This window comes from Acinetobacter sp. CY17 (assembly GCF_059515825.1).
The window spans coordinates 1-57671 of record NZ_JCAKMX010000020.1 but is presented as its reverse complement, the minus strand read 5'-3'; the positions used below and the strand labels follow the sequence as shown (position 1 = coordinate 57671).

At 39.8% G+C, this 57671-nt stretch carries 47 protein-coding genes, 2 pseudogenes and 1 other annotated feature (1 of these 50 running past the window's edge); of the genes and pseudogenes, 29 read left to right on the top strand and 20 right to left on the bottom strand.

What is annotated here, in order from left to right; translation table 11 throughout:
• Positions 1–396, bottom strand: the 5' portion of a protein-coding gene (locus tag AC5YCI_RS13105) for a heavy metal response regulator transcription factor (protein ID WP_496129887.1). The gene continues 267 nt to the left of window position 1, outside the view; only the first 396 of its 663 coding nucleotides appear in the window; its start codon is at positions 394–396; its stop codon lies beyond the left edge, outside the window.
• 120 nt (positions 397–516) lie between these two features.
• On the opposite strand from AC5YCI_RS13105, the gene AC5YCI_RS13100 reads away from it, so the two are divergent.
• Together AC5YCI_RS13100 and uraH are read left to right on the top strand one after the other, a co-directional pair.
• Positions 517–1008 carry a heme-binding protein gene (locus AC5YCI_RS13100; RefSeq protein ID WP_496175652.1) on the top strand — a complete coding sequence of 164 codons (492 nt, stop codon included), beginning with the start codon at positions 517–519 and terminating at the stop codon, positions 1006–1008.
• 1 nt (position 1009) lies between these two features.
• On the top strand, positions 1010–1408 hold the full coding sequence (gene uraH, locus AC5YCI_RS13095) for a hydroxyisourate hydrolase (protein WP_496129885.1): 399 nt from the start codon (positions 1010–1012) through the stop codon (positions 1406–1408).
• Between the two features lie 48 nt (positions 1409–1456).
• Here the strand turns inward: uraH and AC5YCI_RS13090 are convergent, their stop codons facing one another.
• The 3 genes from AC5YCI_RS13090 to AC5YCI_RS13080 form a co-directional block, all read right to left on the bottom strand.
• A complete protein-coding gene (locus AC5YCI_RS13090) occupies positions 1457–1666 on the bottom strand; it encodes a cold-shock protein (protein WP_122902335.1) in 210 nt (69 codons plus the stop codon).
• 343 nt (positions 1667–2009) lie between these two features.
• Positions 2010–3383 carry an MFS transporter gene (locus AC5YCI_RS13085; protein ID WP_496175651.1) on the bottom strand — a complete coding sequence of 458 codons (1374 nt, stop codon included), beginning with the start codon at positions 3381–3383 and terminating at the stop codon, positions 2010–2012.
• A 48-nt stretch (positions 3384–3431) separates the two neighbouring features.
• The gene (locus AC5YCI_RS13080; RefSeq protein WP_496175650.1) at positions 3432–5684 is read right to left on the bottom strand and encodes a cytochrome P450/oxidoreductase; all 2253 of its coding nucleotides are present in this window, start codon (positions 5682–5684) and stop codon (positions 3432–3434) included.
• Positions 5685–5834: 150 nt separating this feature from the next.
• On the opposite strand from AC5YCI_RS13080, the gene AC5YCI_RS13075 reads away from it, so the two are divergent.
• A complete protein-coding gene (locus AC5YCI_RS13075) occupies positions 5835–6482 on the top strand; it encodes an IclR family transcriptional regulator (RefSeq protein WP_496129882.1) in 648 nt (215 codons plus the stop codon).
• A 71-nt stretch (positions 6483–6553) separates the two neighbouring features.
• Here the strand turns inward: AC5YCI_RS13075 and AC5YCI_RS13070 are convergent, their stop codons facing one another.
• Complete coding sequence (locus AC5YCI_RS13070; protein ID WP_496129881.1) at positions 6554–7051, bottom strand: Dps family protein; 498 nt, start codon at positions 7049–7051, stop codon at positions 6554–6556.
• A 479-nt stretch (positions 7052–7530) separates the two neighbouring features.
• Between AC5YCI_RS13070 and AC5YCI_RS13065 the strand changes: the two genes are divergently transcribed.
• The 15 genes from AC5YCI_RS13065 (at position 7531) to AC5YCI_RS12995 (ending at position 26227) form a co-directional block, all read left to right on the top strand.
• Positions 7531–8730 carry an SfnB family sulfur acquisition oxidoreductase gene (locus AC5YCI_RS13065; protein WP_496175649.1) on the top strand — a complete coding sequence of 400 codons (1200 nt, stop codon included), beginning with the start codon at positions 7531–7533 and terminating at the stop codon, positions 8728–8730.
• 10 nt (positions 8731–8740) lie between these two features.
• Complete coding sequence (locus tag AC5YCI_RS13060) at positions 8741–9952, top strand: SfnB family sulfur acquisition oxidoreductase (RefSeq protein WP_496175648.1); 1212 nt, start codon at positions 8741–8743, stop codon at positions 9950–9952.
• A complete protein-coding gene (locus AC5YCI_RS13055; RefSeq protein WP_496129878.1) occupies positions 9952–11331 on the top strand; it encodes an LLM class flavin-dependent oxidoreductase in 1380 nt (459 codons plus the stop codon). The genes AC5YCI_RS13060 and AC5YCI_RS13055 overlap by 1 nt, the downstream gene beginning before the upstream one ends.
• Positions 11332–11347: 16 nt before the next feature.
• Positions 11348–12181, top strand: a complete 834-nt coding sequence (locus AC5YCI_RS13050; protein ID WP_496129877.1) for a MetQ/NlpA family ABC transporter substrate-binding protein — start codon at positions 11348–11350, stop codon at positions 12179–12181.
• Positions 12182–12191: 10 nt separating this feature from the next.
• Positions 12192–13262, top strand: coding sequence for a methionine ABC transporter ATP-binding protein (locus tag AC5YCI_RS13045; RefSeq protein ID WP_496129876.1), 1071 nt, complete (start codon positions 12192–12194; stop codon positions 13260–13262).
• Positions 13243–13902 (top strand): methionine ABC transporter permease, encoded by a 660-nt coding sequence (locus tag AC5YCI_RS13040; RefSeq protein WP_496129875.1) that lies wholly within the window; start codon positions 13243–13245, stop codon positions 13900–13902. Before AC5YCI_RS13045 ends, AC5YCI_RS13040 begins: the two co-directional genes overlap by 20 nt.
• Positions 13903–15032: 1130 nt before the next feature.
• On the top strand, positions 15033–16703 hold the full coding sequence (lldP, locus tag AC5YCI_RS13035; RefSeq protein WP_496175647.1) for an L-lactate permease: 1671 nt from the start codon (positions 15033–15035) through the stop codon (positions 16701–16703).
• Between the two features lie 23 nt (positions 16704–16726).
• Positions 16727–17476 (top strand): transcriptional regulator LldR, encoded by a 750-nt coding sequence (lldR, locus tag AC5YCI_RS13030; RefSeq protein WP_496175646.1) that lies wholly within the window; start codon positions 16727–16729, stop codon positions 17474–17476.
• Positions 17473–18630: an FMN-dependent L-lactate dehydrogenase LldD gene (gene lldD / locus AC5YCI_RS13025; RefSeq protein ID WP_496175645.1), complete on the top strand. Its 1158-nt coding sequence runs from the start codon at positions 17473–17475 to the stop codon at positions 18628–18630. Before lldR ends, lldD begins: the two co-directional genes overlap by 4 nt.
• Positions 18631–18636: 6 nt before the next feature.
• Complete coding sequence (gene dld / locus AC5YCI_RS13020) at positions 18637–20340, top strand: D-lactate dehydrogenase (RefSeq protein WP_496175644.1); 1704 nt, start codon at positions 18637–18639, stop codon at positions 20338–20340.
• A gap of 184 nt (positions 20341–20524) precedes the next feature.
• Positions 20525–21418, top strand: coding sequence for a LysR family transcriptional regulator (locus AC5YCI_RS13015; protein ID WP_496129870.1), 894 nt, complete (start codon positions 20525–20527; stop codon positions 21416–21418).
• A gap of 243 nt (positions 21419–21661) precedes the next feature.
• Positions 21662–22315, top strand: a complete 654-nt coding sequence (locus AC5YCI_RS13010) for a M48 family metallopeptidase (RefSeq protein WP_496175643.1) — start codon at positions 21662–21664, stop codon at positions 22313–22315.
• Positions 22316–22576: 261 nt separating this feature from the next.
• A complete protein-coding gene (locus AC5YCI_RS13005) occupies positions 22577–23815 on the top strand; it encodes a Zn-dependent hydrolase (protein WP_496129868.1) in 1239 nt (412 codons plus the stop codon).
• 78 nt (positions 23816–23893) lie between these two features.
• On the top strand, positions 23894–25210 hold the full coding sequence (locus AC5YCI_RS13000; RefSeq protein ID WP_496129867.1) for an MFS transporter: 1317 nt from the start codon (positions 23894–23896) through the stop codon (positions 25208–25210).
• A gap of 93 nt (positions 25211–25303) precedes the next feature.
• Positions 25304–26227 carry a LysR family transcriptional regulator gene (locus tag AC5YCI_RS12995; RefSeq protein WP_496129866.1) on the top strand — a complete coding sequence of 308 codons (924 nt, stop codon included), beginning with the start codon at positions 25304–25306 and terminating at the stop codon, positions 26225–26227.
• A gap of 37 nt (positions 26228–26264) precedes the next feature.
• Here the strand turns inward: AC5YCI_RS12995 and AC5YCI_RS12990 are convergent, their stop codons facing one another.
• Positions 26265–27896, bottom strand: coding sequence for a long-chain-fatty-acid--CoA ligase (locus tag AC5YCI_RS12990; protein ID WP_496175642.1), 1632 nt, complete (start codon positions 27894–27896; stop codon positions 26265–26267).
• Positions 27897–28239: 343 nt separating this feature from the next.
• Here AC5YCI_RS12990 and AC5YCI_RS12985 point away from each other — a divergent pair, with 343 nt between their 5' ends.
• Complete coding sequence (locus AC5YCI_RS12985; protein WP_496175659.1) at positions 28240–28794, top strand: thermonuclease family protein; 555 nt, start codon at positions 28240–28242, stop codon at positions 28792–28794.
• On the opposite strand, the gene AC5YCI_RS12980 is transcribed toward AC5YCI_RS12985, so the two are convergent.
• Entirely contained in the window at positions 28795–30210 is a 1416-nt protein-coding gene (locus AC5YCI_RS12980) for an aspartate ammonia-lyase (RefSeq protein WP_496175641.1), read from the bottom strand. It lies immediately after the preceding gene.
• Between the two features lie 146 nt (positions 30211–30356).
• On the opposite strand from AC5YCI_RS12980, the gene AC5YCI_RS12975 reads away from it, so the two are divergent.
• Entirely contained in the window at positions 30357–31253 is an 897-nt protein-coding gene (locus AC5YCI_RS12975; protein ID WP_496175640.1) for a LysR substrate-binding domain-containing protein, read from the top strand.
• Positions 31254–31406: 153 nt separating this feature from the next.
• Here the strand turns inward: AC5YCI_RS12975 and AC5YCI_RS12970 are convergent, their stop codons facing one another.
• Both AC5YCI_RS12970 and AC5YCI_RS12965 read right to left on the bottom strand, forming a co-directional pair.
• Positions 31407–32756 (bottom strand): amidase, encoded by a 1350-nt coding sequence (locus AC5YCI_RS12970; protein ID WP_496175639.1) that lies wholly within the window; start codon positions 32754–32756, stop codon positions 31407–31409.
• A gap of 72 nt (positions 32757–32828) precedes the next feature.
• A pseudogene (locus tag AC5YCI_RS12965) lies at positions 32829–33215 on the bottom strand (LysR substrate-binding domain-containing protein); the annotation flags it as partial.
• 96 nt (positions 33216–33311) lie between these two features.
• Between AC5YCI_RS12965 and AC5YCI_RS12960 the strand changes: the two are divergent.
• Positions 33312–33812 (top strand): hypothetical protein, encoded by a 501-nt coding sequence (locus AC5YCI_RS12960; RefSeq protein WP_496175638.1) that lies wholly within the window; start codon positions 33312–33314, stop codon positions 33810–33812.
• 22 nt (positions 33813–33834) lie between these two features.
• On the opposite strand, the gene AC5YCI_RS12955 is transcribed toward AC5YCI_RS12960, so the two are convergent.
• The 10 genes from AC5YCI_RS12955 to AC5YCI_RS12910 all read right to left on the bottom strand — a co-directional run bounded on the left by AC5YCI_RS12955 (position 33835) and on the right by AC5YCI_RS12910 (position 44701).
• The gene (locus AC5YCI_RS12955) at positions 33835–34497 is read right to left on the bottom strand and encodes a sarcosine oxidase (protein ID WP_496175637.1); all 663 of its coding nucleotides are present in this window, start codon (positions 34495–34497) and stop codon (positions 33835–33837) included.
• Between the two features lie 3 nt (positions 34498–34500).
• Positions 34501–37413: an FAD-dependent oxidoreductase gene (locus AC5YCI_RS12950; RefSeq protein ID WP_496175636.1), complete on the bottom strand. Its 2913-nt coding sequence runs from the start codon at positions 37411–37413 to the stop codon at positions 34501–34503.
• Entirely contained in the window at positions 37410–37739 is a 330-nt protein-coding gene (locus AC5YCI_RS12945; RefSeq protein WP_496175635.1) for a sarcosine oxidase subunit delta, read from the bottom strand. Before AC5YCI_RS12945 ends, AC5YCI_RS12950 begins: the two co-directional genes overlap by 4 nt.
• Positions 37740–37750: 11 nt before the next feature.
• Positions 37751–38989, bottom strand: coding sequence for an FAD-dependent oxidoreductase (locus AC5YCI_RS12940; protein WP_496175634.1), 1239 nt, complete (start codon positions 38987–38989; stop codon positions 37751–37753).
• Between the two features lie 41 nt (positions 38990–39030).
• The gene (locus AC5YCI_RS12935) at positions 39031–39921 is read right to left on the bottom strand and encodes a bifunctional 5,10-methylenetetrahydrofolate dehydrogenase/5,10-methenyltetrahydrofolate cyclohydrolase (protein WP_496175633.1); all 891 of its coding nucleotides are present in this window, start codon (positions 39919–39921) and stop codon (positions 39031–39033) included.
• Complete coding sequence (purU, locus tag AC5YCI_RS12930; RefSeq protein ID WP_168402193.1) at positions 39918–40784, bottom strand: formyltetrahydrofolate deformylase; 867 nt, start codon at positions 40782–40784, stop codon at positions 39918–39920. The genes AC5YCI_RS12935 and purU overlap by 4 nt, the downstream gene beginning before the upstream one ends.
• A 667-nt stretch (positions 40785–41451) precedes the next feature.
• Positions 41452–42204: an ATP-binding protein gene (locus AC5YCI_RS12925; RefSeq protein ID WP_496175632.1), complete on the bottom strand. Its 753-nt coding sequence runs from the start codon at positions 42202–42204 to the stop codon at positions 41452–41454.
• On the bottom strand, positions 42201–43871 hold the full coding sequence (gene istA, locus AC5YCI_RS12920; protein WP_496175631.1) for an IS21 family transposase: 1671 nt from the start codon (positions 43869–43871) through the stop codon (positions 42201–42203). The genes AC5YCI_RS12925 and istA overlap by 4 nt, the downstream gene beginning before the upstream one ends.
• Before the next feature lie 52 nt (positions 43872–43923).
• Entirely contained in the window at positions 43924–44118 is a 195-nt protein-coding gene (locus AC5YCI_RS12915) for a DNA-binding protein (RefSeq protein WP_496175630.1), read from the bottom strand.
• Between the two features lie 127 nt (positions 44119–44245).
• Positions 44246–44701, bottom strand: a complete 456-nt coding sequence (locus AC5YCI_RS12910; RefSeq protein WP_496175629.1) for a hypothetical protein — start codon at positions 44699–44701, stop codon at positions 44246–44248.
• A gap of 128 nt (positions 44702–44829) precedes the next feature.
• Between AC5YCI_RS12910 and AC5YCI_RS12905 the strand changes: the two genes are divergently transcribed.
• Positions 44830–45048, top strand: coding sequence for a helix-turn-helix domain-containing protein (locus AC5YCI_RS12905; protein ID WP_496175628.1), 219 nt, complete (start codon positions 44830–44832; stop codon positions 45046–45048).
• Here AC5YCI_RS12905 and AC5YCI_RS12900 read toward each other — a convergent pair.
• Positions 45045–45689 (bottom strand): hypothetical protein, encoded by a 645-nt coding sequence (locus AC5YCI_RS12900; RefSeq protein WP_496175627.1) that lies wholly within the window; start codon positions 45687–45689, stop codon positions 45045–45047. The genes AC5YCI_RS12905 and AC5YCI_RS12900 overlap by 4 nt on opposite strands.
• A 166-nt stretch (positions 45690–45855) precedes the next feature.
• Here AC5YCI_RS12900 and AC5YCI_RS12895 point away from each other — a divergent pair, with 166 nt between their 5' ends.
• The 7 genes and pseudogenes from AC5YCI_RS12895 to AC5YCI_RS12865 form a co-directional block, all read left to right on the top strand.
• Positions 45856–47337 carry a type I restriction-modification system subunit M gene (locus AC5YCI_RS12895; protein WP_496175626.1) on the top strand — a complete coding sequence of 494 codons (1482 nt, stop codon included), beginning with the start codon at positions 45856–45858 and terminating at the stop codon, positions 47335–47337.
• On the top strand, positions 47334–48446 hold the full coding sequence (locus tag AC5YCI_RS12890) for a restriction endonuclease subunit S (protein WP_496175625.1): 1113 nt from the start codon (positions 47334–47336) through the stop codon (positions 48444–48446). Before AC5YCI_RS12895 ends, AC5YCI_RS12890 begins: the two co-directional genes overlap by 4 nt.
• A 31-nt stretch (positions 48447–48477) precedes the next feature.
• Complete coding sequence (locus tag AC5YCI_RS12885; protein WP_496175624.1) at positions 48478–51918, top strand: DEAD/DEAH box helicase family protein; 3441 nt, start codon at positions 48478–48480, stop codon at positions 51916–51918.
• 27 nt (positions 51919–51945) lie between these two features.
• Positions 51946–53898, top strand: a complete 1953-nt coding sequence (locus tag AC5YCI_RS12880; RefSeq protein ID WP_496175623.1) for an ATP-dependent nuclease — start codon at positions 51946–51948, stop codon at positions 53896–53898.
• On the top strand, positions 53882–55642 hold the full coding sequence (locus tag AC5YCI_RS12875) for a UvrD-helicase domain-containing protein (protein WP_496175622.1): 1761 nt from the start codon (positions 53882–53884) through the stop codon (positions 55640–55642). Before AC5YCI_RS12880 ends, AC5YCI_RS12875 begins: the two co-directional genes overlap by 17 nt.
• A 372-nt stretch (positions 55643–56014) precedes the next feature.
• On the top strand, positions 56015–56674 hold the full coding sequence (locus tag AC5YCI_RS12870) for an NAD(P)/FAD-dependent oxidoreductase (protein ID WP_496175621.1): 660 nt from the start codon (positions 56015–56017) through the stop codon (positions 56672–56674).
• Positions 56649–57671: pseudogene (locus AC5YCI_RS12865) on the top strand (IS3 family transposase); the annotation flags it as partial. The gene AC5YCI_RS12870 and the pseudogene AC5YCI_RS12865, both read left to right, overlap by 26 nt.
• Positions 56924–57040 (top strand) — a sequence feature (AL1L pseudoknot). Its footprint overlaps the pseudogene before it by 117 nt.

Genomic DNA, 57671 nt, shown 5'->3' with positions numbered 1-57671 from the left:
CTTTAAATCTTGATAGGTATAAGCGGTCGGTTCACTATGGCCCACACGGCGTAAAACACTTTTTATCCGTGCCAAAAGTTCGATATAAGAAAAAGGCTTCACCAAGTAATCATCTGCACCTAACTCTAAACCTTTAACACGATCTAATACATCATCTTTGGCGGTGAGCATAAGCACTGGCGTATTAGAAAAAGTTCTTAGCGTTTGTAACACCTGCCAGCCATCGAGCTCTGGCAACATGACATCCAACAATACCAAATCGTAACACTCATTGTGGAGGTGAACTAAGGCCTGCCGACCATTTTGACAATGCTCAGTAAAATAACCTGAATCGGCTAAACTTGTAGCAAGGAATTCAGCTGTTTTCAGCTGATCTTCAACAATAAGAATTTTCATACTGCTATTGTAAATAAAATCTAGCCTTAGGCACATTACAAATCAGTAATTTGATTGTCATCTTATCCAAGCAAAGTTTTGATTAAGCTTGTGGCATCAGATGAGATTGGATGAAAAATCATGAAAAGCATACTGGGCATAACTGTGCTACTGATGAGTAGCATGAGTTGGGCCTTACCCACGCACTATGCGATGGATTTAAATTTTGCTCAGCAACTTGGACAGAAAACCATGCAGAGCTGCCAACAATTGAGTCAGCCTGCGGCTGTGGTAGTGCTCGATCAAGGTGGGCAAGTGCTCTTTAGTCAACGCCATGAAACAGTGGGCCCACACAATTTAATTGCTGCGCAAAAAAAGGCCTATACCGCATTTTCAACCAAAACAGCAACCCTGCAATTTATGCGCCAGGCTCAAAGCAATCCTGATGCACAGAATCTAAACACTTTAGATAATTTGCTACTTTTAGGCGGTGGAATCCCCATTTATGTTGACCAGAAATTGCTAGGTGCCCTCGGTGTGGCAGGTGCTGGTGGCTCTGAGCAGGACCATGCATGCGCCAATCAGGCAGTTCAACAGATCATCCAAAAACATCTATCTTTAAAAGGAAAATAATATGTTCATTAAACTTTTAACCATGAGCACTGTTTTATTTACAACTCAAGCTATGGCCCAAAACCCACTGAGCGTTCATGTACTAAATTTGGAAAATGGCCTACCTTCTGCCAATGTACATGTGGTGCTTGAAGAACAAAAAAATGGTCAATGGGTTAAGCTCTCTGAAGCAAAGACCAATCAACAAGGCCGTATTAGCGCTTTATTTCCAGAAAAGCAAAAATTCAGCAACACAACTTATAAAGTAACCTTTAAGACTGGTGACTGGTTTAAAGCCAAACAACAACAGACGTTCTTCCCTGAAGTACCCGTAATTTTTCAAACTGATGGTTCTGTTGAGCACTATCATATTCCGTTATTACTGAGCCCTTATGGTTATTCTACATATCGTGGTAATTAAACAAAAAAAAGCCTGATCATTTGATCAGGCTTTTTTTATATTGCAGACTTAAAGTGCAACAATATTTACAGCGCTAGGACCTTTTTGGCCTTCAACAACACTGAAAGACACTTTTTGGCCTTCAGTTAATGTTTTGAAACCAGAACCAGTAATTTCTTTGAAGTGTGCGAATACATCTGGACCAGTTTCAGGTTGAATAAAACCAAAACCTTTAGTTTCGTTAAACCATTTTACTGTACCAGTCATAGTATTTGACATATAAAAACCTATTTCATTTTAATATTTATGCATGTGCATAAAAGAGATTTGACTTCAAAACGTATTGAGATTTTAGTTTGAAAATTAGACTGCGAAGAATTAATAAATAACACACCGAAATTTAAAAAAAACACCAACCAAATATCGTTTTTATGTTGAAGTTTTATTTTAAAGTAAAAACATCAGATATACGAGGTTTTTTTCTATTTATTTGACCAACGGTCTACTCTAGCAGCAATAATTCCCAATTACAGGCTAAAATGCCTACTCTTGAATGACTAGAGTATAGAAACGACCCTAGCTAAAACAGAAAAAGCCCCAATTATTGGGGCTTTGATAAATTTTATTTCCAAATGAGTGGCGACTGATTTTGCTCAGCTTCATAACGCGATTCAAGTGGCATACCGGTACGATCTTTAAGCAAACAGATCGCCAACAGGGCTAAACCTGCTAATGACATGAGATAGATGGTCACTAACGTGGTTGAACCTGACACTCCAATCAGCCATGCCGCAATCATTGGTGCAAAGGCACCGCCCATAATTGAGCCAATCGCATAGGTAATGGAAATACCTGAAAAACGAATAGATGCAGGGAACAGTTCAGTATATAAAATTGCATTAACACCATGGGTAAAGCCAACGCCCATAGACAAAAAGAATAAAGCTAAAGCAATTCCTGCATAGTTTGCAGTATCCACCAGTGGAAATACCACCAATGCAGCAACCAATTGTAAAACTGCACCTAAGATATAGATTTTTTTACGGCCAAACTTATCTGATAATACTGCCGAGAACCAAGTAAAAAATGCCCACACTACAGCTGAAAGTGTGACTAAGAGTAAAATTGTTGAACGTTCTAGCGCAATTGGACCTGCTGGATTGGTGGTATAGTTTTGAATAAAACCACCTGTGGTCATATATCCTAAGCCTGTGGTTCCAGCACACAGTAATGCAGCTAAAAACACCGTTAACTTATGATCTTTGAATAAGGTTTTAATTGGCTGTTCATTCGTGGCTTTACGTTGTTTAATTTCCTCAAATACTGGGCTCTCACCAATGGCACGGCGAATCCAATGGCCCACCAATAACAAAACCACGCTTAATAAGAAAGGTACACGCCAGCCCCATTCGGTAAACGCCTCTCCAGGCGCAACCCATTTAGTCATAATCACTAATACCAAAGAAGCTAACAGCAATCCAAAAGGAATCCCTAGCTGAGGATAAGAGCCAAAACGACCACGCTTTTCTTTAGGTGCATGTTCAACTGCCATTAATACCGCACCACCCCATTCACCACCTGCTGAAATACCCTGCAAGATACGCAATAAAATCAACAAAATAGGTGCTGCTATACCAATACTGGCATAGGTAGGAAGCAAACCAATGGCAACTGTTGATCCTCCCATTAAAATTAAGGTAATCACTAACATTGCACGGCGACCAATTTTATCCCCGTAATGGCCTGCAATAAAAGCACCTAGTGGACGAAATAAAAAGCTAATTCCAACCGAAGCAAAAACCAACAATGTTGCAAATAGTGGCCCTGCTGGTGTGAAAAACAGTTGATTAAAGACTAAGCCTGCAACAGCAGCGTAGACAAAATAGTCATACCACTCAATGGTGGTACCGACAATCGTTGCATAAGCAACTTTACGATCTGCGCTGGTATCATGTGCCGCTGGTGCACTTGCAGTTGTTGTTATCGTTTCACTCATAGACATGTCCTCGTTGTTCCTTAACGACAGATGTTTTAATTACTTGTTTTACAAATTAATCTTGATTTTTCCTTGACCACGTGAACAGCAACTCATCATACGTCGCATGGCATCACGCTCTGTGGGAGTGAGTACTTTATCGCGGTGTTCAATGGCGCCCTCTACCACCTCCACTTGGCAACTGCCACATAAGCCTTCTTTACAATCTGAACTGATCTCCACGCCATGCTCAAGCAAACACTCCAATAGGGTCTGCTGTGCTGTAACATGCAATGTACGTTGACTGCTCATCAGCTCAACTTCAAAGGCTTGATTATTCTGCTCAAGGTTTAAAGCGCTAAAGTGTTCAATCGTCAGTTCGACTGCATCATTACAATGTAATTGCTGTAATTGCTCGAGCAAAGCTGCCGGACCACACGCACATAACTGCGTTTGTGGCGCAAGACTTTGATATAAATCGGTCAAATCCAGTCGTTGTATGTGGCTTAGATAAACTTGAGTCTGTGGATGTCGAGCTAAAACCTCATCCAACAGCGGCATTTGTGCCTCATCTCTTCCTAAATAAATGAGTCGATAATCACGACCGTGTTGTTTAAGTTGGTTCGCCATAGCGAGAATAGGCGTAATACCAATCCCTGCTGCCAGCAATACATGTTGCTGCGCCTGCAGATTGAGTTGAAAAAAGTTCTTAGGGCCACGAATATCTAAAGCATCACCTACTTTTAAGTGTTGGTGTAACCACGCCGAACCACCACGGCTATTGTCGGCATGTTTGACCACAATGCGGTAGTGTTGATCATCCACTGCCGAACATAAAGAATATTTACGTTGTAAGCCATTGGGCAGATGTAGCTCAACATGCGCGCCCGCCTGCCAAGTCGGTAAATCATCTGCTATTGCCACCAGTTCAATACTTTTACAACATGCATTGATTTGTTCAATATGTTGAACTTTTACCTGACGATACAGGTGCTTAGAATCAGGTGGACCTATTTTAAAATCCATACGCGCTGGAGTGGATTGCTCATGTTGCCATTCAACCCACAGCGCTTTAGGACCACGAAACGATGTATTGGCTAAATATACAAACTCTTGATCACAGAGCCTTAAATCCGGAAAATGACGAGTAAGTGCTTCAATAAAAATACAGATTTCCATGCGTCCAATGTTACGTCCCATACATTGATGGGCACCATAACCAAAGGTGAGATGTTCTGCAGAATTATCGCGATATAGATCAATTTCATCCGGTGCATTGAAGTGGCGTGGATCTTGATTGGCCGTTGCAGAGACTAAAAAGATTTTATCGCCTGCTTTAAAATCAATACCATTAAAATGAATATCTTGTGTCACCTGACGGCGCCAAGACACTACGGAACCTGCATAACGTAAACACTCTTCTACAGCTTGAGGGATGAGTTCCGGGTGTTGAGACAACTTCCGCCAAAGTTGAGGACGTTCTAGTAATACTTTCACTGCATTGCTTGCAGCCAATGATGTGGTCTCATGTGCAGCCACCATAATCGCCATCATCATAGAATGCAGGTAATTGTCGGTGACCACCTCCGGCATGGCTTTATTTTGCGCAATCATGTCATACATCCAGCCTTGACCATCCGACTGTTGCTTCATTTTTTCTAGCACTTGACCCGAGTATTGCCAAAATTGCCCCACACCCTCAGCGACAGCACACTGCTCATCTACACTTGGACGACCCCAAGTATTGACAGTATGTGCCACAGCAAATTTTTTCAGTTCTTGCATATCCTCTTCAGGAATACCTAAAAAATGCAGCGCCACCATTAAAGGCACATCCCAGAATAATTCTGCGACTAAATCAGCTTTTTGCTTATGGGCAAATTGCTCAACTTTTTCTGTTACCAGCTTATGTACAAATTGTTTAAGTGTTTCTAGCTGCTGTGGTGCAAAGGCATCCAATAAAGCACGGCGGCGTTGCATATGCACTGGTTCATCTTCATTGACCAAGGTGCGATTCATTGCATAGTGATACTTTTTTAAGATCGCATCTGCTTCTGGGCTATTGGGTGTAAGCTTTTCCAGTGCATTACACGCTGAGAAGACAATTGGATCACGGAAAATAGCTTTGACATCGTCATAACGGGTGACGATCCAATAGCCCATATTTTCAGAGTAAAAAATCGGCAACTGCTCACGAAAATCGTGCAAGGCAGTCGCAGGATCTTGTTGATAAGCCTGATCAAAGAAATCAAAACTTTTGGCTGCATCTTGCAGCTGATGAAACGGACAGCCTGCCCCTTCCTTGGCCACGTAGCTATTCATTGTTGTTATCCTTCATCTATTGTTCTAATATAGAACATCTTGTTCTAATTCATAAAATATAGCCTACTTTAAGCGCGCTCAACTTGTCAATCCATCGACAAATAAAAAGCGATACATAATTTTATAAATTAAATATATCAGAGAATCATAATGGATACACTACAAACTTTAGAAAAAGGTTTAATCACTTTAAATTATGTGGCGCAAAAAAATGCGCAGCTGAGCATTGCTGAACTTGCCAGTGCACTCAAGATCAATCGCACTACGATGTATAAGATTGTACACACCCTAGAACAGCAAGGTTTGGTGAGGGTTAACCTCAGTAATCAGGTCGAATTGGCCAGCAAAGTGATTGACTTATATAGCAGCTACAGCCGTCTTATTCCTTTACAAGCTCAAGTGGTTTTGGATGAGTTAGCACAGTTGACCAATATGCCCAGCGCCTTAGTCATTGCTGAAGGACAAGAATGTGTGGTGGTCAAGACTGCTTTTCCAGAGAATTTATTGCTAAAAATTAATTATCAACTAGGTTCAAGGCATCCCATTGGCATTGCGGCAGCAGGTCAAGTGTTGGCAAGCTTATTAACCGATGCCCATCAACACAGCCAATTAGAGCAGGTACGCCAGCAAGGCTATGCCTATTCACAAAATGTATTGCAACAAGGTGCTGCAGGTTTATATGTGCCGATCCCCAAACGCCACATGACCTTAGGTGTAACTCAATTGGGCGAGATTGATATTGCACGTTATTTGCCGTTCTTACAACGTGCAGCATTGGCCTTAAGTGGCGAAGCTTAAGCTCCTCAAGCAGCAGCCAAAAAAAAACGACCATCTCTGGTCGTTTTTTTTGGCTGATTTAAATTTCACATTTACTCTTCTAATAAGCTTCTGAGCATCCAAGCTGTTTTTTCATGAACATCGAGTCGTTGTGTCAGTACATCTGCTGTCGGCTGATCATTAGCAGCATCCACTACCTCAAAAATACCACGCGCAGTACGTGCCACAGCTTCATGAGCATTCACTAAAATTTGAATCATTTCGGTTGCTTTGGGTACGCCCTCTACTTCTTGAATAGACGCCAGCGCAACAAATTGTTTATACGTACCTGGTGCAGGGAATCCCAAGGCCCGAATACGCTCTGCAATAATATCTAAGGCATTCCATTGTTCAGTGTACTGTTGCATAAACATATTATGTAGGCTATTGAATTGTGGCCCTGTCACGTTCCAATGGAAGTTATGCGTCATTAAGTACAGTGTATAACTATCCGCGAGTAAGCGTGAGAGTCCTTCTACAATTTTACTGCGATCTTCTGTTGAAATACCAATATTGATTTTGGCTGATTTGGGTTGGTTTTTATGTCCCACAATATGACTCCATTTTTTATTGATTCACAGCCCAAACACCATAGCATGCTTTGTAATAATCAGTATAAAGCTTAACAAAAATGCTGTACTTGTTGAGCAATTTTCAACATCTTGCTGCAAGCTACTGAGTGCATTGACTGATATGTATAGACCTTTATCATCACTGTCTTGGGCATTGCTCTATGCTTTTGTGATGTCGTGGTAAAAATTAGACTGTTGTGTTGCTTTAATTGCTGCAATTTATACATTTTTTAAGTTTAGATATCTCTTTAACGCATATCTATGCCTGACCATAGTGTCTAAAAATCAACAGTACACCACCTAAACAAATAAAAAATCAAAGACTTAGATTAGCACTTTTTTGCTACTACTTGTGGCTTTTTCTGTTAAACACTTTTTTTGCTATTTTCTGCATAAATCGCCATTTCTCTTGCAAAATGCGCTTGGTTAACGTGTCGGCATTAGATAAGGAATGCTTTATGACACGTTTACATCCTCCAGCACAACATATTCACTCGGATCAAGAGGCAATTGCTGCAGCATATCAAGTGGCAGATTTGGCTTTAGCTGGTCGTAACCTGCGCGACCAACAACGCCTATTACCTTTTGATGAAATTGAGGCCTTTAGTCAACGTGGTTTAGGCGGTATGCGTATTCCAAAATCTTTTGGTGGTGCACGTATTTCGCATAAGACCTTGGCACATGTGTTTCGTATTCTCAATAAAGCCGATTCGAGTCTAGGACAAATTCCACAAAATCAAATCAGCCTCTTGTACCTGATTGAACTGATGGGCACAGAGCAGCAAAAACAGTTTGTATTTGAGCAAATTTTGCAAGGCAAACGTTTAGCCAATGGTGGGCCTGAAAAAAACACCAAAGATACCAAAACCTTAGCCACACATTTAAGCCATGAAAACGGTCAATATTTTGTCGATGGAGAAAAGTTTTATTCCACAGGCAGTCAATTCGCCGATTGGCTGGCGATTAAAGCCATTCATCCTGAAGGACATGTGGTGCTGACGTTGGTGGATCGTTATGCTCAAGGAGTAGAAGTGATTGACGATTGGGACGGTTTTGGTCAGCGTACTACCTCAAGTGGCACCGTGAAACTTGAGCACGTTGCTATTGATCCTTTATTAATTTTTGATGAACGAATTTTAACTCAAACTCCTAATTATCGCGGTGCATATTCACAACTGTTACAAGTCGCGATTGATGTTGGCATTGCTGAAGCTGCTTTTGCCGATACATTAACCGCCATTCATAAGGCACGTCCGATTATCGACAGTGGTGTAGATAAAGCCAGCCTTGAGCATTACACCCTGCATGAAGTGGGTCGTTTAAACATTTTATTGGATGCAGCCATCTTACTGCTCGATGAAGCGGCAGACTACTTAGAACAGCTTGAAGCCCAACATAATATGAGCTTTGAGGACGCCGCCAAAGCTTCAATTTTGGTGGCAGAGGCCAAAGTCTATGCCAACGACGCTGCCTTACACATTTCAGAAAAACTGCTTGAACTTGGCGGTAGTCGCGCAAGCTTAAGTCAACATAACCTTGATCAGCATTGGCGCAATGCGCGTGTCCATACCCTACACGATCCAGTACGCTGGAAAATTCATGCCATTGGCAACTATTACTTAAATGATGTGTTACCTGCACGTCATGCGTGGATTTAAGGAGAACAATATGACCTCTTATCAAGTGATTGAAGCCTCTCGCCAGCATGCGCATGTGATTGAGTCCGACGCAGAAGCCTTAGCCATTGCAGCACAGTTAGCTGAGCAGTTTAAAGCAGGTGCAATCGCGCGTGATGCAAAACGCCTATTACCTTTTGAACACATTGAAGCCTATAGTCAATCGGGTTTATGGGCCATTACAGTACCTAAAATCTATGGTGGGGCTGAAGTCTCTCGTTTAACCCTTGCCAAAGTGATTGCATTGATGAGCGGTGTAGACGGTTCAATTGGACAAATTCCACAAAATCACTTCTATGCTTTAGAGGTATTACGTAATACAGGAAATGAACAACAAAAACAAAAACTGTATCAAGAGGTATTACAAGGTGCTCGTTTTGGTAATGCTCTTGCCGAGTTTAAAACCAAAAATGCCAGTCTAAAACAGACATCCATACAAGCAACTGAACAGGGCTACGTGATTAACGGTGAGAAATTTTATTGTACAGGCAGTTTATTTGCACACCGTATTCCAACTTTGGTCAAAGATGCCGAGCAACGAGAGTTTTTAGCTTTTATTCCAAGAGAAAGTGCAGGCTTAGAAGTTATTGATGATTGGAGCGGCTTTGGTCAACGCACCACAGGCAGCGGCACAGTTAAGTTTCATCAAGTTTCTGTCGCTGCCGAAGATGTCATTCCCTTTGATACTGCCTTTTCACAGCCCACCCTCGTTGGCCCAATTGCGCAAATTATGCATGCTGCCATCGAAGTTGGAATTGCACGTGCTGCTTTCGAAGAAATGCGCTCACGTATTCATCAAGCACGTCCTTGGATTGATGCTCAAGTTGATAGCGCCGTTCAAGATCCACTTACTATTTATGAAGTTGGTCGGATTGCAGTCGATGTGCGCGCCAGCGAAGTCTTACTCAAGCAAGCGGCACAATCGATTGATGCTGCCTACCCCGAGCCTAATGCCAACAATGTGGCCAAAGCTTCGATTGATGTGGCCAAAGTACGTGCCCATAGTTCAGAAACTGCGCTTAAAGCTGCCTCTAAATTGATTGAACTGGCAGGTAGCCGCGGGAGCCAACGTGAAGCAGGTTTAGACCGCTTTTGGCGCAATGCACGGGTACACACCTTACATGATGCTGCACGCTGGAAATATTATTTTATTGGGCAATTTGCATTAAATGGCACACTGCCGCCACGTCGAGGGACTTTGTAATGCAACAGATTTTACTCAATGCCTTTGACATGAATTGTGTAGGGCATATTAATCATGGCTTATGGACGCATCCACGAGATGAATCACATCGTTTCGATCAACTCAGCTACTGGATAGACTTGGCACAAACTTTAGAACAAGGTTTATTCGATGGCTTATTTATCGCTGATATTACGGGCAGTTATGATGTTTATCAAAACAGTTTAGATTTAACTTTAAAAGAATCCATCCAGTTGCCAAGCCACGACCCAAGTACTTTAGTGTCTGCCATGGCAGCAGTGACACAACATTTGGGCTTTGGGATTACCGTGAATTTAAGCTATGAGAATCCGTATCAATTGGCACGGCGCTTTGCCAGCCTAGACCACTTAACCCAAGGTCGGATTGGCTGGAATATTGTCACAGGCTATTTAGACAGCGCAGCACGTTTAGTCGGTCAGACCAGCTTAACTGAACATGATTTACGTTATGAACAGGCCGAAGAATTTTTAAGCCTATGCTATAAATTTTGGGAAGGTTCTTGGCAAGAAGATGCGGTTCAAAAAGATAAAGCAGCTCGGGTTTTTACCGACCCCACTAAAGTACATGCGATTTACCATCAAGGTAAATTTTACCAAAGCCAAGGGGTGTTTCAAGTCGCACCCTCTATCCAGCGCACGCCCGTTTTGTTTCAAGCGGGTGCTTCAAGCCGTGGTTTAAGTTTTGCGACCGAGCATGCTGAAGCGATGTTTATTGGTGCAGATACACCTGAAAAAGTTCAAAAGCAAGTACACACTATTCGGCACTTGGCTAAGCAACAAGGACGTGATCCAGCGCTGCTCAAGTTATTTGTGGGCATTACTGTGGTTACAGCAGCAACAGATGCACAGGCCCACGAAAAATTTGCTGAATATTGTCGCTATGCCAGCCCAGAGGCCGGTCTGGCACATTTTTCAAGTTCAGTGGGAATAGATTTAGCGCGTTTCTCAGAACATGAGGCCATTCCCTACCAAAAAACCAATAGCATTGCTTCTGTGAATCAACGCTTTAAACAACAAAGTGTTAGCGTTGCTGACCTCAAACAACAACATATATTGGGCGGACGCTATCCGCTATTTATTGGCAGTGGGGCAAGCGTAGCACAGCAATTGATTGATTATTTAGATGAAACTGGCATTGACGGTTTTAACCTGACCCGTACGGTTGCACCTGAATCACATCAAGATTTCATTCGTTACGTGATACCCGAACTGCAACAACGCGGCCGCTATAAGACTGCTTATCAAGAAGGCAGCTTACGCCACAAACTTATCGGTCAAGGTGATCGTTTAGGCTCTAACCATCCCGTACACAATTACCGAATTGATCAAAACATCACTTCACAACACATAAGTGCATAATTTTAGGATATTGAACATGACAGCACAAACCAATAAAAAGAAATTACTAGGCCTTGGCGCAGTTGCAGCAGCGCTAATCTTAGGCTTGAGTGCATGGAGCCTTAATCAAAATACCGCTCATGAACAACTGGTGATCGGTATTAGCCCATCTTTTGCCAAACCCTTACAAATTGCTGCTGAAGAAGTTAAAGCTCAAGGGGTAGATGTCAAATTGGTTGAATTTTCCGACTGGAATACACCTAATATTACCTTAAACCATGGCGATATTGACGCGAACTTCTTCCAGCATCAACCCTTTTTAGACAATGCCAAAAAAGAAACTGATTTTAAAATTAAAGCCTTTGCCAAAGGTGCCGCCACTCACGTCGGTCTATATTCAAAAAAATATCAAAGCTTAGATCAGCTTCCACAAGAAGCGCGCGTAGCTATTCCCAATGATCCTGTCAATCAAGGCCGTGCCCTACAACTGCTGCAACAAGCAGGCCTGATTAGCTTAAAAGATGCAGATAACTATTTATCTAGGCTGAGTGACATTGCCACCAATCCAAAAAACTTTAAATTTATTGAAGTAGAAGGACCACAAACAGCCCGTGCTATTGATGATGTTGATTTAGCCTTTGGCTACCCACATTACTTACGCATGGCAAAAACGGCTGATCCAGAAAAAGCATTGCTCTTTGATGACAATACCAATAGCCGCTATGCCATCTTATTTGCAGTACGTGAAGACTACGAAGATAAAGGCGACAAACTTGCTAAATTTGTCCATGTCTATCAAAACTCACCCAAAGTAAAAGCAGCTTTGGATGCAGATTTTGGCAGCACTTTGTGGTTCCCAGGTTGGAAATAAGGAGAACGATATGGTGAGTTTTGGCGCACAGGTGGACTTTGCTGTTCCACATATTAAAATTCGTGACCTCAATAAATATTATGATGTGCAAGGTCGTCAGGTACATGCCTTAAAAAATATCCAACTGGATATTCCTCAAGGCAAGATTTTTGGCATTATTGGTAAAAGTGGCGCAGGAAAATCGTCTCTGATTCGTACTTTAAATGGTCTAGAAGCAATTAGCTCAGGCAGTATTCATATTCATGAGCAAAATTTAGCAGAATTGAGTCATCAAGATTTAATTCGACTACGTCAACGTATTGGTATGATTTTCCAGCACTTTAATTTAATGTCTGCCAAAACTGTATGGTCCAATGTCGCCTTACCCCTAAAAATTGCCGGTGTGGCGCCAGATCAAATCAAAAGCCGTGTAGATGAAGCCTTAAGTTTGGTCGGTTTAGCGGATAAAGCTGAGCATTATCCATCGCAACTTTCAGGTGGACAAAAACAGCGTGTCGGTATCGCGCGTGCTTTAGTGCATCATCCAGAAATTTTACTTTGTGATGAAGCAACCTCGGCGCTTGACCCAGAAAGTACCTCAGTGGTGCTGAGTTTACTTAAAGAAATTAATCAAAAATTAGGCTTAACCATCGTCTTAATTACCCATGAAATGCAAGTGATTCGCGAAATTTGTGATGAAGTGGTGGTGATTGAAGGCGGTGAAATTGTCGAGGCAGGACAAGTTTGGAAGGTGTTTTCACGTCCACAGCAAGCCATTACCCAAGAGCTGCTTAATCTTGAACAACTTGAATTGCCATTCGAGCTGCATTCACAGCCTCATGCAGACGATACCCATTGTATTTTAAAGTTGCGCTATGAATCTAATGTTCAACAGTCACCCGATTTAACGCAAATTTTTACAGTTTTTGATCACCCCGTACAATTACTACAAAGTCATGTGGATCAAATCCAAGGACATTTGATTGGTACGATCATTATTGCTGTACACAGTACATCTTTAGATCGATATCAGCTCAAACAAAAATTACAACAACACGTTGCAGGGGTAGAGGAGCTTGGCTATGCACGACCAACTTATTGATTTATTACTTACAGGCACCATTGATACTTTACTTATGGTTGGTATATCTGCCCTGTTTGCCTTTTTAATTGGTCTACCCATGGCAGTGGTTCTGGTCAGCACCTCAGAACATGGAATCTATCCTTCAAAAAGTACCAATCAAGCCTTAGGCTGGATCGTCAATATTACCCGCTCCATTCCTTTCTTAATTTTAATGGTCGCTCTCATTCCGCTGACACGTTTAATTGTTGGTACCAGTTACGGTGTGTGGGCTGCGGTGGTGCCATTGACTTTAGCAGCCACCCCTTTCTTTGCCCGAATTGCTGAAGTCAGTTTACGTGAAGTCGATCAAGGTTTAATTGAAGCGGCACAAGCGATTGGCTGTAACCGTAAACAAATTATTTGGCATGTGCTATTGCCAGAAGCGCTACCTGGCATTGTGGCAGGATTCACTGTGACCTTAGTCACCATGATCAACTCTTCTGCAATTGCGGGTGCGATTGGGGCTGGTGGCTTAGGTGATATTGCTTACCGCTATGGTTACCAACGTTTTGATATGCAAATCATGTTAGCCGTGATTGTTGTTTTGGTGGTTTTAGTGATGTTGGTACAAGCCACAGGCGATAGCATTTCTCAACAACTTGATAAACGTAAGATCTAAAAAAAGCCCCTCACTTGAGGGGCTTTTTTTAATAAAATAGCTGACCAATTTTATAAACTAAAATTATCATCCCTGTGGCTGATGCCGACAAAACGCTTAACTCAATGATGCTCATTGTTTATCCTCCATAATTGACGCGCTTATAATTGTTTTACGTCAAATTCAGTATAACCATAAAAACAAAAAATTACAAAATATAGGTGAAATATCTATTTTTTTACCTAAAAACACTTTAATTACGTTATTTGTAATTTTTATTACTCTAAAAATGAGGCATTAATTGGTTTTAAAATAAATATATGTTATTGTTTTTATTTGTATTTTATTAAAATATCGACTAAAAATCAGATTTTAGTACTGTAATTGAACCACTAGAATTACAAGACTCTTCTGTTAAATAAACAATTTTAGCCATGCGCTTACAGCACCTAAAGCATAAAATACCAAAAATAACAGACCTTTATTCAAAGCGAACATAAAAAATAAGGTTTTTTAGCCCTAAAAACTGCCACTTTGCTCCTTTCACGCGAAAAATCAGGCTTGAATCAGATTATTAAATTTATATTAAAAATCATATTGGACAGTAAAAAGGTGGCTTTCATCGAAAATGCACATAATTTTATTGCTTTTGCTCAGCCTCAACTGCCTTGCCTGCATAAGACCCATGTGCCACTAAAACACAGCTCAAGGTATAGATTTAAGTCGCACAAATCATTCTGAAATCTCCCCGATCTTAAACGATGTTTTGGCTCTGGTTGATCAGCATTATTTAACTTATCACATCACTGATGTCAGCTATCAGCTTAGCTGCCATGCAATTATGATTTGCTCTCATTTGAACCTCTAAGACTAAAGTTGCAGATGGGCCAGCACACCATAAAATTGCTTAAAAAAAACTCGTAATTGAGGGTTTTTTATCATTTTTTAAACAACTCGTTCAATCGAACATCTCAATTAAGCCCTTAATATTGGTATGACCAATTAAATATTGGTTCACCCAATATTGCAAAAAAATCACTTTAAAAATATGATTACCCGCAAAATTAGCACATATAGCTAATTTATAGGGTAAATTGGTCTTACCAATTTAATATGAATGATAATTTTGTACTCGCTAGCATTTCAAGGAGATGACAATGCTGCAACAGTGGCAACAGATTTACGATCCCATGGGCAATATCTGGATTTCCAGTGCGATTGCCCTTATTCCGATTATCTTTTTCTTCTTAGCCTTAGCGGTTTTTCGTATGAAAGGCAGCGTTGCGGGTACGATCACTGTCGTATTGGCTTTACTCGTTTCGCTATTTGCTTATGACATGCCCATCGCTATGGCGTTTGCATCGCTTGGCTATGGTTTCTTGTATGGCTTATGGCCTATTGCTTGGATCATTCTAGGCGCTTTGTTTTTATATAAAATTTCGGTTAAAACCGGTCAATTTGACATTATTCGCTCTTCGATTTTGTCCATTACCGAAGATCAGCGTTTACAAATGCTGTTGGTGGGTTTTGCCTTTGGTACTTTTTTAGAAGGTGCTGCAGGTTTTGGTGCACCCGTAGCCATTACTGCAGCACTTTTAGTGGGCCTCGGCTTTAAACCGCTTTATGCAGCAGGTCTTTGCCTGATCGTCAATACTGCACCAGTAGCCTTTGGCGCTATGGGGATTCCAATTATTGTCGCAGGGCAAGTCTCTGGTGTGGACACCATGGAAATTAGCCAAATGGTCGGTCGTCAATTGCCGTTTATGGTACCGATTGTCCTGATTTGGATTATGGCGATTATGGATGGTTGGCGCGGTGTGAAAGAAACCTGGCCTGCGATCTTTGTCGGTGGTGGTTCATTTGCCTTAGCACAATATTTAACCTCTAATTTTGTGGGTCCGGAATTACCCGATATTACCGCAGCCATTGCCGCATTAGTAAGCTTAACGCTCTTGCTCAAATACTGGCAACCCAAACACATTTTCCGTTTTAAAGATGAAGATGCACAAGTTGACTCAAACGTTTTAGCAGATGCCAATAAAAAATATAGCATTGGCCAAATTGCCAAGGCATGGTCGCCATTTGCGATTTTAACGGCGATGGTGACGCTGTGGAGTATTAAACCATTTAAGGATTTGTTTGCTAAAGGTGGCCCACTAGAACACTTGGTGTTTTCTTTTGAAGTGCCATTTTTACATCAAATGATTCAAAAGCTACCACCTGTTGTGCCTGATATCAAAGATTATGACGCGATTTATAAATTTGATTGGCTCTCTGCCACAGGTACCGCCATTTTTATTGCAGCGATGATTACCATGTTGTATTTAAAAATGAAGCCACGCGATGCGGTGACAACTTTTGCAGAAACCTTTACAGATTTAAAAACGCCAATCTATTCAATTGGTATGGTGCTGTCATTTGCATTTATTGCTAACTACTCAGGTATGTCAGCAACCCTAGCATTGGCTTTGGCACATACGGGTGATGCTTTTGTGTTCTTCTCACCATTTTTAGGTTGGGTTGGGGTGTTTTTAACGGGTTCAGACACTTCTGCCAATGCGCTATTCTCTGCCCTACAAGCCACAACTGCGCAGCAAATTGGTGTACCAGAAGTGTTGTTGGTTGCAGCCAATACCAGTGGTGGGGTGACCGGTAAGATGATTTCCCCGCAATCGATTGCGATTGCCTGTGCTGCGGTGGGTTTAGTGGGTAAAGAATCAGATTTATTCCGCTTTACCGTGAAACACAGTATCGTGTTTACCATCATGATCGGTATTATTATCACCTTACAAGCATATGTCTTCCCATGGATGATTCCATAAGTGGCAATTAAGGTGATTCAGGTATGAAAGTTTCCGAAAAAGTGGTGCAAAGTCTTAAAACTTTAGTTGAAACCCAACAACTACAAGTCGGAGATCGACTACCTGCAGAGCGTAAATTATGTGAGCAACTTGGGGTTTCGCGTTCATCCTTACGCGAAGCCATCCAGCAATTGGTCAGCCAAGGAATGCTGTATAGCCGTATGGGTGCGGGTAATTATTTACAGCAATTGCCACAGCATTGGTCACAGCAGCAAATTGTACAACCGATTAGTCATTTAATGGATGAAGATCCAGCTTATCGTTTTGATGTACAAGAGGCACGCTTGATTTTAGAAGGTGGCTGTGCATGGCATGCAGCAACGCGCGCCACACCTGAAGATTTAGCCAAAATTCGCCGCTGCTATGATCAGATTAGTCACTTTCAAGCCTTGGTCGATGACCACCAAGCTGCCAAAGCCGATGCTGAATTTCATTTGGCTATTGCCGAAGCATCGCACAATTTAGTGCTGATTCAAATGATGCGCAGTCTATTTGATCTGCTGGAATATAACGTGGTATTGGGCCGTCGTAAGGTCTATACCGAGCACAACCGTTACGATCAACTGCGTGACCAACATTATCAAGTCATGGCCGCGATCGAACGTCGTGATCCAGAGGCTGCGCGCCAAGCCGTATGTGGTCACATCGAGTATATCATTGAACAAGTGCGTGCGATTGACGAAGCCGATGCGCGTCGTCAACGTGCCAGTCGATTAAACAGGATCTCATTATGATTATCTCTTCTGCAAATGATTACCGTGAAGCCGCGCGTCGTCGCTTGCCACCTTTTTTGTTCCACTATATTGATGGTGGCGCTTATGCAGAATATACCTTAAAGCGTAACGTTGAAGATTTATCGCAAATCGCCTTACGTCAACGTGTCCTCAATGACATGTCACAATTGTCATTAGAAACCAAACTGTTTAATGAAACCTTATCCATGCCCGTGGCGCTGTCGCCTGTGGGTTTAACGGGCATGTATGCACGCCGTGGCGAAGTCCAAGCTGCCGTTGCAGCAGACAAAAAAGGCATTCCTTTTACCTTATCGACTGTTTCTGTCTGCCCCATTGAAGAAGTAGCACCTGCCATTCAGCGCCCGATGTGGTTTCAGTTGTATGTACTACGTGACCGTGGCTTTATGAAAAATGCCCTAGAGCGTGCCAAAGCCGCAGGTTGCTCTACCTTGGTGTTTACTGTGGATATGCCAGTACCGGGTGCACGTTACCGTGATGCCCATTCAGGCATGAGCGGCCCCAATGCAGCGATGCGTCGTTATATGCAATCCTGCATGCATCCACATTGGGCATGGAATGTTGGCATGATGGGTCGCCCGCATGATCTGGGCAATATCTCCAAATACTTAGGTAAACCGACCGGTCTTGAAGATTATATTGGCTGGTTAGGCGCCAATTTTGACCCTTCAATTTCATGGAAAGATTTAGAGTGGATTCGTGATTATTGGGATGGCCCAATGGTCATTAAAGGCATTTTAGATCCGGAAGATGCCAAAGATGCAGTACGTTTTGGTGCCGATGGGATTGTGGTGTCCAATCATGGCGGTCGTCAATTAGATGGCGTACTTTCATCTGCACGCGCCCTGCCCCCGATTGCCGATGCAGTGAAAGGTGATCTGACCATTTTAGCCGATTCAGGTGTGCGTAACGGTCTGGATGTAGTGCGTATGTTAGCCCTTGGTGCAGATACCTGCATGCTCGGCCGTGCCTTTGTGTATGCCTTAGGTGCTGCAGGCGGTGCAGGTGTAAGCAATTTACTCGATCTGATTGACAAAGAAATGCGCGTTGCGATGACCTTAACCGGTGCGCGTACGATTGCCAATATCACTGAAGATTGCTTAGTAAAATTAGACCGCGAATTAAAACAAGGATAAGTCGACATGCATGCTCAAGCTGGCTTTAATGCTCAAGATACGTTAAAACAACTGCAACATGTAGTGGGTAAAACCCATGTACTCACCGATGATCAAGATACGCGTTTATACCGTCAAGGTCGTCGTTATGGTGCCGGTGAAGTATTTGCCGTGGTGAGTCCTGGTAGCCTGCTTGAGCAATGGCGTGTGTTAGAAATTGCCGTCGCTGCCGATTGCATTGTAATTATGCAAGCGGCTAACACCGGTTTAACCGGTGGTTCTACCCCATTTGGCGATGATTATGATCGTCCTATCGTGTTAATGAGCACACGCCGTTTACAAGGCGTTCAGGTCATTAATGATGCCAAACAAGTAGTGTGTTTACCTGGTGCCACCTTAGATACTTTAGAAAAACAACTCGCGCCTCATGGCCGTGAACCGCATTCTGTCATTGGCTCGTCATGTATTGGTGCCTCTGTCTTAGGTGGCGTATGTAACAACTCAGGCGGTGCTTTAGTGCGCCGTGGCCCTGCCTATACCGAACTGGCCTTATATGCACGCGTCAATGAACAAGGTCAATTAGAACTGATTAACCATTTGGGCATTGATTTAGGTCATAGCCCCGAAGAGATTTTAACCCGCCTCGAACGTGGGGATTACCAATCCCAAGATATTCAACAAGACGAACATCGCTGTGGTTCAGACCGTCATTATCAACATGATGTTTGTCAAGTTGATGCCGATACCCCAGCGCGCTTTAATGCTGATCCATCACGTTTATTCGAAGCGTCAGGCTCTGCCGGTAAAGTCTGCGTATTTGCGGTACGTCTCGATACCTTTGAAAAAATTCCAAGCCAAGTCTTTTATGTCGGCACCAATTCACAAGAAGATTTAACTGCCATTCGTCGTTTTTTACTCACTGATTTACCGCGTTTACCCATTGCGGGTGAATATATTCACCGGGTAGCCTATGACATTGGCGCCAAATATGGCAAAGACAGTTTCCTATTTATTGAAAAATTTGGTACTGCCAAAGTTCCTGCCGCTTTTGCCATGAAAGATAAAGTCGATGGCTACTTAAATAAATGGGGTATGCGCGGTTTAAGCGATAAAATCTTACAGTTAGTCACCAAATTTTTACCGTCCCATTTGCCTAAACGCATGAATGATTTCCGCGATTTATACGAACATCATTTAATTTTGCGGATTGAAAATCAAGACGTCGAGCAAGTGAATCGCTTTTTAAAGCAGTATTTTGGCGCCATGCAAAGTGGTCATTACTTCTTATGTGATGAAGATGAAGGACGCAAAGCCTTTTTACACCGTTTTGCGGTTGCCGGTGCTGCCATTCGTTACCGTGATACCCATCTAGATGAAGTCGAAGATATTGTCGCCCTAGATATTGCCCTACGTCGTAATGACCGTGAATGGGTGGAAACATTGCCTGCCGAGATGGACGACAAAATCATCCACAAATTGTATTACGGGCATTTTATTTGCCATGTATTCCATCAAGATTATATTGTCAAAAAAGGCGTTGATCCTTTAAAAATGGAACATGCGATGTGGAAACTACTGGATCAACGTGGGGCTGAATATCCTGCTGAACATAATGTCGGACATTTATATGTGGCAAAGCCAGCCCTTAAGCAGCACTATCAATACCTAGATCCAACCAATCGCTTTAACGTTGGCATTGGCCATACCTCCAAACGTAAATATTGGCAGTAATGTCAATCTCGTGACTCAAAGCATAATTTTTATATAATTGAGTCATCGCATTGAGGCTGTATTCTCGGGTCTGTGATACAGCCTCTATTTTTTAAATGTTGAAAAGTTACGCAATGCCAGAAAGAGAATTCAGGTAAAATAGCGCATTATTGTAAAAGCATATGTCGTCGGGAGATGGAACTCAATGTTTGAACTGGATTTCAAGCTACTCAGCATTTTTTATTATATTTATAAATTCAAAAGTGTCTCAGCCACCGCAGATCATTTGGCCTTAAGCCAACCTGCAGTGAGTAATTTGCTCAATAAGATTCGTCACTATTATAAAGATCCGCTCTTTGTACGCATTGGTAATGAAATGGTACCCACTGAATTGTCCAAACAGTTATTTCCTTTGGTCAGTGAGGTACTCAGTAAAGTCGAGGTCATTCAAAACTATACCGTACAGTTTGATCAATTGAATTCACAACAACAATTTACCATTGCCATGACCGATGTGGCACATTTGGTGTTATTGCCCCAAATGTCACAGTATTTAAAACAGCATGCACCTAAAGTCAAACTCAATGTACGCGCCATGACCTCAGAAACCAGCTATCAAATGGCCAATGGTGAAATTGATCTGGCGATGGGTTTTTTACCGCATTTAGAAAATGGCTTTTATCAGCAAAAACTGTTCGAACAACATTATGTGGTGATTTCTGCCAAAAATCATCCCCGGCTTAAAGGCGATACCTTAACCATTGAAGAGTATTTACAAGAATCGCATATTGATATTGATGCCGGTATTGGCCATTACCATATCGAAAATGAGTTACTTAGATTGGGGGTAAAACGCGACTTTCTGATGCGTTTACCTAGCTATTTAGGGGTTGGACTAGTAGTTCAAGAAACTGAAGCCATCGCTACAGTGCCTTATTATTTAAGTGAAGTGTTGCTCGCCCGTGGAAATCTTAAAATTTTACAAGCACCTATTGCTTTCCCAACCTACGCCATTAAACAATATTGGCATCTGTCATCGCATCATAAAACCAGTCATGAGTGGTTACGTCACATGTGTTATGAGGTTTTAGTCAGATAAAAAACCAATAAATATATAGATAAAGCCTCTAAGTAAGATAAAGATAAAATTTGCTTAATATTTAAACACATACGATTTATGACATATTTTGCAATACGATTTTTGGACTTTAAGTAGTGACTATAAATATAAAATAACTATGATAGCGGGCTATTCTTTTTAGGCAGCCTCCCTCTCTTTATGTCTTCTGCTATTTTTAAAATTCTATCAAGTGCGGTTCTGAGTTTTACACTTGTTGGTTGTATGCAAACCACATCCTTACAAGACAATAAACGCCAACAGTTGATTCTGATTCCTGAGAAAATATGGCACAACAACGCGGATAAAGCCTATCAAGAGGTGATCGATGATCTTACCGAAAGTGGCACCATTATTTATGATCAACGCCTCAACAAGATCATGCAAAGATTACAACCTGTCGCTTACGAGTACCGTCCTGATTCGCGCCACTGGGACTGGGAAATTAGTGCTGTAATGAGCAACCAACTCAATGCCCATGGTTTTGCCGGTGGCAAAGTCCTCTTGCATCAAGGTATGTACTGGAGTTTGAACTTGAACGATGATGAGTTGGCTTATGTGATTGCCCATGAAATGGCACACGCTTTACGCGAACACAGCCGTGAACGCGTCAGCACGGGTATGTTATTTGGGCCATTAGCAGCACTTAAACATCAGGGTAAGTCCATGACAGAGACTCTTGAACAAGAAGCTGATTTATTGGGTTTAGAGATGATTGAAAAAGCGGGTTACAACCCAGAAGCAGCCATCACTTTCTGGGAAAAATATCAACGTGAAAGTACCCGCCGCGCCCAAAATGGTGGAGATGAGCCATTAATGACACAAAGTTTTATGGATCAACGTATCCAAGCAATCGAATCACGCTTAGGTAGCTTATAAATTTAACGATCTACTCTCGTTTATATGATTAAAATTTCTAATTTTTTTAACGCACAATATGCTCTATTTTTGTGCGTTTTTTTTATTTTATGCCATCAGCTTTTGCATATATTTGTTCCAAAATCAATTCTTCTGTACCATCCTGCCCCATTTTTTACCCTATAAGTTTTACTAATAGTTGAGCTCAAAAAATATTGTTTGCCTGTCTAAAAATAAACAGGCTATGTTGTGAACAAGAACTAAAAAGTAGCGAGAATAACAATGCAAATTAATCCATCACGTTTATGGAACAGTCTCATGGAGATGGCTCAAGTCGGGGCAACCGAATTAGGTGGCAGCTCACGTCTGGCTTTAACAGATGAAGATATTGCGGGACGTGCATTATTAATTCAATGGGCGCGCGACTTAGGTCTAAGCATTGGCTACGATGCCATTGGTAACTTATTTTTACGTCGTGAAGGCAGTGAAAATCTAGCCCCGATTGTCATGGGTAGTCATTTAGATACTCAGCCTAAAGGTGGCCGTTTTGATGGGATTTATGGGGTATTAGCAGGCTTTGAAGTTCTGCGTACCTTAGACGAACATCAAATTCCTCATCGCCATCCCATTGAAGTGGCAGTATGGACCAACGAAGAAGGATCACGCTTTCCGCCCGCAATGATGGGCTCTGCAGCCTTTATGGGTAAAATTGCCTTAGAAGATGTACTGGCTACCGCAGACAAACATGGGATTACTGTAGCCGAGGAGTTAGAGCGTCATCAGCAACAAGGTAATTTGGCCTTGGGACGTGCTTTTAGTGCTTATTATGAAGCGCATATTGAACAAGGGCCAATTTTAGAAGCCAATCAACGTGACATTGGTGTGGTTACTGGTGGGCAAGGAATTTTATGGCTCAATGCCAAGACCATCGGTAAAGCTGCCCATGCAGGCACTACACCCATGCATATGCGCCATGACAGTATGCTCGCTACAGCGAATATGATGAGCGCTTTAGAAACAATGATTTTAGAACAATTCCCTGATGCTTTAATCACCTTTGGCGAACTCAATGTTCCGCATGCCTCACGTAACACCATCCCACCTTATATCACCTGGAGTATTGATATTCGTCATCCTGACGATCAGGTGTTGTTGCAAATTGAACAAATCGCACAGGAGATCATGCAGCAGCACGCCAGCAAACGGGGGGCGCAAATTGAGATCACCCGACTATGGCTCAGTCCCGCGTATAAATTTGATCCATCTAGCATCGAAAATGTACGCAGCTCGGCCATGGAACTGGGTTTGACTCAACAAAATATCATTAGTGGTGCAGGTCATGATGCTTTCTTAATGTCACTCCATTGTCCAACCGCCATGATTTTTATTCCTTGTGAAGGGGGGTTAAGCCATAACGAAGCAGAAAATATTACCCCTCTACAAGCCCAACACGGCGCGAGCGTATTATTAAGTAGCATCTTAAAAGCTGACCAACAACAGCATTTAGCACGCGTCAGTTAATCCTCGTATTTAGGCACAGGTGCCTCTTTGAGGCACTTTACCCAAAGACCGCAATAACAATCAAAATCGGAGCGGCATATGCATAGCACATCATCGACCTCAGAAACATTAAATCCAGAGCTTACAGAAACACAAACAGCGCCCGTCTCACAACGTAAAATCATTTTAGCTGGGAGTGTAGGCAATGCAGTGGAATGGTTTGACTGGACCATTTATGCCACCTTTGCAGTCTTCTTTTCCAAACAATTCTTTGCCACCACCAGCACTACCTCAGCCATGCTCGCCACCTTTGCTATTTTCGCAGTTGGCTTTTTTATGCGGCCACTCGGCGGAATTGTGATTGGAATTTTCTCTGACCGTTTTGGCCGTAAAGCCTCGCTAAGCTTAACCATTATCATGATGGCTGTGGGTTCATTAATGATTGGTTTATCACCTACCTATGAAACCATTGGCGTGTTGGCCCCGATTATTTTGGTCATTGCTCGCTTATTACAAGGCATGTCCTTAGGGGGTGAATTTGCCTCGGCTGCTACTTATTTATCAGAAATGGCGCCGCCTAAACGCCGTGGTTTTTTCTCAAGCTTTTTATTTTTAAGTGCTGCATTTGGAATTTTAATGGCCTCAGGCATGGCTTGGTTACTCACCACAATCTTAACTGATGCCCAAATGCATGATTATGGTTGGCGTATTCCATTTATTTTAGGTGCAATTGGCGGCTTAGTCGGGATCTGGATTCGTCGCTCTGTACCTGATAGCGCGATGGGACATAAAGAGTCTAAAGTTAAAAACCCACTGAAATTTCTCATTAAACATCATCCTAAATCTCTGTTGCGTGTGGTGGGAATTTCCATCCTGACCACTTTCTCATTTTATGTGTTTGTGATTTATGTACCTACCTACGCGATTAATGTGTTAGGTACACCGCCGACTGTGGCCTTTGCCGCCAATACCATTGGTTTGGTAATCTTTATGCTGTGCCAGCCTTTATTTGGCATGATGTCAGATCGTTTGGGCCGTCGTCCGCAATTGATTGTATTCGCTTTAGGTTACTTAATTTTCTTTTATCCTGTCATTAAAGGCATGGATGGTTCGTTTAGCTCAATCTTATTAGCCGAGTTGTTTGGCTTACTGCTGTATGGCTTATATACCTCGATTGGTCCTGCGGTACTCTCGGAACAGTTTCCAACTCAAGTACGGGCTGTAGGTATTGGGGCACCGTATAACATCATGAATGCTTTATTAGGCGGTACAACACCCTACGTGCTGACTTGGCTACAAAGTATTGGTAAACAAGATTATTACTACTTCATTATTTTAGTCGGTGCAGCACTGACTTTAATAACCTTCTTAAAAATGCCTGAAACTGCTGGTAAAAAACTTGACGAAATTACTTAAATCCTGAATATTAAATCTCATCCAGCCCACGGGCTGGATTTTTTTGGAGCACTTTTTGCTTTTAAGTCATAAAAATTAAAATGAAGATCAAATATGCATGCACATGTATTGGTAGATAAATGTAATTGGGCTTTGCTACGCACGTTTAGGATTATTGTTCAAGAAGGTAGCCTCAACAAAGCGGCTATTAAACTTTGTGTCACCCAATCAGCTTTAAGTCAAAGTTTAAAGCGTTTAGAGCAACAAGTAGGGAGTTGCTTAATTCAACGCCAAAAGGGCCAGTTTCAGTTAACCTCAGTGGGTGAAATTGTTTTTGAAGCCAGTTTAATGATTTATACCCAGCTTACTGAAATTGAACAGCGTTTAAAAAGCCAAGAGAATACCTTATCTGGTACGATTCGTTTGTTGGTATTAAGCCGGGTACAATCGGCACGTTTTGATCGAGTCTTACATGATTTTCACCAAAAATATCCTTTAGTCGACTTTCAAGTAGATGTCCACAAGAGTCCTGAGATCCAGCAGTTATTACTACAAAAAGTCCCAGCTTTAGGTTTAGCACTCAGCCCTAAGCATTCGCCCAAAATGCACTATCAGGTGCTCATTCGACAGCATTATGCTTTGTTTTGTGGTCAAGGCCATGCCTTATATCAGCAAAAAATTGAGCAACTTGAACAAATCGCAGGCCATGGGTTTATTTCCTTTCATCAAGATCAACTCGATGATATTAACTCGCACTTACATGATATCCGCGACAAAATTTTGCAACAAAATAAGCTCTTGGTGACCACCAATAATTTAGATGAAGTGATGCGCTTTATTAAAAATGGCTTTGGTTTTGGTCTGTTGCCGAAACATATTGTCGCAGCCAGCCCCTCTCCACAAGCCTTTAAACAACTGCCACCTTTTCCAGATGTCGGGATCGCACCAATTTATTTGCAATGGCATAAAGAGCGTGAATTGTCTTTAATTGAGCAATATTTTGTGCAAGAGTTACGTGCAACTTTTGCCAGTAACTAAAAAAAGGGGCAAATCGCCCCTTTAATTGTCAAGATGATTAAACGTTGGACAGCAGAACCTGTTCATACATAACACGCAACTCTTTTTTGAGCATTTTCCCTGTCCCACTTAAGGGAATACTCTGAGCAAAAATCACCCGATCTGGAATCTGCCACTTGGCAATTTTACCTTGGTAATACGCCAGTAATTCATCTTCTGTCAATGTGCTTTCTTCAGCTTTAATCGCAATCAACACCGGACGTTCATCCCACTTTGGATGAATCGCAGCAATCGCCGCTGCCATTTTAATCTCCGGATGGCCCATCGCAATATTTTCAAGCTCAACTGAGGAAATCCATTCTCCCCCTGATTTAATTAAATCTTTAGCACGATCGCTAATATGCATAAATCCATCTTGATCTAAAGTGGCAATATCACCGGTATCAAACCAGCCATCTTCAGTTAAAGCAGACTGATCTTTGCCATAGTAACGATCAATAATCCAATGACCTTTAATTTGCAAGTTACCAATACTTTGGCCATCATGAGGAACAGCTTCACAGCCCTGTTCCCCCTTACATAAGCGCAAACTCACCCCAAACGGTGGACGGCCTTGCGACAACCGAATGTTAGCGCGCTCTTGCTCAGATAATTGACTATGTTTGGCTTTGAGTTGATTGGATGATCCGAGTGGGCTAGTTTCAGTCATGCCCCAAGCGTGAATGGTTTCACAGGCAAATTTTTCTTTAAAGGTTTGAATCATACTTGGTGGACAAGCTGAACCACCCACAATATTACGATTCATACTCTCAAGCGTACTGCCCATAGCGGTGGCTGCGCTGATTAGACCTTGCCATATGGTCGGCACACCCAAAGCTAAAGTCACTTGGAATTGATCAATCATCTTCACCAAACTTTCGCCATCGAGCTGTGGACCAGGTAAAACTAAACTGGCACCCACCGCAGCAGCGGCATACGGAATCCCCCAGGCATTCACATGAAACATTGGCACGACAGGCATAATGACATCACGTGCTGATAGATTCATTGAATCAGGTAAGCTGATTGCATAACTATGCAACACTGTAGAACGGTGGCTATACAACACACCTTTAGGATGACCTGTCGTGCCTGAGGTGTAGCATAAAGAGCTAGCCGTAGTTTCATCGAAAATTGGCCATTCTAATTGACCATCTTGAGCGCTAATCAATTGATCATAAAAATGCACTTGAGGAAGTGCATCAGCAATCGCCTGATCGAAACCATCTAAACAAATAAAATGTTGCACAGTTGGGATTTGATCAATGACTGCTTGTACCAAAGGCAAAAAAGTCTTATCAAAAATAATCACCTGGTCTTGAGCATCATTAACAATAAATTCGACTTGTTCAGGAAATAGACGTGGATTAATAGTATGGCAGATCAGACCTGTCCCAGAAATCGCATACCATGCTTCTAAATGACGATGATTGTTCCATGCAATTGTAGCGACGTGTTGGCCTTGCACCACGCCTAAAGCCGACAATGCTTGCGCAAAGCGCTTTGCATTATGTGCAATCTCAGCCCAACTGGTTTGGGTAATACTATGATCAGTATTTTTTGAAATCACTGCAGTATCTGCATGGTAACATTCAGCATGTTCAATCATGCTACTGATCAGCAAAGGTTGAAACATCATTCGTCCTAACATAGGCATATCCTTATGGTTTTGGTCATTTGACCCATATTATTGTCCCTTTTTAGCCAAAGTAAGGCATGTAGGATCGTAATTGCTCAAAATCATAGCAAATCCTTTTTCTAAAAACTATGACCCCCCAATAAAGTAAATCATTGTTTTTATTTATTTTTTAAATTTATCACGTTTACAAAACATACAGATAAAAGTATTTCAAAATATGTCTAATTGCACTAAAATTAAGCGTTTTTTATTCATTTTCTCTACTATTAGACTCAATTTATATTGAAATTGATTCTATTTTCAGACCAAGCACGCTATTTTGTGCTGTATTTTTGTGATTGCTACTGCCCCGATGATGTTTTTTGCTGACCTCCCCCCTGTGGTTTTAACTGCTTTTGGTTTTCTTTTATGTTTAATTTGCGTATGGCTATTTCTGCGTATACGCAATTATATGGCTGTTAAGTTGGTCCCATTTAAGAAGGGGCAGCGCTACTGGTGTAAGGTGATTGCAGTGAGTGATGGCGATACTATTAGCTGCCAGCGTCTGAATTTACGTCGTTCACAAAGTAAAATGCGCTTTGCCTATATCGACGCACCAGAATCTAAACAAGCTTATGGGGCTGAGGCTACAAAATTAGTGCGCAGCTTGATTTTAAACAAATGGGTGCGAGTTGAAATCACTGATAATGACCGCTATGGGCGTCAGGTTGGTGTCGTGTACCGCCGTGGCAAAAATATTAATCAAGAACTGGTCAAACGCGGCGCTGCGTGGGTGTATGAAGACTATATTCGTGATCAAGCAGTGAAAAAACATATGCTCAGTCTACAAGCCACAGCCAAAGCAAAAAAGCGTGGGCTTTGGCAAGCCTCACGCCCGATTAATCCGAGTGTTTATCGTAAAATGAATTAATTAGATCGCCAGCTCCAAGGGTGGTTGTAACATATGTTCTGCCGATAACGCATATTTCAGCACCTCTTCAGAGAGTAAACCTTCTTGACGCACTAAATCTAACACGCTTTGTCCCGTACTCTGCGCTAATTGAGCAAGACGCGTGGTGGCTTCATAACCCAAATACGGATTCAGTGCTGTAATAATGCCAATCGAATGTTCGACATTGGCACGGCACTGCGCCACATTGGCTTCAATACTTCGAATACAGAATTGATTAAACATCTGTAAACTACGGCTCAGTAAATCTAAAGAATCAAATAGTTTAAAAGCAATTAAGGGCTCCATAGCATTGAGCTGAAATTGCCCCGCATCAGCTGCTAAGGTAATGGCAAGATCATTGGCTACGACTTGAAAAGCAGCCATATTCATTGCTTCAGGAATCACCGGATTGACTTTCCCCGGCATAATAGAGCTGCCCGGTTGGCGTGGCTCTAAGTAAATCTCATTGAGTCCAGCGCGTGGTCCACTGGAGAGTAAGCGTAAATCATTGGCAATTTTAGACAGCTTGGTTGCGGTACGTTTTAAATAACCTGATAACAGCACAAAGTCACCCATATCCGAGGTTGCAGCAATCAAATCGCTTGAACTTTGAATATTTTTTTGGCTGATACGAGTTAACGCGGCTATGGCTAATTCTTGATAATGGGCCGGCGCATTAATGCCAGTACCAATCGCTGTCCCGCCTAAATTGACCTGTTGCAAAACGCTCGGCACGGTCTCTAGTAGTTTTAAATCTTGCTGTAAAACAGAGGCAAAAGCATGGAACTCCTGTCCAAGGGTCATAGGCACAGCATCTTGCAATTGGGTACGCCCCATTTTTAATACATCATGTAAAGCAAGACCTTTGGCATTTAAACGCTCAACCAACGCATGCAACTGCAAACGGTAATCTTCTAGATAGTTTAATAACGCCAAACGAATGGCGGTAGGATAAACGTCATTGGTAGACTGCGACATATTTACATCATTATTAGGATGTAAATATTGATATTGGCCTTTGTGATAGCCCATGTGTTCTAAAGCAATATTACAAATCACTTCATTGGCATTCATATTGGTGGATGTGCCTGCGCCCCCTTGTAACATATCAAGTGGAAACTGCTCTAAAAATTGACCTTGCAGCAATTGTTGGCAAGCATAGACAATCGCTTGGTATTTTTCTTCACTTAACAACTTGAGTTGATAATTCGCTTCGGCTGCTGCCATTTTCACCATCGCTAGCGCCTGAATAAAATAAGGGTACTGATTTAGCTTATTTTGAGTTAAATCAAAGTTTTCCAATGCACGTAACGTTTGGATCCCATAATAATATTGCTGATCTACTTGTTTCGTTCCGAGTAAATCTTTTTCTAAACGAGCACTTACTTGTGTCATAGCTGTATACATCTAAAAGGAGATTAAGCTCATGCTAACGCTGTCAACCATCGGCTCGCCAATGCATTTCTTGCTTGTCATATGCATTTTTTGCATACTGATACACAACATAAAAAACAATACTCACATGACACGATGGATAGTATATGAGCCTAGAGATTCGTTGGATTGAAGATTTACTGGCCATAGAACATACTGGCTCTTTGTCACGCGCTGCAAGTTTACGCTGTGTTAGTCAACCCGCTTTTAGCCGTCGGATTCAACAGCTGGAGCAGCAACTCGGTTTTAGTATTTTACAACGTGATGCCAAGCAACTGACCTTTACTGAGGCAGGTTTGGTGCTGCTCAATAGTGCCAAAACTATGGCCAAGCAAATGAGTGAAACCATGGCTTTATTGCATAATATGCACAAAGAAAATAATTTAAATATTCGCTTTGCAGTGGCTCATTCACTGACATCACAATTTTTTTCGCATTTTTTACAATTTTTTCCTAATAATATCAGTCACTTTAAAATTGAAATGCAAGCCACCAATGTTTTTGAAGGCATTCAACTCCTAAAACAAGGTCTATGCGATTTTATGTTGTGTTATGCCGATGACCAACTGTTAGATCGTGTAAGCCAAGGTATGTTTCAGTCCATTCAACTGGGCAGTACTGATATTGTTCCCGTGTGTCTAGTCAATGAAAATCAACAGCCAAAATTTGATATCCATGCTCCCTTCCCCTTAATTAGTTATAGTCCTAAGGCCTACTTACAACAATTAGTGAGTAAGATTCTTACCCAACACACACTTAAAGCGCAGTTATTGTATGAAACTGACAATGCGAACAATATTAAAGATTTAGTTTTACAAGGTCGTGGCATTGCGTGGTTACCGCGTCTGACAATTGAACAAGAATTACAGCAACACGAACTCATCATCTGTGATGAACATTTAAGTTATCCGGCGCAACAAATTTTTTTACTTAAGCTTAATCTCACGCAACGTGAATCGATTGAGCAATTATGGCAACACCTTTGTCTGCCCAGTCAGCATTAAGTTCAAAAATCGTATTTTTAGATTTATTTTATTATTTTTATCGTTTTTACTCATTTAATATTTAGCTTTATATTAAGTCTATACCAGGTAGCCAGCAACTTGCTCAAACCTTGCTGGGCTACCGACCAAATGCTTTTTCTCCCAATCTATGCTTTAGCTTGGGATTTTTTTTGCCAGCTGATTTACCGGTAGATTAAGTAGCCTTATGATCTGTTGCACTTGCTGTAACAGACTGATTTCCTGACCTTTTAACATCACCAATTGTGCTGCTATTGGCTCATGCTGCCGAGCATAACCGATTGGAAAACTACAAGCAGGCAGGTCTAAATAGTTAAATGGTCTAGAATATGGCCCAACAGTATGGCAACTGCTATCTTCGGCATTTAATGGTGGAGCAAAGCCTGGCAACATCGGTAATAATAGTGCGGCTTGCTGATCTAAAGATGCTGCAAAAGCTGCATAATAGGCATCCCGCTTTGTAATTAAGCTTTGATAATAGGGTGCTGAAATCTGTGCTCCACGTTGAATTCGATGCCGTACAATCGACCACATTGGTGTATTTTCATCGTCAGCTAGATGGTGATAAAGTTGATAACCTTCATAAGCGATTATATCTGAGCACCAATCGGATAACTGCTGAAAATTAAAATCCTGTGGGGGTTGCCAGGCTGTTAAAGCATAGCCCTGTTGCTGTAAATGATGCAGTTGTGCTTGCCAAACCGTATAAACCTCAGGCTCTAATGACTCAGGAAAATGGTTTTCTGATAAATAATAGATCGGTATGTTGGGGTGAAACGTCTCAGCTACTGGTCGTAACTGGGTATAAAGCTCAAGTAAATCTTCACTGGATCTTGCCATTAAGCCGACACTATCTAAAGATGCTGCTAAAGGCAGATTACCTTGACCATTCAGTTGGTCATGACTAGGTTTAAACCCCAAAATACCATTCATTGCTGCTGGCACACGCACCGAGCCACCAGTATCACCGCCAACTGCCAGAGGAGCGAGCCCAGCGGCCACTGCAACTGCACAGCCAGAAGAGGATCCACCCGGAGCAACAGCTTTGGCATAGCAAGGATTGCGTGGTGTGCCCTGTATTGGATTTTGGCCAGATAAGCCAAAAGCCAGTTCAGTCATTTTAGCACGCGCCACAATCACTAGACCTAAGGCTTCAAGCTGCGTGATGATAGCAGCATCTTGCTGCTCTAATTGATTCAGATATGTTGTACCTGCCCAAGTCACTTCACCTGAAATGGCAAAGCTATCTTTGACAATCATGGGTACTCCATGTAAGGGACTCAGATATATCCCTTGGGCTGCCAATTGGTCTAAGCGAGCTGCTTGCTGTAATGCACGCTGAGTAAGCAACTGACTGATACAATTGAGCTCATCATGATCTTTAATACGTTGAATAAAATATTGGCTTAACTCAACTACAGTTACTTCACCCTGTTGAACAGCAAGGCTTAAATCAAGTGCGGATAGTTTAGAATAATGATGCATAGAGAACGCTAGCTTATTTTTTAGCACAGCATAGCGTCTTTTTAACCTGACAATACAGTCTTTTTACATTTTTTAAAATGCGGAGCGATCGTAGTTAATTGCTTCTAAATCATAAACTTGATAAATACAATCAAATAAGGCCTTGATATCTTCACTTTCATCCATGCAACGCGTGGCCATAAATATAGGGCTCACTGCATTTTCATCTAAAATAGGAATATAATGTAGATGGGTCAACTGTAGGGTCTTAGCACTCTCTGGCACAATACAGATTCCTTCACCTGCTGCCACTAAGCCTAATGCCAACTGAATTTCGCGTACCTCACGAAACTTTTTTGGCTCTAAACTGTACTCAGAAAATAGATTCATAATTTGGCTAGAGAAGTTTGGTTTAGGCTGCGCAGGATATAAGAAAATTGCTTCATCCACTAAATCTGCCAAATATACACCTTGCTTTTGCTGCTTCAATTTTGAATTCTTCAGGGTATCGTTTACTGCTCATAAGCACTTCGTTAATTAGCCATTTTATCTAATTAAAAGGTGTCTACAAAATCGGTGGCTATTCATACAGCAACGCATAAATTGGTTGATAAAGCCAAGGTGATTGTTGCCGAGGATTTAACCTCTCCAATTCAAAGTAAGCGTAGCTATGGTAAAAACACCAATAGACGCTTAAATACATGGGCTAAAGGCTTATTAGCTGATGTTCTAACAGGTATATCTCACCGTAGAGGTTCTACGCTGCATCTAGTCAATACTGCATACACTTCGCAAAGTGATTCTTTCTTACGTGGGCTTTTAATAGGCACACGCAAGGGAGATCGCTTTCACCATTTTAATGGGGAAGTTGTGCAAGCTGATTGGAATGCTGTGAGAAACGTGCTTGCAAGATTAAACGACAATGAGATCAATCGTTATACGCCTTACAAGACTGTAAAGCGCATATCGCAAGAATGGACTGACCGCTATAAGTCGGAACTGACCGACTCAGGCTCTAGTTACACGCTTGGCAACAAGACATTAACAGAGTGCGAATTAGTCCTTGACTATGTTTGACTACATTTTAAGGAACAGCTATTTAAAGCACATGATTTATCCCTATTATTTTACCTTCAAACTCTTGCATAGCATCAATTAATACCTCCCATAAATATAAAGAAGCTGATCTATCACACAAGATACTGAATTTTGGACAAGTTGTATCACTAACATTAAATACGATTGCATTAACACGAGCGACAGAGGTTTGTACAATTTGACCCGGCTTAAATGCTTCATCCATTAAATCTACGCCACAAAGTTTTGCCATAACCATTGCTACAGATTCCCCGGTAAGCATCAGCCATGCATGGCTGTCTTGGCGTGGCAATATATAATTCAATTTCGTTTCATCCATTTGCCAGGTACACTCTAACTCATTGACACGGGCACCAAAATTTTTAATTGAACCTAAGATTATATATTCCGCTGCAGAAAGACGACCCACCACACTACCATCAATCTGCTCTAAAAAGGTATTCGGCATCGATGGTGTACTATACCCTCGTTTTTGTAAGTATTCTTGTGCATCTGTGCCACGAAAACCAACACGAGAAAGATGGGTTAAATCAATTAAAGCACATTTTTTTAGTTGCGATTTTTGATCAGATGTTGACAAAAACTGCTTGCCGTCGCCGTAGAGATCATACGGTTTACATGTATGCTGAATTAAACTGCGCTCTACTGTATATAAATTTTGCATGGTTTAAACCTCCTGGCGTTGGTTTTCTGGATCATAAAATGGAGCTTTAACCACTGTTGCTTGTACTATTTGCCCTTTCTCGACACGAATGGGAAACTGCTGCCCGACTTCACTTTGTTCCACTCCAACATACGCCATGCCAATAATTTTATCTAAGCTTGGTGAATACTCACAGGAAGTAATATTGCCTGTAATGTCATTACCATTGAGTACAATGTGCCCCTCTAAAGGCTGACTATGCTTTTTATCCAATACAAAAGCGACTAATTTTCGTTTTAACGGTTGTGATGCCAAAATTTCGATAGAACGCTTGCCAACAAACCAAGGTTTTGATCTTGCGACCGCCCAACTTAAATCACATTCTTTTGGATGAGTCATACCATCAGTGTCCTGACTAATAATAATGTGCCCTTTTTCCAAACGAAGTAAGCGCTGCGTTTCAACTCCGAACGGTTGGATATTAAACTCTTTACCAGCCTCCATTAAGAGATCCCAAACGAATTCTCCATAACGTGATGGGTAGTGAATCTCATAACCTAATTCACCAACAAAGCCTACACGTAGTAGTCGCACCGGGACCCCATGTAGGGTACCTAGTCTTAGGCTTAAGTATGGAAAAGCATCATTGCTAAAATCAACGTCCTGACAGACTTTCTGCATTAAGTGACGAGAATTTGGGCCTGCTACATTCACGGCAGCAAATGCGGTGGTCACATTACTAATATCGATATTGAGGCGCCACTGTGCATTCCACTTCAACATTTGTTGATAAATACGATCCACGCCACTCGTTGTCGCTGTTACATAAAAGTGTTGCTCACTCAATCTTCCTGCAACACCATCATCAATCACTACACCATCCTCTGCTGCCATGACTGCATAGCGAGTCTTACCTACGGGTAATTTAGCAAAGGCAAAGGTATATAACCGGTTTAAAAATTCAGCACTATCCTGACCACGAATATCTAAACCACCCAAAGTTGAGACATCGATGATGCCGACATTTTGACGAACATTTAATGCTTCACGCGCAATATTTTCACTACGCTTTTCAGCAGGTCCATAATAGGCTGGTCGTTGCCATACCCCTGCAGGAATCATGTGTGCACCGAGCGCCAAATGACGTTGATGCATTGGCGTCTGACGATAAGGGTCAAATCCTCGTCCAGCCACGTGCGCTAACTTTTCTGCACTAAATGGCGGACGGGCTGTGGTTACCCCAGTTTCACTGATACTACGATGGGTATATTTTGCTACCAAACGCGCTGTTGGAAGTGCCGAATGACGTCCTTGCGATGGCCCCATGCCTACTGTAGAAAAACGTTTGACCAACTGCACATCACGATAACCAGATTTAGTGGCATTAATAATGTCTTTCACCTGTAAGTCTTCATCAAAATCGACAAATTCCTTACCTTTAGGATGTTGGAAGATGGGCCAAAAGAAATTAACAGGTGCCTCATTGAAAATTAATTCATCTGCGATATCCGATGTGTCCTGGATTGAACGTATCGCATTTTGTGCAGTATGTTGAGCATCTTTTAATACATTTTCAATAGCATGCACACCATGGACAGAACCTGCAATATGCAGGCCTTTTGGCAACCCTGTAATGGTAAATTCAGCATCACGATCATTATAATTTAGTTTTGCACCTGCTTGACATAAGAGTTGATACACTGGCATATAACCCGAAGACATGGCCAATACATCACATTTCAAATAATGAGCATGCTCAGACACTACCCCTTCTGCCGTAATTTGACGTACATCAATCCCTGTGAGATGCAACATCCCTTTACTGTGTAATGCCTCATACACCGTACTATTGAAATAACATGGAATTTTTTTCTTTTGTATCACCTGTTGTAATGCTTTATTGGTTGCACCTGAACGCATATCAATTAACGCAACTACATTCAATCCCGCTTGAACCAGATCAAGGGCGGCTAAATAGCCATCATCATTACCGGTTAAAATCGCAATTTTCTGCCCAGGTTTCACTGCATACAAATGAACTAGACGCTGAACTGCGCTGGTTAACATCACACCAGGGAGGTCATTATTGCGAAAGATCACAGGTTGATCAAAACTACCACTGGCTACAATGCACTGTTTAGCACGCACTTTATACATACGTTTGCCTTGAATCACAGGCAAGTAGTGATCAGTGAACCATGCATTACATACTGCTTTTGTAAGGACGATGATATTCGCATTTGCCTCAACTTGAGTGATCAGTTTGGTACGTAGTGTTGCTGCAAGTTGACCTGCGATATCAAATCGTGCGTAGTTTAAACTTCCACCCAATGCTTTTTCTTGCTCAATCAGTAGAACTTTGTGTCCAGCTTCAGCAGCTGTTAGCGCTGCTTGAAGACCTGCAGGGCCAGCTCCAATGACGGCAACGTCGGTAAATAGATAAGCTTTGTCATAGTATTCGGGCTCAAAATTAAGATCTAATACCCCTAAACCTGCTTTTTTTCGAATCAATGGTTCCCATAGTTTCCATACCCCCTTAGGTTTATAAAAAGAGCGATAATAAAAACCAACAGGCATAAATTTAGAAAAACGACCGAGGAAAGCATCACTATCTTTCATTAAAGAACCAGAATAGTTTTGTCCTGCAGACGTCGTAATATCCTGAATTTCTGTACAATCTGCCAATACATTAGGTTCTTGCGGTAGTTGTATAAGTGTATTGGCATCTTGACCTGCCATAGTTAAAGGTCCACGTGGACGATGATATTTGAATGAACGTGACATAATCCAACGTCCGCTCGCAATCAAAGCACTTGCAATCGTATCTCCTGCATAGCCATTAAATTTTTGTTGATCAAATTCAAATTGTACTTGCTGATTACGGTCAATCCATACGCCATAAGGTGCTGATAGTCGTTCTAAGTTTGTTTTATTCACGCGACTGCTCCTTTTTCTTTTTGTTTAAGCATTGGTTTTGTGGCTGTGTCGCCAAATTCTATACGCTGGTTAAAAATTTCTTTTGGGTCATAAGTCCGAATCACTTCATCCGATGCAGTATGGCGTTCGGCAATAAACCAATAACTACTTGGCGCATGCATCCACCACTCACGTACAATCGCAATTTGGTTATCTTTATTAAAGACATAGTCTGCCCATTCTTGATCTGTGCAAGTATTCTGGTCTGGAATATCACGCACCTCGCCCCCGTAAATGAATTCACTTATATTACGTGGCCCGTTTAAAGGACAAATCATTATTTTCATGCTGCTTCTCCTTAGTGACTTGCGGCGGTTGCGCCCATTTCATTGACTTGTTGGAAACGGCTAAATCGAGATAGTTCAAATGGTTTAATAAGCGCTGGTGTCTTCCCTGTGGATACTAATTCAGCCATAGTTTTGCCGCAGATTGGCGTTGATTTAAAACCCCAAGTCCCCCAACCAGCATCTAAATAATAGTTATCATATGGAGATTGCCCCATAATCGGACTATAGTCTGGCGTCATATCAGTGATACCAGCCCACTGCCGCATGAGTTTGGCATTTGCCATAAATGGGAACATCTCAATTGCATGTGCGAGTAGACTTTCTTTTAAGTCTAATGTGGAACGAGAGTTGTATAGGGGATACGGATCTGACCCACCTCCAAACACAATTTCACCACGGCTCGTTTGCTGTACATAACAATGTAATGCCGATGAACTAACCAATGGATCTAGAAAGGGTTTAAAAGGTTGGGTAACCATGGCCTGCAGTGGAAACGTATGAATGGGCGCACGAATATTCAGTTTATGCATTAATAAACTCGATGCCCCTGCAACCGCTTGTACCACACAGCCACATTGCACTGTGCCACGGTTGGTTTTAACTGCCGTCACACGGTTACCTTCAGTGACAAAATCTTGAACTTCTGTCAATTGGTGAATTTCGACACCACGCTTGGCTGCCTCTTTGGCATAGCCCCATGCGACAGCATCATGGCGTGCAGTTGCCCCATCCATATGCCATAACCCAGCAAGAACAGGTAAATGCGCAGGATCTAAGTTTAAACAAGGAACCAATTCTTTAATTTGCTGACGATTAATCAGCTCTGTACGACCACCAAAATGTTTATTCACTTCAGCACGCTGACGAAAAGCACGTACGGTCGCATCAGTATGGGCAAGGGTGAGCTGTCCTCGCTCTGAATACATAATATTAAAATCAAATTCATTGGAGAGATTTTTAAACATATTTACAGATTCGGCATAGAACTTAACTCCTTCTGAAGTTAAGTAATTTGAACGAATCACAGCAGTATTGCGCGCCGTGTTGCCTCCGCCAAGATAAGCTTTCTCAAGCACAGCAATATTAGTAATACCTTCATACTTTGCTAAATAATACGCAGTTGCCAAGCCATGACCGCCTCCCCCAATAATAATGACATCATAGTTTTTCTTGAGCTCTTTCGGTGGAGGTAAGTCCACTTCAACGGGATATTCACTGCTTAATCCATATTTAAGTAGTCCAAGTGGCATATATATTCCTCCCAGGCATCCGTGATACCTAATTTATTTTTTTAAATTTTTTGTTGTATTTTGGCCGCTTTCAGCGTGTTCTTCATTAAGTATGCAATCGTCATAGGTCCTACTCCGCCTGGTACTGGCGTAATGGCTTTGACCTGATGTTGAACTGAATGGAAGTCTACATCCCCAACTAAGCAATTTTTCTCGTTCAATTGAACACGATTGATACCCACATCGATGACTACAGCATTTGGGTTGAAATAGCTTGCATCAAGCATCTGCGGACGACCCACTGCTACCACTACAATGTCAGCCTGTTGACATAAAGCTTGAATCTGTTTGGTTTTGGAATGTATAACAGTGACGGTACAACTTTCTTTGAGTAATAACGCAGCCATTGGTTTACCCACAATATTCGAGCGACCAACAACCACAGCATCTAATCCACTTAGATTATTTCCCAAAGTATCTTTGAGTAAACGGATGCAACCTGTAGGTATGCAAGGTGTGAGTACATCGCGACCTTGGCTTAAGCCACCCACATTTTCACTATGAAAGCCATCGACATCTTTTTTAGGATCAATAGATTCTAGTACCACAGTTTCATTAATCTGCTTAGGTAAGGGTAATTGCACTAAAATGCCGTGTACTGATGAATCTCGATTTAAAGCATCAATTTGATCAAGTAAGCTTTGTTGATCCGTATCCTCAGCTAAACGAAACTCTAAGGAACGCATTCCAACGTAATATGCTTTTTCAATTTTATTGCGCACATAGATATGACTGGCTGGATCATCCCCCACTAGAACTACAGCTAAACACGGTTCAATCCCTTGAGTCTTAAACTGTTCGACTTCGGCTTTGACCTCATCTAACACGCTATTCGCTATTGCTTTACCATCAATGATTTTTGCTTGAGCATCTAGGTTGACAATATTATTCATTTAAACACCACCGTACGATCATCATTAAGGAATACACGATGTTCAACAAAATATTTCACCGCTTTAGACAGCGCCACTGTTTCAGTATCTCGTCCGACTGAAACTAAATTATCTGGTAGGTAGGCATGATCAACCCGTTGTACTTCTTGCTCAATAATAGGACCTTCGTCAAGATCCCCTGTGACGAAGTGCGCTGTAGCACCAATCAACTTTACGCCACGTTTAAATGCTTGATGATAAGGTTTAGCACCTTTAAAACCAGGTAAGAATGAATGATGAATATTGATCGTACGCCCTGAGAGCTGACGACATAGATCATCAGATAAAATTTGCATATAACGCGCTAGAATCACTAACTCAGTCTTGGTTTCATCAATAATTTTGAGTAACTCAGCTTCCTGCTGCGCCTTGGTCTCTTTAGTGACAGGCAAGTAGATAAAGCGAATCCCCTCGCGTTCTGCAATTGGACGTAGATCCAAGTGGTTAGAGACGATTGCAGTGATTTCAAAATCAAGTTCACCCTTGTGATGGCGATAGAGAAGATTCAATAAACAATGGTCAAACTTGCTGACTAAAATCATAACTTTCATTGGCCGTTGACAATCATAGAAGTCAGCTTGCATTTGGAATTGTGCTTCGACCTCAGCAAATCCCATTTTCAGTGCTTCAATATCCCCTTGCCCCTGATTAAAACGAAAGACAATCCGGGTAAAAAACTGCCCCGTAGTTTCATCATCATATTGTGACATTTCACTGATATAACACTGGTTTTTTGCCAAATACCCACTTACTGCAGCCACAATTCCTGAGGCAGCTGGACAGGTAATTTTAAGAATGTATTGTGCAGGATCTAAGTGTAGCATGGAGATTTCCCTTAAAACTTTTCATTCATGAGGTCTGAATTGCTTGGTTTAATTTTCTTTTTAGGAAAATATATTTCTTTAGGGGAATTTATATTGTATTTTTTTTAAACTGTCTACAATTTTATGAATATTTTTTTCTCAAAAGGAATATTTTATTTATTTTATACCTTTATCATCAGTACTCATACTTAACCAAAAAGGATACCAAATTTTTCATAGTGATAAGTAAGCATCACACTTGGAGAGGTGGAGTAAATGAAAACTCAACTGCTACATGTGCTAATCATTTTATTTTTGTTATAGATATAAATTTCTAAAGAACTGCAACCAATCACTCCAAAATTTTTAAGCTCAATATTTTGGCTCAACTAGTCTAGTTCTTCTAAATATTACATAAGCAAACTATCCAATTTTAAGCAATTAATGCGCCAATACATGAGCAAACAAATAATGTCAATTAAAGTAGATAGAGAGTCTTCCATTTGCTAGCATGAATAAAAATTGCATCTAATTTGTACAGTATGAGCTGATATGCACTATTTTTGACTATTTACTTTAATCATGTTGCAAAATCAATACTTAGTTGGACACCCATTCGCACTTTAGTTGGACACTCTAATGAATTTTTAAATAAATTAGAGTGTCACTTCACTTGGACAGTAAATTCTTAAATATCTAAGATTTTTCTACCTCTTTTTTTTCGCATAGATTCACCTTCCAGATTAAATACATGGGCACGATGAACAATACGATCTAGCAATGCTTCGCCCATAGTTTGATCTTCAAAGTGGTTTAACCATATATTTGTTTCATATTGGCTTGTAATAAGAAGTGAACCGTTATCACTATGCTTGTCGATCACACTAATAAAATGTGCCATCCATGAGTTACTAACTTGAGATAAGCCGAAATCATCAAGAATTAGTAGTTTACTTGAAAGCAATTTCTTCTTTAAGATAGTGACAGTCCCCAAATGTACTGCTGTATTAAACTCTTCAAATAGCTCAGTAGTATTATAAAAAAGAACTTTAAAGCCCAATTTACATGCATTAGTCCCAAATGCTGAAGCAAGCCAAGTTTTCCCTATACCAGTTGCACCTGTAAAAATTAGGTTGTGTTTTGAATTGATCCACTCACAATCAGCAAAACTTTGTAGAATATCAATTGTAAGTCCTTTTTTATTAGAACAATCTATTTCTGTTAGGCTGCTTGTTGGATATCGTATATTAGACTTATTTAGTAAAGCCAAAACTTTTCGGTTACTAACAGCATTTTGCTCAGCTATTAATAGCTCATTTAGAATTTCTAACAGAGTTTTTTTACTATTGATCATTTCATCATAATGATCAACAAAGCAATTTAAACAACCATTTAGCTTTAATTCTTGCATTTTTTGTGCGACAACACTCTTTGTAGTCATCTAGCATCACCTCCGAAATAATTGGCACCACGAAGATTTGCATGGGTGGTCTGACTAACCTTTTGATTAATGTTCATAGTTTGGATATATTTTTGATTTTTGAGCACATACAATAAGTCTGTCACTGCCAATAAATTATACTTCAATGCATACTCACAAGCCTGATCTAGTACAGAGTCAAGTTTATTTTCTAGAACATAATCTCTCAGTTTATTCAAAGATTTAATATTTCTAGCGAGCTGCTTAGATGTGTTGAGAAGGCGATCAACAAACGTATAAACATAATGTCCAATTAATTTTGCCCATTGCTTAATACTAGCTGGGCTTAAAGCATTATAAAGTCTATGATTAGCTGGCATATGCTCTTCTAGAATACTTGCTCCACCAGAGCCATCTAGTATCTTGTGTGAGGTAATTAATTCATTTTCATAAAAAAATTGTACTTTAGAGCTTGTAATAGCGATATCTAGCTTTTTCCCAATCATAGTATATGGAACTGAATATATATTTCCATCAACTGTAAACTGATAAAATTCCGAAACTGTCTGCTCAAAGATCCATTTTGAAAATGGGTATGGAGAAATTGGTAAAGCTAATAATTGATTTTTCTCAAAGCGGTTAAAACGATCCCAGCGACTTTCTGGAAAACGCTTAGTTATGCCTCGGTTTATTTTATCAACCTCTATATCAAGAGTCTTTTGTAGCTCGTCCAGTGAGAAAAATTTTCTATTCCTTAATTTTACCAAAACTGAACGTTGAATAATTTGAACAGAAACCTCTGCAAGTCCTTTATCTTGAGGGGTTCGTGGACGAGTATTTAAGATCGCGAAATTATGATATTCAGCAAATTGTTCAAAAGTTCTATTAAATATCGTGCCTTTTCTTCCTGTTTTAATAACAGCGGCTTTTAAATTATCTGTAATGACTTCTCTAGGCACACCACCAATCCGATCAAAGGTGGCTGTAAAGCACTTCAACCAATCATGTGTTTGTTGAGTATTTACAGCAATTGCTGTAATTAAACTTGATGCACCTAACACACCAACAAAGATTTGAACATTTTTAACTTTATCTGAATCAGGATTGTGGATTGGCATAGTTTTTCCACAAAAATCGACTAGCAATGTCTGCCCAGCAGTAAAGTTTTGACGCATAGAGGGGTGTAACTTTTTCAACCATTGCTTATACAATTTGGCGAAGCGAGAATATGAAATACCGTCAGGTTGCGCTTCTTTAAATTCAAGCCACAATTGCTTTAGCGTCATATCTTTGATTTTCATTTGATCATTGATATATATAAAATCTGGTATGGGTTTACATCTCTGTAAACCGTTGACGACATTAGTTTGAACAATCTCAATAAAGTGTTGATTAGATAAACCAAATACTTCAGGAATAGGAATTTGGATTTCATTTAGTTTTTTTGCAATAACACCCACAGTTGTTGGTGATACTTTTACGCGTTTAGCGATTTGTCTGTGTGTATGACCTTGTGTTAACAACTCAAAAATTTTTCGTTGTATTAGAACAGGTATTTTCATCTTAATAGTCTCAAAAATTAAAAAAAGAGACAGAAAACACCCTAAGCCATTGATTGAGATACCAATGTCTTTTAGAATGAATTTGTCTTGGACGACCAAGTAAAAGACAAATTTATAAGGACTCATGTTCCAGCATGAGTCTTTATATTTTCTGCATTAAAAAAGAGTAATTACAAAATCAATCCATAGCTTTATGCTCCTTAATACCTAATTTCACTGCAATTTTATGACTTTCTCCTCGCTTTGGAATGCGATTATTTTTTAAAATTCGATAGACTAGGTCTGGAGAGAAGTCATTATCTCTAGCCCATTGAGCAACAGACATACCATTGCTTGAAAAATAATCTCTAACTTGTTGGATTGACCTGATCATATATAATAAATTTTGAACAAACTTGACGACAAAATAAGTGATGAAGCAACCTTATTCAAGTTAATTTTTTACGTAAATTTATGTTTTTTATTTATTTTTAATTATTAAAGGTTTAATTTTTTTATTGTTAAACTTGATTCACTAAATCAATTAAACTCTCAAGGGTTTTAAGCTTAGCATCTGCATGTTGTCTACTTAAAGCTATTTTTCCTTTCAAATTAAAATACTGAGGAGCTAATTCTGGATACTTTAAATATAACTCATCAATGAATTTATTTTGAACCTCAAAATCTTCTAACTCTTTGTTAATTAATTTTTTTTCATTTTTAAGTAAATTATTATAATTTTTAGCTAAAACTTGTTTCCTAAATTCATAGAGTTTTATTGTCTCAGTGTATAAAAATATTTTTTCATTATATCTACAATGTTCGGCCTTTAAATAACCATTTGTTGTTAAAACCCTTAACCCACTGTACATCTTCTGCCTTAAACCCTTATCGACTACTAGATTTAAATGCTCAATATTTAACCAAAATAATTTTGCTTCCCAATTTGCAATTTTATTTTCTAGTAGTATTTTCACGAAATATTCTTCAAGTGGAAGATAAAAGTTAAACATATGGAGTTTATCTAAAGAAAAAGAGGATTATAGTCCGTGGATATATAATCCTCAATTGTTGATATTTCTGTTTTTTGAATAATTGGTTTCAAATGACTGAATTATCTATTGCAATTGGTCAGTTAATACGCAGTAAAAGATTAGAACTAAAAATTACCCAAGAATCTTTAGCGCTCCAATGTGGAATAGACCGTAGCTATGTCGGTCGTATCGAGCGTGGAGAGGTAAACCTTACGGTTGAGAAGCTGTATGAGATTGCAAAAATTCTCCAAGTTAGCCCTCAAGAGCTTTTGCCAATGTTAGATTTTTAGCGTTGTTCATTTTTCTCTTGAATATCAAAAGTGTCTTTTAACGCAATAGCTGTGCTTGCTTTACCACCAAAAAATGACGCTCCAAAAATTAAAATCACATACAATACAATTGAATAACCTTTATAAATCATATACGTTTCTTTATCTATTTTATTTTGGGAGAGTAGCTCATTTAAGAAAAAAATTTCAAAAATAACTAGCCCTATATAAAATAATACCGCCAGAAAAAATATGCTGATAGCACCAAACATAATTTTCTTAAGCGTCTTTTGTTTAAAAATATATTCTAAAGAAGCCTGATCATCATGAATAACCTGCTTAACAAAAAAATAACTATAGTTTAGATCTGACAATACTTTATTAAAGTTCCATAATTTTTCTATTCGATCACTAAATAAACTATAGTGAAATTTCGTTGTTCCTAAAAAACTATTTGTGACATATTGGAATTGTATTGGCGTTATTAAATTTTCTCGAAAGCGTTTATGACCCTCCAGGTATGTATCTAGCTCATTTTTATCTTCTTGAAAATTTTTCTTTCTTAAGCTGATACGAAATCTAGGGGAAAATACCCATTTAAATGCTATACCTAACACCCCTAGACCGAGCAGAGATTCGATCAGCAATTTCAACCATTCCATATTAAAATTTTACCTAAAGTGTTTTGTCCATCTAAACAAATGTTTTCAAAAAAAAATAGGCTTAAATAAATTAACACGTCATAATTTGGCGTGTTGAGATGATCTCTCTAGTTTTTTCCCTGCAAATCCAACACAATATGCTCAAAGAAATTTGAGAGTTATCTACGTGATTACAGGCGAAATTAAAAGCAAAATTGACCAAATTTGGAATGCCTTCTGGAGTGGCGGTATTTCCAATCCATTAGAAGTCATGGAGCAGATGACCTATTTGCTGTTTATTCGCCGACTGGATGAAATTCAGATTGCAAAAGAAAAGAAAGCCAACCGTTTAAAAAAAGAAGTTGAGCAACCGATTTTTACGCCTGAACAAGACAAATTACGTTGGTCAACGTTTGTTACTTTGGGTGATGCTACAACGCTCTACAATACTATTGCCAATGAAGTCTTTCCATTCATCAAAAACTTAGGTGCAGAAGACGAAACCACCTATAGCCATCACATGAAGGATGCTCGTTTTACCATTCCTACGCCTGCGCTACTCACCAAAGTGGTGGATTTGGTTGCTGATGTACCTATGGATGATAAAGACACCAAGGGTGATATTTACGAATATATGCTTGGTAAAATTGCATCAGCAGGTCAAAACGGTCAGTTCCGTACCCCTCGTCATATTATCAAGATGATTGTGGAATTGATGCAGCCAAAACCAACCGATACTATTTGTGACCCTGCATGTGGTACAGCAGGCTTCCTTGTAGCGGCAAGTGAATACTTAAACGATCATTACGCGACTGAAATTTTTGCCAACCCTGAATCTGCGAAACGCTTTAGTGAAGACACTTTCTTTGGTTATGACTTTGACAGCACCATGCTTCGCATTGGTTCAATGAACATGATGCTGCACGGTGTAGAAAACCCAAGTATTGAAAACCGTGATTCTTTAAGTGAAGCGCATTCGCATATTGCTGAAAAATACAGTTTGATTTTAGCCAATCCGCCATTTGCAGGCAGTTTGGACAACGAAAGCTGTGCGAAGAATATTCAAGCAGTCGTTAAAACCAAAAAGACTGAATTGCTATTTTTAGCTTTGTTTTTACGTTTGTTAAAAACAGGTGGTCGTGCTGCGGTGATTGTGCCTGATGGCGTGTTATTTGGTTCATCGAAAGCGCATAAAGATTTGCGTCAAAAGATTGTAGAAGAGCAAAAGCTTGAAGCCATTATTTCCATGCCGTCAGGTGTGTTTAAGCCTTATGCTGGGGTTTCCACTGCCATTATGATCTTCACCAAAACCATGTCGGGCGGTACGGACAAAGTTTGGTTTTATGATATGCAGGCGGATGGTTATTCGCTTGATGATAAGCGCAATGAGCTAGATAGTTCAAAGCATGAAAATAACAACATTCCTGACATTATTGCCCGTTTTAAAAACTTAGAGGGTGAAAAAGACCGTAAAGCCACAGAGCAAAGCTTTATGGTGGATAAAGCCGATATTGCTGCGAATGGTTATGACTTGTCGATTAACCGTTATAAGGAAGTGGTGTATGAACAAGTGGAATATGAAGCACCAAGTAAAATTCTGGCGGATTTAGAAGTGCTTGAGCAGGATATTTTAAAAGGAATGGCTACGCTTAAGGAGATGCTTAAGTGAGTTTTCTTAAAATGAGATTGGATCAAGTTTGCTTAATACGCAGAGGTTCAACAATCACTAAGAATCAGGTTAAAGCTGGAAATATACCTGTAGTTGCAGGTGGTAAGACCTCTACAATTTCACATAATGAAGCTAATCGTGATGCAAATACAATTACAGTAAGCGCATCAGGGGCAAGTGCAGGATACGTTAATTTTTGGCAAGTTCCTATTTTTGCTTCTGATTGCTCAACCGTTGAAGTGATTAATGAGTTAGCTGATATCAATTATGTTTATTATTTTTTGAAGTTTAAGCAGGATTACCTATATTCTTTACAGGCTGGAGCGGCTCAACCGCATGTTTATGCAAAAGATATTGCAAAAATTGAAATCCCCCTCCCACCACTTGAACAACAACGTCGAATTGCATCTATTTTAGATCAAGCGGATGAGTTACGCCAAAAACGTCAGCAAGCGATTGAAAAGTTAGATCAGCTTTTACAAGCGACTTTTATTGATATGTTTGGCGATCCTATTGATAACTTAAAAGGATTAGAAACAGTTGCCTTATTGGATTTATGCAAAAAAATTACTGATGGCACACATCAAAGTCCTAAATGGACAACAGAAGGCATTCCATTTTTATTTATCAGCAATATAGTTGATGGAGAAATTGATTATTCTTCTCAAAAGTTTATTGATCAAGTCACGTATGATTCATTAACAAAAAGTACCAAAATTGAGTTGAATGACATTCTTTATACAACTGTTGGTAGTTATGGTAATGTAGCTAGGGTTAAAAGTGATCAATTATTTTGTTTTCAAAGACATATTGCACATATCAAACCTAGTTTCGATAAGGTAAATCCTAAGTTTTTGGAAAAGATGTTATCAAGTTATGGTGTCAGACGACAGGCAGATCGTTTAGTGCGTGGAGTTGCCCAAAAAACGCTAAATCTTAAGGATTTAAAAGAAATTATAGTATTCAATATCTCCTTAGATGAACAAAATTATTTTGTCCAAAAGTGTGAAGTGATTGAAAGTTTAAAAATCAAATCTAAACTTGCATTGAATCAAGCAGATGATTTATTCAAATCACTACAAAACCAAGCATTTAACGGTACTTTATAACATTTAATTAAAAATATGAGGGAATATATACATGAGCAACTTTCAGTTTTTAGAACCTGAATTTAAAAGCTTAGCAGCCACAGCCAAAGAAGCCGAAAAGCTTGTGTATATATCCCCCCAATTTGCTCTTGCTGCGGCACGTAACTCACTTGAAAACCTTGTGCTGTGGCTGTATCAATACGACAAAAAACTCACCCAGCCTTATGACTCAAAACTGCAAAATCTACTCAACGACCTCAAATTTAAAGACCTGATTCCAGCCTATATTTGGGATAAAATGGACAACATCCGCATGGTCGGCAATAGTGCCGTACATGGGAAAAAGTTCAAGCAACTCACTACAGAAGAAACCGTTAAACACATCAGCCATTTATTTTTGATGTATGTGTGGTTTGAACGTAATTATGGTTCACCTTCAAAAGACCGTTCACAGTCGATTTTATTTAACCCAAAACTAATACCAAATGCTGACAATACTCAGCAAGTTACTGCCAACAAAGAACAACTGCAAAAAGAAACCGAAGCCAAAGAAAAACAGTTTGCGGAGCAACATAAAGCTTTACGGGAACGTGAACAAAAACTATTTGAACTGTCCGCAAGTTTAGAAGAGCGTGAAAAACTATTAGCCAATATAGATGCTGAACTTGCACAAAAACGTGCAGACGTTGAACAAGCCAAAATTGCCAACAGCAAAATCGAAGACCATACCGACTATAAAGAAGACGAAACTCGAAAACTTAAAATTGACCTCATGCTTGAAGAAGCAGGCTGGGAAATTGGCACAACGGTTCGAGAGGAAGTTGCTGTAACAGGTATGCCGAGTCCATCGGGTAAAGGTGCAGTGGATTATGTACTGTATGATGCCAATGGCTTGCCTTTGGCTGTGGTTGAAGCAAAACGCACATCAACCGACCCTGATATTGGACAACAACAAGCCAAACTCTATGCAGACTGCCTAGAACAACAAACAGGACAACGCCCTGTCATATTCTATACCAATGGTTACAAAACCCGAATTTGGAACGATGTGCAAGGTGGTCCACCACGCTTAGTTCACGGCTTTTATACGCAGGCAGAACTCAAACGTCTGATCGAAAGACGTAAGAACAACCCTGATTTAAGCAGCTTCCCGATCAATACAGATATTGTCGAGCGTTACTACCAAACTCGTGCCATCAAAGCCATGCTTGCAGCCTATCAACGTAAAGAACGTGCAGGCTTACTGATTATGGCAACAGGCACAGGTAAAACACGTACTGCCATTGCACTGGTCGATGTGCTAATGAAAGCCAATGTAGTGCAAAAGGTATTATTCCTTGCAGACCGCACTTCATTGGTCAATCAGGCGCACAATGCCTTTAAAGCCAATTTAAAAGATGCCTCATTCGTCAATTTACTTGAAGACAAGAACCAAGTCGGTCGAGTCTATTTCTCTACCTATCAAACCATGATCGGCTTAATTGACGAAAAAAATGCGGACGGTACACGACAATTTGGCACAGGTATGTTTGACCTGATTATTATTGATGAAGCTCACCGCAGCGTTTATCAAAAATTTGGCGAGATTTTTAAATACTTCGATAGTTTGCTTGTTGGTTTAACCGCAACGCCACGAGATGAAGTAGATCGTGATACATACGCACTGTTTGGCTTGGAAAGCGGTGTTCCGACTGATTACTACGACCTTGATCAAGCCATTGCCGATGGCTATCTTGTGCCACCGAAAGCCTATTCTGTTCCGCTTAAATTTATGCGTGAGGGCGTGAAATATGACGAACTCTCTGAAGAAGAAAAACAACATTGGGATAGCCTAAATTGGGGCGATGAAGATGCACCTGAAGAAGTCTCAGCATCCAAGATTAATAAAGAGCTGTTTAATACAGGCACGATTGATTTAATGCTCAAGCACTTGATGGAAAATGGCATTAAAACCGAAGGCGGTGATCGTCTTGGTAAAACCATTATCTTTGCCGTCAATCAAAAACATGCCCAGTTTATTGCTGATCGCTTCAATGAAAACTATCCGCAATATGATGGTAAGTTTGCTCGTGTGATTACCCATGCCACCAAATATCCGCAAAGCCTGATTGATGACTTTAGTAAGAAGGATTTAGCTGAGCCACAAATCGCCATTTCAGTGGATATGCTGGATACAGGGATTGATGTGCCTGAAGTGGTCAATCTGGTGTTCTTTAAAGCAGTGCGCTCTAAAGTGAAGTTTATGCAGATGATTGGGCGTGGTACACGACTCTGTGAAGATCTATTTGCACCTGAAGATGATAAAAAAGAGTTTTATATCTTCGACTACTGTTCTAACTTTGAATACTTCAATGAAAATCCAGATGGTGCGCCTGTATCAACTACAGAACCCCTTGGACAGCGTCTGTTTAAGGCTCGTTTGAATATCCTGAGTTTACTCAATGCGAAAGATTACGATACCCAAGAATTGAAAGCTGTACAGCAAGAGATACGTCAGAGTTTACAGACTGAAGTAAAGTCCATGAAGAATGATAATTTTATTGTGAAGTCAGAGCTTGAGCATGTTGAACATTTCAAAAAAGACGATGCTTGGAACAATTTAGATGACCTTGCCATTGGTACATTACGAGAACACATCTCTAAACTACCAAATCAGCTTGAGCCTGAAACTTTAGAAGCTAAACTTTTCGATATGTTGTGCTACAACTTAGAAATTGCTGTATTGGAAAAGAATAATAAGGCAATTGAAAACTATGCCAATAGAGTGATTGAAATTGCCTCTAAGTTAGAAGGCAAAGAAAATATTCCTGTGGTTGCAGAACAAATTGTGCTGATCCAAGACATCCAAACCTTGGAATATTGGAAAGGCATCACTTTGCCAATGTTAGAGGCGATGCGTAAGCGTATTCGTGGTTTGGTAAAACTCATCGAAAAATCAACCTCAACGATTGTCTACTCTATGCTTGATGATGAAATTGGAGAGATGCAAGCAGTCGATATTCCAGTCGTTTCAAGTGGAGTAAACCTTGCTCAATACCGTAAGCGTGTTGAAAGCTTTATTAAAGCCAATGAAAATCACATTACCATCGCAAAGTTAAAGCGTGGTTTGGCGCTTACACCGACTGATTTAAGCGAACTAGAACGCTTTGTCTTTGAAGCTCAGGAAGTAGAAAGCCGAGATAAGTTTGAAGAGTGTTTTGGCACAGAAAAATCATTACCGTTATTCATTCGCTCTTTGGTGGGCTTAGATCGTCAAGCGGTACAAGAAGCATTCTCTAAGTATTTACAAGGTTCAATGTATAACGAAAAACAGATTCGCTTTGTGGAAATGTTGATTGAGCATTTGACAAAAAATGGTGTGCTAGAGGCAGCACAATTATACGAACCTCCATTTAATCAGATCCACTATGAAGGGATTGATGGTGTGTTTGCGGATGGAGATGCTGACAACATATTTGGGGTTGTTGAAGCATTTAATGAAGCTGTGGCATAAATTTTAAATAATTAAATAGGTAAAGCTGTGCATATTAAAAAATTATCAATTCAGGGGTATCGTTGTTTTTCAGATTGTTTTGAAATCAACTTTAGAAAAGGGTTAAACGTAATTGTTGGGGAAAATGGAGCTGGTAAAACAAGTATTATCAACTCTTTTCGTCAACTATTCCTAGATACTGAATCAGGTTCATACAATATTTCTTCAGATGACTTTAATAAACCTTTTAAAGAAAAGTCAATAGCTTCTGATTCATTCAAAATAAAAGTCGAATTTGATGATTTAGTGGAGGCTGAACCTATAGCCTTTCTACAGTGGAGTGATGCTAAAAATAACGTAATTTTAAACTTAGAGGTGTTAAATAAGGAGTTACGTGGACGCTTCAAAAAAAGTTTTTGGGGTGGGAATTCTAAATCATCACAATTTGATATTGAACTATTTGACAAAATTCATTGTATTTATTTACCCCCCTTACGAGATGCGGAATCAAAACTAGTAAATGGACGACAATCTCGTTTATCGAAATTGTTAAAGTTTATTGAAGCCGATCAGATTAAGAAATGTAAAAAAGCTGAAGAGCAACATCCGTTAGAAAAGAAGTTTAAAGAATTTAATCAATCCCTTATTGACGATGCAGACTCTAGCATTAAAAAAGCAAATAAATTGATTGCTAATCACTTACTTGAAGCTATCGGACAGAATTTTAGTCAATCAACACATATACAATTTGTTGAAAATGAATTTTCTAAAATTGTTGAAAATTTAAGATTAATATTCTTCCCTAAAATAACAACTGCTGAAGCAGATCAGTTCAGAGACTTATGCCAGAATAGTCTAGGATATAACAACTTATTGTATATTGCTTCTATTCTTGCAGAACTAACGTTAACTAAAGAAGAATCACTATATAGACTTTTACTGATTGAAGAACCTGAAGCACATCTACATCCACAGATACAAATTCGTTTATTAAATCATCTAGAGAAAGTAGCAAATGAACATAAAGTACAAGTTATTGTTACGACTCACTCGACAGTATTAGCCTCAAGTATACATTTAGATAAGATTATACATTTAACTAAGAATGATAATCCTACTGCAACACCTTTAGCTGAATGTGGTTTAGCTGATAATAACTTGAATTTTCTTAATCGCTGGTTAGATATCACAAAATCCAACCTACTTTTTGCGAGCGGAGTGATTCTAGTTGAAGGTATAGCTGAACAAATGATCATTCCTGAGTTAGCTAAAATAGTATTGAAAAATAAAGAGATTAATAATATAGAAGACTATGGTGTTTCAGTAATAAATCTTAATGGAATATATTTTAATCACTTTATGCGCCTTTATTGTAATATTATAGGTGTGCCAGATGTCCAAGAAGATCAAGTAGGTTTGAATATACCTATCCGTTGTGCAGGAGTTACAGATTTAGATCCTGAGCAACACTATTATCTAGAAGAGATAGTAAAAGATTCAAAGACGGGTAAAGAAGAAAAAAAACAAGTAAAATATGATCATAAGCCACCTTCTGAAAAAAATAAAATAGAAGGAAAAAATCATGCCCTCAAATTAGTGGAAAGTATTAATAGTTCTGATTATGCGCGTCTCTTTGTAGCTGGATATAAAACCTTAGAATATGACTTAGCAATGGAAGAGTATAATGCAAAAGTTATGGCTAAAATTATTTATGATCTTTGGCCATCGGAAGGAACTGTAAAAAAAGGCTTACAGACAATATTTGAAGCTGATTACTTAAAAATTACTCCAGAAAATAAAGCAGGCTATGCCTTTGAAATATTAAAAAGAATAGATGATGACAATATTGGTAAGGGTTATTTTGCTCAAATTTTAGCAGATAAAATTTCTTTAGGAGATATTGAGCTAAAAGTACCTCAATATCTGGAAGATGCGATTCTTTGGGCTTGTTCATTAGACAAATCTTCTATTGAGGCAGAGTTAGATGAAATATACAGTTGAACAACTCGATTATATTGAACGTGCAAAAATTACAGAGAATGTTTTTCTAAATGCGTGTCCTGGCAGTGGAAAAACTGAAACGATTGCTCAACGAGTAGCAAATGAAATTGAGAGTTGGGCAAATTTTCCTAGTGGGATAGCTGTTCTATCTTTTACTAAAAGCGCTGCAAAAGAAATTGAGCATAGAATTAAAGAGAAAATAAAAGCACAATCAACCTATCCCCATTTTATAGGAACATTTGATAGCTTTATCCTCAAGAATATTGTTAATCCACTTGCTAAAGATATTTCTAAATATAAAGGCGAGCATGGAGATTATTCATTTAAAGTAGTGAACTACGATTCACAGTTATTTTTTTTGACGCATTATAAATACGGGCATCAAAAAATTTCAGGACATCGGGTAGAAATTGATGGCAGAACAAGTAAATTAAAATTTCATACGCCAGATCAAATACTAAATAGAACTCTCAATGCTATGAGTTTTGAGGAATGGCAAATTAATGATATTTATAATGCGAAAAATCAATGTCTTAATGCAGGGTTTTTAACACATAAAGACATAGAATATTTAGCTGAGAAAGTTCTCACTCAATTTACAAATACTAAACTTTATGTTTCTAACTTATCTAAAAAGTTTCCATTAATTATAGTTGATGAATGCCAAGATCTATCCTTTGAACAATTAAGTATATTGAAAGCTATGATGCTGAACGGAACAAAATTACATTTTATTGGAGATCTTAATCAATCTATATATGACTTTAGAGATGTCGATCCTAATGACATTATTAATTTTATAACTGACAATGGCTTTCGAGAAATTCAATTAACTAAAAACTTTAGAAGCTGTCAGAAAATTGTCAATATTGCTACTAAGATTATGGAATCTGGTTCAATCGAAGCTAATTTCACATCAACCGAACAATCATGTTTTGCACTTCAGTATCAAGATTCACCTAGTGAGGTTATTCCACATTTTCATGAATTAACAAAACAGTATAGCAATCGAGTTTTAGTGGCTAGAGGCCATCAGACTCTAAATCAATTATCAATTATAGATAATACACCAAAGCTTTCATCAGAGTTTTTACTGAGTTCTCTTTTAAACTTTGATGAAACAAGCTATACAGCAATTAATCAATCTTTGATTGAATTTTCAGAGTATATTAAAAATAAAGTTCAGTTAGAAACTAAATCAAGCGACTATAATTGTCCTCAAATTATTGAATCTGAATTAGAGTGGAGATTATTTCTTTATAAATCTATTCAGTACTTATTAAGTAATGGCCTAAAACTAGAAACTAGTTCATGGACAGATTGGTGCAAAAAATTTAATGCTGTAATCATCAATTTACGTGAGCAAGAATTTGTTCTTACTACAATTTATGAAGCATTAAAAAAATCTAACCTTAAAATTCAATCTCCAAGTGGTAAAGCAAGTAATTGTATATCTACCTATCATCGTAAAAATCATGCATTGGATATCAAATTCAGAAAATCAACTATCCATGGTGTTAAAGGTGAAACACATGAGGCTACCATGCTGATTTCAAATCCTACACGGAATGGAACTGGTACACATTGGTCTCATTGGATTGAAGATAGTACATCTGAGGCTGCAAGATTTGCTTATGTTGCATCATCTAGACCAAAGCATATTTTAGTGTGGTGTGTAAAAAGACTAAACTCTTCTGATCAGAAGAAATTAGAAAGTTTAGGATTCGAAGTATTAGATTATTAGCCCACTAATTTACATATTTCTTTAACAGATAAAAGTGTCCAAGTAGGATAAGAATTAGTATCCAATAGTGTGTGCCATTCAGTATCCAATTAGATAAGAATATGCAATCATGTCTCGAAAATCTTGTAGTTCAAGCTTTACTTATTACAAGATCCCTTTTCTTAGCAATCACCGAGAAAGTACAAAACGAGTAAATTTTAGGGCTAAAAATATAAGAAAAAGGTCAATTTATCGAATAGAAAATAAATACTTTTAGAGACATCAACTATTTATGTAAATTTTAGTTTTTTATGAAATCTTTGTTGATGTCTTTTTTGTTATAAAAATTGCCCATTTCGTTATATGAAAGACATCACACTGAGGTTAAAAATAATGAAACGGATTTTCTATTATTTAAGTATGGCAAGAATAAGCTCAACACCCGCCGATGACGATGGATGTGCATGGTTTCACTTGAGTTCTGAGCGTATCCCCCAACCACAACTACGTGGACTTGTAAAAGCAGACTGGGTAATCATAGGTGCTGGTTTGACCGGACTCGCTGCCGCAAGACAACTTGCATTAAACTTCCCCGATGATCATATTGTACTTGTTGAAGCACAAGTTGTAGGCTATGGGGCTTCTGGACATAACTCAGGATTTATGATTGATTTGCCTCATGATATTGGGGCGCATGATTATATAGGAGATCCCAAAACTGCACGAATGAACTTAAAATTAAATCAATCTGCACAGCAGCTTATTCAGAAGCTAGTTAAAGAATATCATATTGATTGCCAAATTGACCCAGCAGGTAAGTATCAAGCTGCTGTAGAGCCTCGGGGTTTGGCTGTGTTAGACGCCTATAGAAAAGGGCTAGAAAGTTTGGGGCAAGATTGTCAAGTTATAGAACAAAAATATATTCCCGAACACCTCGGCACCCATTTTTATAAGAAGGCTTTATATACACCGGGAACTGAACCGTACCGGGTTTATCGGAGAGTCAATATTCTGAGAGACTATCCCTATGACAAAATTAAAATATACCCCTGAAATCAGAGAAAGAGCGGTTCAATTATTGATTGAATCCGAAAAAGATTATCCTTCTACTTGGGCTGCAATCACCGCAATTGCACCTAAGATTGGTTGTACTCCTGAAACACTTCGTGCCTGGCATCAGAAGCATTTGAATCAACAGAATCCAGTCAAAGTACAGCAGCTTTCAGGCCAGGAACGCATTAAACAACTTGAACGCAAAGATAAAGAACTGCAACGAGCCAATGAAATTCTACGTAAAGCAGCCGCTTTTTTCGCCCAGGCGGAGCTCGACCGCCCACACAAATAATGGTGGATTTTATCCATAACAATAAAGATCGATATGGTGTTGAAGCGATTTGTAGAATTTTACCGATTGCAGCTTCGACCTATTATCGGGCTTTAGATTTCGTTGATAACCCAGAACATCGAGCGAAACGTACTCTGCATGATTTACATCATGCAGAGCAAATCAAACGTATTTGGAAAGAAAGTTTAGGTCGATATGGTGTACGTAAAGTTTGGCAAAAATTGAAACGTGAAGGCTATGTTATTGCACGTTGTACAGTTACTCGATTGATGAAAAAGCTAGATATACAAGGTGTTTGGCGTGGTAAGAATAAACAAACTACCCGCAGCCGAGATGATCAAAAACGAGCAGATGATTTAGTGAAACGGAATTTTAGTGCTGATCGACCTGACCAATTATGGGTCAGTGACTTTACGTATATTCAAACCCATTCTGGCTGGGTCTACACCGCCTTTATTATTGATGTGTTCTCGCGAGCAATTGTTGGATGGAAAGTATCAACACGGATGAATACAGATATGGTACTTGATGCACTGGAGCAAGCATTGCATGATCGAGGCATGCCAAAGAATGTGATTCATCATTCCGACAGAGGTGTGCAATATCTTTCCATTCGCTATACCAATCGTTTAGAAGCAGCAAATTTACGAGCATCAGTCGGTACAACGGGTGATTCATACGATAATGCTTTGGCTGAAACGGTGA

What these genes read in the sequence shown, in the direction of transcription:
- AC5YCI_RS13100 (WP_496175652.1), top strand. Translation starts at nt 517, where the DNA reads ATGAAAAGCATACTGGGCATAACTGTGCTACTGATGAGTAGCATGAGT.
- uraH (WP_496129885.1), top strand. Translation starts at nt 1,010, where the DNA reads ATGTTCATTAAACTTTTAACCATGAGCACTGTTTTATTTACAACTCAA.
- AC5YCI_RS13090 (WP_122902335.1), bottom strand. Translation starts at nt 1,666, where the DNA reads ATGTCAAATACTATGACTGGTACAGTAAAATGGTTTAACGAAACTAAA.
- AC5YCI_RS13085 (WP_496175651.1), bottom strand. Translation starts at nt 3,383, where the DNA reads ATGAGTGAAACGATAACAACAACTGCAAGTGCACCAGCGGCACATGAT.
- AC5YCI_RS13080 (WP_496175650.1), bottom strand. Translation starts at nt 5,684, where the DNA reads ATGAATAGCTACGTGGCCAAGGAAGGGGCAGGCTGTCCGTTTCATCAG.
- AC5YCI_RS13075 (WP_496129882.1), top strand. Translation starts at nt 5,835, where the DNA reads ATGGATACACTACAAACTTTAGAAAAAGGTTTAATCACTTTAAATTAT.
- AC5YCI_RS13065 (WP_496175649.1), top strand. Translation starts at nt 7,531, where the DNA reads ATGACACGTTTACATCCTCCAGCACAACATATTCACTCGGATCAAGAG.
- AC5YCI_RS13060 (WP_496175648.1), top strand. Translation starts at nt 8,741, where the DNA reads ATGACCTCTTATCAAGTGATTGAAGCCTCTCGCCAGCATGCGCATGTG.
- AC5YCI_RS13055 (WP_496129878.1), top strand. Translation starts at nt 9,952, where the DNA reads ATGCAACAGATTTTACTCAATGCCTTTGACATGAATTGTGTAGGGCAT.
- AC5YCI_RS13050 (WP_496129877.1), top strand. Translation starts at nt 11,348, where the DNA reads ATGACAGCACAAACCAATAAAAAGAAATTACTAGGCCTTGGCGCAGTT.
- AC5YCI_RS13045 (WP_496129876.1), top strand. Translation starts at nt 12,192, where the DNA reads ATGGTGAGTTTTGGCGCACAGGTGGACTTTGCTGTTCCACATATTAAA.
- AC5YCI_RS13040 (WP_496129875.1), top strand. Translation starts at nt 13,243, where the DNA reads ATGCACGACCAACTTATTGATTTATTACTTACAGGCACCATTGATACT.
- lldP (WP_496175647.1), top strand. Translation starts at nt 15,033, where the DNA reads ATGACAATGCTGCAACAGTGGCAACAGATTTACGATCCCATGGGCAAT.
- lldR (WP_496175646.1), top strand. Translation starts at nt 16,727, where the DNA reads ATGAAAGTTTCCGAAAAAGTGGTGCAAAGTCTTAAAACTTTAGTTGAA.
- lldD (WP_496175645.1), top strand. Translation starts at nt 17,473, where the DNA reads ATGATTATCTCTTCTGCAAATGATTACCGTGAAGCCGCGCGTCGTCGC.
- dld (WP_496175644.1), top strand. Translation starts at nt 18,637, where the DNA reads ATGCATGCTCAAGCTGGCTTTAATGCTCAAGATACGTTAAAACAACTG.
- AC5YCI_RS13015 (WP_496129870.1), top strand. Translation starts at nt 20,525, where the DNA reads ATGTTTGAACTGGATTTCAAGCTACTCAGCATTTTTTATTATATTTAT.
- AC5YCI_RS13010 (WP_496175643.1), top strand. Translation starts at nt 21,662, where the DNA reads ATGCAAACCACATCCTTACAAGACAATAAACGCCAACAGTTGATTCTG.
- AC5YCI_RS13005 (WP_496129868.1), top strand. Translation starts at nt 22,577, where the DNA reads ATGCAAATTAATCCATCACGTTTATGGAACAGTCTCATGGAGATGGCT.
- AC5YCI_RS13000 (WP_496129867.1), top strand. Translation starts at nt 23,894, where the DNA reads ATGCATAGCACATCATCGACCTCAGAAACATTAAATCCAGAGCTTACA.
- AC5YCI_RS12995 (WP_496129866.1), top strand. Translation starts at nt 25,304, where the DNA reads ATGCATGCACATGTATTGGTAGATAAATGTAATTGGGCTTTGCTACGC.
- AC5YCI_RS12990 (WP_496175642.1), bottom strand. Translation starts at nt 27,896, where the DNA reads ATGTTAGGACGAATGATGTTTCAACCTTTGCTGATCAGTAGCATGATT.
- AC5YCI_RS12985 (WP_496175659.1), top strand. Translation starts at nt 28,240, where the DNA reads ATGTTTTTTGCTGACCTCCCCCCTGTGGTTTTAACTGCTTTTGGTTTT.
- AC5YCI_RS12980 (WP_496175641.1), bottom strand. Translation starts at nt 30,210, where the DNA reads ATGACACAAGTAAGTGCTCGTTTAGAAAAAGATTTACTCGGAACGAAA.
- AC5YCI_RS12975 (WP_496175640.1), top strand. Translation starts at nt 30,357, where the DNA reads ATGAGCCTAGAGATTCGTTGGATTGAAGATTTACTGGCCATAGAACAT.
- AC5YCI_RS12970 (WP_496175639.1), bottom strand. Translation starts at nt 32,756, where the DNA reads ATGCATCATTATTCTAAACTATCCGCACTTGATTTAAGCCTTGCTGTT.
- AC5YCI_RS12955 (WP_496175637.1), bottom strand. Translation starts at nt 34,497, where the DNA reads ATGCAAAATTTATATACAGTAGAGCGCAGTTTAATTCAGCATACATGT.
- AC5YCI_RS12945 (WP_496175635.1), bottom strand. Translation starts at nt 37,739, where the DNA reads ATGAAAATAATGATTTGTCCTTTAAACGGGCCACGTAATATAAGTGAA.
- AC5YCI_RS12940 (WP_496175634.1), bottom strand. Translation starts at nt 38,989, where the DNA reads ATGCCACTTGGACTACTTAAATATGGATTAAGCAGTGAATATCCCGTT.
- AC5YCI_RS12935 (WP_496175633.1), bottom strand. Translation starts at nt 39,921, where the DNA reads ATGAATAATATTGTCAACCTAGATGCTCAAGCAAAAATCATTGATGGT.
- purU (WP_168402193.1), bottom strand. Translation starts at nt 40,784, where the DNA reads ATGCTACACTTAGATCCTGCACAATACATTCTTAAAATTACCTGTCCA.
- AC5YCI_RS12925 (WP_496175632.1), bottom strand. Translation starts at nt 42,204, where the DNA reads ATGACTACAAAGAGTGTTGTCGCACAAAAAATGCAAGAATTAAAGCTA.
- istA (WP_496175631.1), bottom strand. Translation starts at nt 43,871, where the DNA reads ATGAGTCCTTATAAATTTGTCTTTTACTTGGTCGTCCAAGACAAATTC.
- AC5YCI_RS12915 (WP_496175630.1), bottom strand. Translation starts at nt 44,118, where the DNA reads ATGATCAGGTCAATCCAACAAGTTAGAGATTATTTTTCAAGCAATGGT.
- AC5YCI_RS12905 (WP_496175628.1), top strand. Translation starts at nt 44,830, where the DNA reads ATGACTGAATTATCTATTGCAATTGGTCAGTTAATACGCAGTAAAAGA.
- AC5YCI_RS12900 (WP_496175627.1), bottom strand. Translation starts at nt 45,689, where the DNA reads ATGGAATGGTTGAAATTGCTGATCGAATCTCTGCTCGGTCTAGGGGTG.
- AC5YCI_RS12885 (WP_496175624.1), top strand. Translation starts at nt 48,478, where the DNA reads ATGAGCAACTTTCAGTTTTTAGAACCTGAATTTAAAAGCTTAGCAGCC.
- AC5YCI_RS12875 (WP_496175622.1), top strand. Translation starts at nt 53,882, where the DNA reads ATGAAATATACAGTTGAACAACTCGATTATATTGAACGTGCAAAAATT.
- AC5YCI_RS12870 (WP_496175621.1), top strand. Translation starts at nt 56,015, where the DNA reads ATGAAACGGATTTTCTATTATTTAAGTATGGCAAGAATAAGCTCAACA.